This is a genomic window from Sphingobacterium sp. UBA6317 (assembly GCF_002440385.1).
In the GTDB taxonomy this organism is placed as follows: domain Bacteria; phylum Bacteroidota; class Bacteroidia; order Sphingobacteriales; family Sphingobacteriaceae; genus Sphingobacterium; species Sphingobacterium multivorum.
In genome coordinates this window covers 99,661-157,331 of record NZ_DJTD01000041.1, presented here as the reverse complement: position 1 = coordinate 157,331, position 57,671 = coordinate 99,661, and the positions used below count along the sequence as shown (strand labels likewise).

Here is a 57,671-nt window from a genome sequence, read left to right as displayed (position 1 = left end):
CCATCCCTCGCTTCTCTTTGAATTTATTTTCCATATTTTACGTCGAATTTGAAGATCTAAAATTTGTTAGATGACTAGCTTACTGATAATAGCATTGCCAAGTTTACTTTTCATAAATAACTCAATTTGTTTCAGCAATTCTGGACTTACTTCGGGGACTCTTTCTAAATCTCGTATAAACCACTTCTGAATGACAGGTGTTTGTTTGGAACGTTGGTCAAATTTAACCACTTCAGCCCGTGATGATTTTCCAGCCGGATCGTAGTATGACCATAGTACAATGAAAATCGTATTTGGATCCTCATCGGGATGGGGGGTATGAAAGCGAACGATGTCACCTACGTGTAAATCCTTATTGTCATATGCTGCGCTGTGTTCCATAAAAGCATTGTCTAAAACTGATATTCAAATATACTAAAAATATTAGTATAAAAAAGTTTTTGCTAAAAATTTTATACTTCATCTAACAGGCTGTTGTTTTTTTATAGTTGGAGGCATGTCTTAGTGATTTGTGCTTTTACTTCGATTTTATTGTTTTTATGAATCTGAATTTCAGTTCCTTTTCTTGTGGGTAGAAAAGATGGACAAATATAAAGGGGAACTATTCGAAGGGAATTTTGTGAAGGCTGCGCATAGAATAATAGCTAGGTGAAAAGTAGATGTGTCAGCGCGAGTTTTATGCTTAAGAATTTCACTTGTTGTAACATTTTTTTCAAAATTTCGGTAATTTGACCTTAAAGACATAATATGGCAACTCTACCTTATCAGCTCCCTTATTCCATTGCGGGTCTTTAAAGAGCTGTGCACAAGAGAAATAGAGGTATCCATCTCCGCTGATACCCATAGAATCGGGCCATAGTATTCGGGAGTCCCTTACCAGGGTATTCACATTTCCCTCAGGATTTAAATATTTAATACTATAATCTATTGACGATGTGAGATAAATATTTCCATCAATGTCTGCTAGTAAGCCATGCGTGATTCCGACTTCTCCTTTGTCTTCCACTTTTGCCTCCAATTCTTGATCCGTCAGCCCTGCGTCGGCTAAAAATTCTGTTGCAATACAGTACAAATGGGTCTGATTGATGGCTTTGAAATATAAATATTTAAAGTCGTGACTCAATGCTATGCCATTCACGTTGGAAGAAAAAGGCTTTCCATTTTCACTACGCATTTCAATACCATTATAGCTTAATAATACATCAGGATCAGCCAGCGTAAAACGGCTTCCAGTTAAAGCCTTTCTAGTCAGTCCAGTTTTAAGGTCTAAAATAATGATGGCCGCTTGGCCGGGATCGGAGAGATAGGCTAAATTTCGCTTGTGATCAATACGCATATCATTTAGACCTGATTTGGTTTTATCAAGGTCGTCGAAACGATAAATATGTTCAATTTGATTTGTATTTGTATTGATTTTTAATAATTTAAACTGGCCTTGATTTGATTTTTCATCTTTGCCAAAAATTGATCCAGCAGCAGATGGTTTAGAATCCAATACCCAGAGATTGTCCTCGGTATCGACAAATATATCCTGAACATTTACAAAGTGGGAATTCTCTTTTCCTTCTAAATTCCATTCTTCATTTGGATAAGGAACAGGTTTTCCATTGATGATTTCAGTAAGTGCATACTGATAATTTTTAGCTTGTTTTGGGAAGGAAACAAATAATCGATTGTTGGAGCTAGCGCTAACACCGATCGGACGGTACGGGCCTAAAGCTGCTGCGACCTCCAATTTCGGGGCTGTAGTATCATTAACTTGTGCCAGCATAGTGAGAAAAAAGATGTGACAGAATAAAAAACTTAATATGAGCCGTGTTCGCATATTCTTGTTATAATTTAACCTTACTATATTACTTTGGACTGGTCCCATTAAGCAATAAACAGCGATTTTTTAGTTACGTAAAGAGACCGCGCTCTCATAGAAGAACCTTCTATTCTCAATTATTGTTTGTCCTTTTCTTCAAATAATACTTTTTTACACTGCTCAGCATATCGTGTGTTTCATGTCGATACGAATCCGCTTGGATTTAATTTTCTGAGCGACTAGAAAAGTTGGGATTGGTCTCGGTGATTAAAAGGAGGTGATTTACAAGCAGATTTCTTGCAAGAGCTTTTCAACCTCCTGGGCATGGGTGACTGTCATAAAATGTCCCGCACCCCTAATGATAAAGTTGGGCTTTACATTTTTGATGGGGATAATATGATCTCTACTACCATGTATATGAATTAAATTGTCCGGAACCGAATTGTTTTTCCATTGGAGAGTTTGATGTATTGCCCAGTTCATAAAGATGGGGTCTGTATCGTATAAAATCTGTTTTAGCAAGCGGGAATCTTCTTTGTTACGTATGCCAAAAAAGTAATCTGATAGAAAACAATGGAACTTTAGTAACGGACTAGGAACCAGTTTGTTGATTTTGAGTCTGCCTGCTAAGCGATACAGTTTGGGTAATTCATGCCGTCCTTTGGCTGAAGCAAGCAGGATAATTTGTTTTGTTTCGATAATCTTGGCAATTTCTATTGCAAGCATTCCTCCAAAGGAAAGCCCAACGAGGATGGGGTTCTTTGCAGTAATTTTAGTCGATATTCTTTTTGCATAAATAGACAGTGGTTCATTGGGGCTTGGTGTAATCCAATCTAGATAGGTTAGATCAAGCGAGCCAAAGTCTATTTTGCTGAATACACGTTGATCTACACCCAATCCGCTGATGACATATATTTTGGTTGCGGTGATTTTCATTTAATCAAGTGTCTGTATCCATTTGCGGAGACAAGGTACTGAATTATCGTTACAAAACAGGGCAAAAATTGCTTCGAAAGTGAATTTTTGCCCCTGTTTATACTATTGAATAACGTAAATATTAAATAACGTAAATATTAAATAACGTAATTTTAATCCACCTAATCGCTCGAGCTTACTAAGATAAGCTCGCCAAACTCTTCGCTTCAAAAGTCGATAATTCGTTGTATTTTTCGGCTTGCACTTTTTTCACCCAATTCGGATCTTGCAAGATCGCCCTGCCTACAGCTACAAGGTCAAAATCGCCACGTTCGTAACGACGAACCAGTTCATCCAGTGAAGCGGGAGAGGACTTGAACTCCGAATTTGTAAATACATCGCCAAAATCTTTGTCAAGACCTACGGATCCAACCGTGATTGTGGGTTGTCCTGAAATTTTTTTGAGCCATCCAGCGAAATTTAAGTCGCTACCTTCAAATTCCGGCTCCCAATAACGACGTTGGCTTCCATGAAAAATGTCGACACCGGCATCTGTCAATGGTAGGATCCAGTCTTCCATCGCTGCGGGGGTGGGAGCAAGCTTGGCTGTGTAGTCTTGCTGCTTCCATTGTGATAGACGTAGAATGATTACAAAATCAGGTCCAACCGCTTTTCGCATTGCTTTGACTACCTCAACCGCAAATTTAGAGCGCTCCTTAATTGTTTCTCCACCAAATTCGTCTGTTCTGTGGTTCATTCCTTCCCAGAAAAATTGGTCGATCAGATAGCCATGGGCGCCATGGATTTCAAAAGCATCAAAACCGAGGTCTTTTGCAGATTTAGCAGCGTCAGCGTAAGCTTGTATCGTGGCCTCTATATCCGCTAATGTCATTGTATCTGGGCTTTCAAACGCAGCGGGCGGAGTCCATTGCATAGGAGTATAACCAACATGCCATAGTTGAGGGGCTATTTTTCCGCCTTTTTCGTGCACTGCATCCACGATATTTTTCCAGCCGGCCAGTGCTTGGTCACCGTAAAAGTTTGGGATATCCTTTAAATTCTTTGATGAAGGTCGTTCGATAACGGTACCTTCCGTCAAAATTAAACCGACATCTCCCGCGGCACGACGCTCGTAATATCCCGCTACAGCGCTGTCGGGAATTCCATCCGTCGAAAATGCTCTCGTCATTGGTGCCATTACAAAGCGGTTTTTGAGTGTTAGATTTTTGTACTCAAATGGATTAAAAAGTGTTTGTATGCTCATTTTTCTCGTTTTAAATCGTGAATCTTCACAAATATATTTTAAATAGTATATATTTGTAACTATTATTAGTATAAACTAGTTACCTTCGCGTAACTATTTTGAATATATTCAAATGAAAAGGACTGAATTTAAAAGTTGTTCCTGTGCCATGCAGCGTTCCATGGCAATTTTAGGTACCCGGTGGAAGCCTGTGATTATCTATACTTTGCGCGATCGAAAAGCCCGATTTGGTCAATTGGATGCGCTCATCGAACATATTTCTCGAAAGGTTTTGACCAGTTCATTAAAAGAATTGGAAGAGGATGGCGTTATTTTGAGAGAAGAGTACAAGGAGCTCCCACCACGCGTAGAGTACTCTTTGACAGAAAAGGGCAAGGCTTTAATACCTATTATGTGCCAATTGGCAAAATGGAATGAAGCCTACTATGAAGAGTCTGTATCACCAGAATTGATCGTGTAGAAATTATAATCTAAATACATCGATCTTGCTTCGCTTTTACGCTATCGCTGCCGAATGGAATAGTATTGTGTCAACCGGTTTGGCCTGTCCGTTTTCTATTGCTTGCCAGCGCGGGACTGTTGATCACAATAAATGAAATTTTCATATTTATTTAAAATTTAAGTAATATTGAATTGTGAAAAACAAGGTAAACCAAGAATTTAGCAAGCAAGATTTTTTAAAATCTTTTCGGGAGGGCAGAAGGGATGGTTTACAGTTTCTGTACAAAACTTTCTATAGTCCAATGTGCTATTTTTTAGAAAAGATGAATCTTGATAAAGGTACCATCGAAGAAATCGTGCAGGATGTATTCTTAAAGCTTTGGGAGCGCCGGATAGATTTTGATCATGTTGAATCAATCCGAGGTTTTCTCTACACAAGTTGTAGAAACGCCGCTTTAAACAGGATCCAACAAGAAAATAGAATTCAACAAAAAACCAATTTTTATACGTCACAGGTCGATCTGGTCGATTTACCGATCAGCCATCAAATGATCTATTTGGAGACGCTTCGAACGATCCATGATGCCATTGATACCCTGCCTGAGCAATGTAAGCAAGTGATGCGTAAGTTGATTGTTGAAGATTTAAGCCCACAGGAAGCAGCGATCTCCTTAGGACTAACCACTAGTACGATTTACAATCAAAAGAAAAGGGGAATTGAACTTTTGAGATTAAGACTCAAGCCTGACCGGTTTTTTTGCCTACTTTTGCTTTTACTCTATTATTAGAAAATTTATACTTCTGATACATAGGTTTTTGTGAAAATATCTACCACCTCTTTAGAGAAACGAAATCAAAATATTGTTTTAAGTATATAGAGCAATATGGAGCAAATACCCCAACATATCATTTATTTACTGAGCAAATCCAAGCTGGAAGGATTGCGCGATGACGAAAAATTAAAGTTGGACTTATGGCGGTCCGAAACTGATGCAAATAAGGGGCTATGTGATCTGATTGACAACAAAGATCAAATGCAAGCGGATTTAGACGGGATAGCCCGTTATGATTGGGAGGAATCATTTGCCCTCTTTGAACAAGATTACCTCAATACCTCATACACTTAACCTTTTTATAAACGTATGTTGTCCTATGGTATCGCCGCGGCGTTGATTGGATTACTCGTGTTGTTTTTTATACATAATCTTTCGGATACGGTCTATCAGGAGACTCCGGATAAAGATATTCAACCCGCTCAAATGACAGGGGTAGTACGTCTAGGAAATGGAAATTCAATTTCGATGGCTCCAGGAGATACTTTATTATCGTTTGTATCACCCGTTAAAAATAAAGCGGCACGAGTGAATAATTTATTCGCTGCGACACCCAAGGGTGGGAAAATGACCATGCTATTACCTGATGGAACCAAAGTATGGATGAATGCCAAAACGCAGTTGGATTATTATGAAGTAGATAGTATGCGGGAGGTTCGTTTGGTGGGGGAGGCTTATTTTGAAGTTGCCAAAAAATATTTACCATGGGAAGGTGAGGTTCCAAAACTGAAACCTTTCGTGGTACAAGCAGGGAAGATCAATATCTCCGTATTGGGGACACATTTTTATGTGAAATCAACCAAGAATATAGAAGACTTTAAAACGACATTATACGAAGGTAAAGTTAGGGTTCGACAGGGCGACAGGCAGATTATACTGTTGCCAGGGGAAGAATCGTATATCAAACTCGGTCAAATTGAACGACGAATAATTGATCTTGACGCGCGCAATGCATTGAAAGACGGATATTTCGTGTTCAATTCGGAGACTTTAGGGGGTATTATGGATGAGTTAGCGTCTTGGTATAATGTAGATGTCGTCTATCTCGATAACCAAATAAAATCGGAAAAATTTGAAGCGATGTTGTCTCGTAACAGCAGTCTGAAAGATATCATCAACGTACTGGAGAGTACCGGGAAAATTAAGTTTAAATTTAAAGGAAAGACCATTTATGTAGACAAAACAACCTAAATGAAAAGACGAAACCCTAAACGCTTGCAACATTTAGGGCTTCAGATCAAGTAATTCTAACTGTAACAGAATTTTAATTCTTAACCTAAAACAAAACTATAAAAATTATGCACAACTTGGTCGTGCCCTATACGATCAAACGCAACAAATGAAAAACAGCGATCGCCCAGATATTTGGGGTAGGCCGCAATGGAGGGGAAACATTATGCGCATATCGCTTACAAAACCATACTAATGTCTTGTTGTCTGCTTCATGTTGGAGCTAAAACGTATGGACAGGACGTATCGATACAGGAGAAATCAGTGTCGTTGAGAAAGGTTTTTTCAGAGATCAATAAGCAGACTGGCTATTCTTATGTATGGGCGGCCACAACTATTGATCCAGATACAAAGGTTAACTTAACCGTTAAAAAAGAATCGTTGGGAAATGCTCTTGGGAAGTTATTGGACGATTTGGATCTCGATTTTGAGATCAAGGGGAAGATTATTGTCGTACACGAAAAATCTCAACAGACTCAACGATCGATCACTAATCAGTTAATGACGGTAAAAGGTTTTATTGTCGATTATAACAACAGACCACTTCAAGGTGCAACGATTCGTGTAAAAGGTGTTCCAAAAGGAACCGTTACAGATCAGCATGGTCATTTTGAAATTAATGGCGTTAGTTTAAATAGCTTTTTGGACATTACCATGGTCGGATTTGCTCCACTTACGATTGCAGCTAAGTCCGATTTGGGTACGATTACCTTAAGAGCCTTGGATGAGCAATTGCAGGAAGTGAACATTACAGTCAATACAGGATACCAAAAAATAAGCAAAGAAAGAGTAGCAGGCTCAATTGCTCAGGTGACAGCCAAAGACATGGAAGGACGGCTTCAACCTAATTTATTGGACCGGATCGATGGATTGTTGCCCGGGCTAAATTTGGTGCGAAATACTTCAAGTCCACAGAATTCGAAAAATAACCTGGGTATCGAGGTTCGTGGACGCTCCACCATCAACGCACAGGCTGCTCCGCTAATCGTTGTTGACGGTATGCCTTTTGAAGGTGACTTAACAGCTATTAATCCCAATGATATTGCTTCCATAACCGTTTTGAAAGATGCTTCGGCAGCCTCCATTTATGGCGTTCGTTCCTCTAACGGTGTTATTGTTATTGCGACAAAAATAGGCTCCGCAGGCAAAACAAAGATTGATTATAGCAATACGCTTTCTTTTAGAGGACTTCCAAGCCGTAGCTACCTCAATCAGATGAGTAGCGCTGAACTGGTCAACTTTCAAAAGGAAATGTTTAATTACCGTTCGGGAGATTATGCAGTTATTGACCCGAGAAAAGCGATGAACGACGTTTATCGAATTTTGTACGATCGCAAAGGTGGAGTAATTTCGGAAGAAGAGATGGAAAAGCGGCTGGATGTATATCGAAATCGTGATCGCTTTAGTCAAATGGATAAATTTCTGAATACGACCCGATTCGATCAGCAGCATAATCTCGCTATTTCGGGAGGATCCGATCGTTATACATACCATTATTCCCTCAATTATACGCAGCCGGGAGATTACAATAAGGGACGGGCGACAAACAAGGAGCTGGGATTTAGTCTGAAAAATAATTTTAAGTTTACCGACTGGTTTAGTTTACGCGCAAATGTATTGGGGAAAAACCAAAATAGAGAGGGTGATATTGGCTTCAATTTCTACGATAACTATATGGGAGGCAAAGCATCCTATTATCTGCTTGAAAATGAGGATGGTTCTCCAGCGCAATGGTATAGTTCAAAATCTCAGTTTGAGATTGATCGCTTGAATGCGCTGGGACTGGAAGATGAGACCTATATTCCTTTAAATCATGTTGCCGCGATTCACGAAAAGTTCTATAATAAATACCTTAACTTAAATTTTGCTGCAAATTTTAAGATTATCAAAGGACTGGACTTCGATATGTCCTATCAAAGTGAACGGACCGAAGGGTATAATGGCACATTGAATAGGAAAAATGCCCAATCGGTTGTAGGTATGGTGAATGACGCTACCCAAATCGGAAAGGACGGGGCAATCAAACGCAATATTCCGCAAGGGGGACAATTTGCTGAACAACGTAATGATGTCAATAGCTATACCTTACGTGGCCAATTTAATTATCAAAATAATATTCAGGGAAAACATGAAATTGTCGCAATCGCCGGTGCTGAACGTAGACAGATCAATAACCGATATACGAATATTTACAAGTATGGTTACGATGAAAATAGCCTAGTCTACAAAGGAATTAATGAAGAGCTTTTTGGTATTCAGATCCAAAACACACAGGCGCTTTTTAATAGCTATACTATTTCGAAAAAAGAGACTGGATTTAAGGATCTAGTCGATAGATTTGTTTCCTTCTATGCCAATGGATCTTATACCTATGATCGTAAGTTGACTTTGAGTGGAAGCATCCGGATGGATCAATCTAATTTGTTTGGAACAAATATCAAAAATCAATACAAACCTCTTTGGTCCATAGGCGCTTTATATCATCTGCCAAGAATTGATTGGGAACCATTAGATCGTTGGTCGGTACGTGCGACTTATGGTGTAAATGGAAATGTCCCAAAGGATAATGGACCATATTTGATTTCGAGGGTGAATAACAATCTGAACTACTTTAACGGTGAAATGCAAGCCTACATTGATTCTCCGCCTAATCCATTGTTGCGATGGGAGCGAACAAAAGTATTCAATGTTGGTTTTGATTTCTCACTATTTAAAGATAGACTTACAGCTACTCTTGATATCTACAATAAGAAAACTTCTGATTTATTGGGGAATACGCCGTTGGATCCAACTTTGGGATGGGATATGGTGTTGCTTAATTATGCTGATATGCAGAATAGCGGGATCGAGTTGGGGCTGAATGGTAAGATGATTCAACGTGAAAACTTCAGCTGGAACAGCACAGTGAATTTTAGTTACAACAAAAATAAGATTACCAATCTATATGTTGAACAGAATACCCCATACTATTACTATTATGCTCCCCAAAATCGGGTTGGAATCCCAATGGGTAGTTTATATAGCATAGATTATGCGGGATTAAATGATAAGGGACGACCTTTGGCACGAAAGGCTGATGGTAGTCTGGTCGAGACCACGCAAAAATTGACTGTCGATGATTTAATCTATGAAGGTACGACAGTACCTCCCTACACTGTTTCTTTCAGAAATGGATTTAAGTATAAAGATTTGACGCTTTCCTTTATGTTTATTTTCAATGGTGGCCATGTGATGCGGGGAGTTCATCCAGAGTTCTTGAGTAAATACGCGGAGCTTAACTACAATAATAACTTCGACAAATTATGGTTGAACTATTGGAAGAACCCAGGTGATGAAAGTAACCCTGATATTGCTCCCGCATTTGTTTCTGCTGCTTCAGGCAATATTTCCGATATTTTCAATGCTGCACATAAATTTGTTCAGAAGGCTGACTATATTAAATTGCGCGATATTTCATTATCCTACAACCTTCCTGCACAATGGATTGCACCGACAAAACTTTCTTATGTGCGTCTAATAGGACAGGTATTGAATGCATGGCGTTGGGTCGCTAACAAGGATAATCTTGATCCCGAGGTTTGGGCTGGGTATAGTACGGTAACGAGTCCAAGTAGAGGGATACAAGCACCAATAATTTACAATTTAGGTGTATCTGTAGGATTTTAATAAGAAAATATCATGAGAAAAATATATATAGGATTGCTATTCGGTTTATTGACATTGAATAGCTGTAACAAATACTTGGATATTAAACCAAAAGGTTTTACAATTCCAGAGAATCTGAATGATTACAAATTGCTTCTAAACGATCAATCTTTAGTAAGGGCTTCCGCTGTTTATCCGAACTATTTAGTAGATAATTTACAGTCCGGAGATCCTCAGGATGTACAATCGGCAGCAAGCTATGACTATTATGACTATGTAAAAAAACAACTCTATAGCTTTGCTCACGGTGCGATATTTGAAGATGGCCAGTATGATCCATACTGGGAATCGGCTTATAGCCACATATTCACTTACAATGTTGTTATTAACAATGTATTGGCAGCAACAGAGGGATCGGAAGCCGAAAAGAAAAGGGTTTGGGCTGAGGCTAAGGTCGGTCGTGCATTTGAATACCTTAGTCTAGTGAATATCTATGCCGCTCATTATAATCCTGCAAGTGCAACAAAAGATCTAGGGGTACCTTTGGTGCTGAAAGAGGATATCAATCAAAAATACGAACGTGTATCTGTTCAGGCGATCTATGATCAGGTAGTTAGCGATCTTAATGACGCGTTGCCAAATTTGAGTACAGTGCAGTCAAATAGATTTCAAGCAGTACGTTCCGTCGGTTTCTCTTTTCTAAGTCGGGTTTATCTCTATCAGGGAAAATACAAAGAGGCCCTTGAGAATGCAAAACAAGCACTTGCTGTGAATAAAACGCTCATTGATTATAGTTTATATACCAATAAAGACAAGACGACTTGGGGACGAGTTTGTCTTAAAACAGATAATTCGGTTCAATTTCCCGATTCCAGAACGAATATGGAGGCTGTATGGTCTCGATTGGGAACAAGTTCCCTAGGTAGCCCCAATGCCGAATTTTATGCCTCTAAAGAGCTGATAGAAACATACGCCAAAGATTTGCCAGCAGGTGCAACCGACAAACGTTATGAATTATTTTTCTGTCGCGATCAGGCTTCTTTAGGTGCTACTATTGTAAAATTTCCAGGACGGGTTCTTTTTGCTCCCTACGTCGAATTTAGCACAGGATTTAATACGCCTGAATTGTTTTTGATTGCTGCGGAAGCAGCTGTTCGGACGGGTAATACGGCGGAGGCACTAAGCTTCTTGAATACATTAAGAAATAGCCGAATAGAGAATAATAAAGCGTTAACCTCAACGGATCCAAAAATTGTTTTACAGACGGTACTTGACGAAAGACGTCGTGAAATGCCCTTTATGGCATCCGATAGGCTGATTGATTTGAAACGACTCGCTATAGCAGACAATTTTAAGAAGTCAATCCAACATCCATTGGCAGGGAAAGTTTTCGAAATGGAATCCACGGATGCCCGGATGATACTTCCGGTTCCCCCAAAGGTACTTTCGTTGAATCCGGGAATTCCCCAATACGAACGCTAAAAAATTAGATGTAGACCACTCATTCCTAATCAATTTCTATCAACATGGAAATTGATTAGGTTCTTAATAAAAAAATATGAAAAAGATACTATTGACAGCACTGGCTTTTACACAGTCGATGCTATTGCTCGCACAAGAACATATACAGTTTCAGAAGATCACTTTTGGCCAGGCAAAGGAATTGGCCAAGCAAGAAAATAAACTGATTTTCCTGGATGGATTTACCTCCTGGTGCGCTCCCTGTAAATGGATGGAAGGAAATGTGTTTTCACAACCTGAAGTCGCTCGTTATTTTAATAGCAGGTTTATCAATACTAAATTTGACTGCGAGATAGGAGAGGGTGTAGACATTGCTAAATTATACCAAATCAGAAGTTTTCCCACGTATTTATTTTTAGATGGGCAGGGGACATTGATCTATAGAACCCAGTCTCGCATGGAAGCTGATTTGTTCCTGAAACAGGCAGAGCAAGCTAATGATCCCAATTTTCAAATCCCCAACTTGCGTAAATCGTACGATTTGGGTATGCGGGAGTCTAATTTTCTAATCCGCTATATTAAAGTGATGGAGCAAACCGATAGTCAAGCAGCAAATGCAGCGAAAAAGGCATTGGACAGCGTGGCTACCGATAAATTTTTGAGGAGCCCAAACGGATGGGAGACCATAAAAATGATGGCACAAAGCCTGGATGATCGTTACGGAAAATTTTTTGAGTCGAACAAATCTTATTTTAAAAGCATAGCAGTGCCGGCGGATTTTGCGAAAAAAGAGGCACAGCTGCTACGTTATGCCATGTATGGCTATATTAGAGATCATAAAGTAGATGAGTTTAATGCTGGCCTAGCCTATTTTGAAGGCCTAAAAGATCAAGAACAAAAAATAGAAGCTGCACTGTATAAAGTAGAATGGACCGCTGCACATGGTACCCATAAGGAGTTTGTTACCCTCACGAATGTCTTAAGAAAAGGCCTGCTCAAAAATGAGGACGAGAGATTGAGCTTTATTGCCCGCCGCAATGCCAATGCAAAAGGAAATATTGCAAATCCAGTTATCCTAAAACAATGCTATGTGCTGGCCAAACAGGCAGTCGAATTGAATCCCTCAAGTTATTCCAATCAAGGAACATTGGCCGATATTTGTATCGCATTGAAAAAAAAGAAAGAAGCTGTTCAAGCTGCAGAAGCTGCGCGTGGATTGGCGGAACTGGAAACTTCAAAAATTATTAAACTGGCCGATGCTCTTGTGGCACGTGCTAAAGCACTGTAATAGTCAATATGAAAAAAATAGCTACATCCATATTCTTGGTTTTAAGTTGTCTTGGGACAGTATCGGCTCAAGGTCAGCGTTTTCAATTAACAATAAAGGGAAAACAATTTCCCGCAAAATCTAAAGCATTTGTTCGCTACATCGTGGACAGAAAATTGACAATTGACTCTATTAATTTTGGATCCAATGATGTGATCTATAAGGGGGAAATTATGGAACCAACGCAAGTCATGTTATTTTATTCCAAAGATGGAGCTTCCTTCTGGAACCGCAAAGGTGGCCCGATGGAGCGTCTTACATTTTACGTAGACCCTATGGAACCCAATACGCAAATCACTGTTCAACGTCCTTTCGAGTCTTCCTTGGTGAAAGGCGGTAAACTGCAGGTAGCCTATAAGCAGTATCAAGATTATTTAAACTCCTATGAGAAAAAGCTTATGGTTCAGCAGTCTAAAAGAGCTGATTTGTATCAGTAAAAAAATCGTGACGAGAATGCGCTCAACCAAATTGCGCAAGAAATAGACAAGATCGAAACAGAACGTAAGAAGGCGCAGCGAAATTTTATCGTCAATAATCCAGACAATTACTTCAGTTTGTTGGCCTTGCAGGAAGTTGCCAGCTACGATGATAATGTAGTTACCACCGAACCTTTGTTTTTCAATTTGTCATCGAGATTAAGGCAAACAGCTATCGGAAAAAAATTGAATGCAGATATTCAACTCGCAAAAAAACTAGGAATTGGACAGCCAGCTTTAGATTTTGAACAGGAAACTCCTGAAGGTAAAGCGTTAAAACTTTCGGATTTTAAAGGTAAATACGTGCTTTTGGATTTTTGGGCGTCATGGTGCGGTCCCTGTCGTGCAGAGAACCCTAATCTGGTGAAAGCCTATCAAAAATTTAAAGGATCAAAATTTGAGATACTGGGTGTTTCACTCGATAAACCCGGGAAGAAAGATAACTGGATGAAAGCGATTGAACAAGATGGGTTAACCTGGCCTCAGGTGTCTGATCTGAATGGTTGGCAAAATCAAGCGGCTCAATTGTACGGTATTCAGGCTATCCCGCAAAATTACCTCATCTCTCCCGAAGGTAAGATTGTTGGAATCAACTTAAAAGGAGTAAAGTTAATAGAGAAACTCGAAGAGCTCCTTAAATAAATTTTAAGGAGGGGTGATTTACCCCTCCTTAAATAAATTTTAAGGAGGGGTAAATCACCCCTCCTTAATTATGAACCTTTAACAGCTGCTATCGTTAGGGGACCGTTTTCTATTATAGCGCCGCTCTTTGGGGTGCTAAGGTAAGGGCTTGCAGCTTTTTCGCTATTTCTCTGCTATTCCGTTACTATTTCTTTGGGACAGCTAGGGGATTGACTCGCTTCTTCTTTGGTATTTCTTCGCTGTTTCTTTGGTATTCCTTTGCTGTTTCTTTGGTATTCCTTTGCTGTTTCTTTGGTATTTCTTTGCTGTTTCTTTGGTATTTCTTTGCTGTTTCTTTGGTATTCCTTTGCTAAAGAAGTAACAAAATACTAGAGAAACAGTAAGCAAAAGGGTAAGAATAAGCAAAGAAAGGCCAAGCCAGTATGTAGCTTGGCCCTGCAAAATAACCTTAAAAAGCTTTTCCAGCAGGTTCACTGCATCGAAGTAATCAATACAAAGCCCAGAAAAATGACACTGGATTTTGACGTTAGGAAGAAATCTGTTCCTTAAAGCCCGCTATTTTTTCCCTCAGACTATTGAGGTGTTCTGGACTGATTACGCCATTATCCTGATCAAAATTTTCGTAAAATTTGGGAAGCGAGAATGTTTCTTTAATGATAGCGCCAAACTGCGGAAAGAATTTATGCGCTTCGGCCATTACATTTCCACCACCGTAACCTCCGGGTGAAGTTGTCATAAGCAACATGGGTTTATCTTGGAAAACTTTAACATTTATTCTAGATGCCCAGTCGAATACATTTTTAAATGCAACGCTATAGGAACGATTATTCTCTGCCAGGGAGCAAATGATTATGTCACTGGAGGCAATATGATCCAGAAAAAGCTGCGCTTCCTGTGGGAAGCCATTCTTTTCTAGGTCAACAGAAAAGACAGGCATGTTATAGTCATTCAGGTCGATCAAATTAATCTCGTGCCCCTCGAAGCTTTTAAGTACAAATTTGACCAATTGTTTGTTAATTGATGTGGAAGAATTACTCCCAGCGAATGCAAATATTTTCATGTTTTATCCTTTATGATTATCGGTTGCTTAAATTTAGTCAATTTCACGAAAATAAATTTTCATTTTTTTGAATAGATCGCTATATCGATGTGGCTATCTATTATACTGAATATTTAATCATATTGTTTGCGAAAAAAATTGTTTGTGCTGTCTATTTTTAAGGGATTCTTCAAAAACCAATTTGAAAAAAGTGTCCATTTCTCTTCATTGTTTTCTAGCCATTTTTCGAAAGCATCTTCGTCGCCTTTCATTAATATCCAATGATTGTATGACTCGCCGTAACCTAGATCGATGATCTTTTTCTGATAACTGAAGAGGACATTTGGAAATATTTTGTTGTGTTTACTGCTAAAGTAGTTGTTTATGAAGTTAGTTCTTATAGGGTCTAGTGTATTGATATCTATAGATTTTGAACCGAGTATTGACATCGCGAGTGTTGTTTCATAAACTCCTACACCAAAAGGCAGTTTTATTTGACTGGAATCTGCTGTTTTTGCATTGACAAATGCGTTTTTACTAAAGCTAACGGAAAGCGCTGTGTCACTTTTCAATTTTATCTGCGTTTTGTATTGATCATAAAGAAGCTCGCTTATTTCAGCTGTTCTTTTGGTGTTTCGTTCTAAGTTCATAAAGATCTCACCGTAAATCATTCCCGAAACCTTTTCATCGGAAATACAAAATATCTTTGATGCCCAATAATAATTTGAAGAAAATTCCGGATCCACCTCTATGCCCTTTTCATAATAACCTAATGCATCTTCTAAATTTCCTTTGACACGTTGGATGGCTCCCATTTCCAAATAAAGATGACCTGATTTGGGAAATATTTTTAATCCACTTTCGTAAGTACCTACAGCTTTATCACTTTCGCCAAGCATATCGTATGCATTTCCCAATAATTGATATACTCTGTCATTGGTAATCTTCTCACTCTTAATACTTTCTAAGTACTTAATCGTCTTTTTATAGTCTTTTTTTAAATAATAGGCGTAGCCGAGCTCATAGGGGTACGTGATACTATGCGGATCGAGATTTTGAGCTTCTTTCAATAATAGGATACTCTCATCCACCTTTCCATCGTCCATGAGTTGGATGGCTTCCTTTCCTTTTGAAGAAGCTTTTTCCCGATTTGTTTCTTGACCATAGGTGGTTTGTCCAGTGAGAAATAAAAAAACGACGGCAATATATCCAATTTTGTTTTTCATTTTTTTAGCGGATTAAATGATTGATTTTTATTAAAAAGCTAGATCCGTTTTAAAAATAGAGTATAATGGAATATCGTAATACCGGCCATCTTTCTTTAAATGTTGTTTTAACAGGGCTTCTTTTTTCATGCCTATTTTTTCCATGACTTTTCCAGAGGCTGGATTATGTGGGAAGTAGGTCGCAAAGATTTTATTGAAGTTTAGTTCTTTAAAACCAAACTCAATGATTGCTTTTGCAGCTTCCGTGACATAACCATTATTCCAGTAAGGAATAGCAATCCAGTATCCCAACTCGGCCTTATCCGAGCCTTCATCGTGCAGACCAATAGCTCCGATCAGCTTTTTATCTTTATTTCGAATAGCAAAAGTGAATCCTTTACGATTGGCAAACGCTTCTTCGGCTAATTTAAGCCAATATTCAGCATCTTCTTTTCGGTATGGGTAGGGAATATTTGAGGTAAAGTCCGAATAAACCTTGTCTTGCAGATAGTTTACAATCTGTGGAATATCAGTCGTGTCAATGGCGTTGAGAATAAGTCGTTCTGTGACTAATTGTGGGAAATCCTTCATTTGATTAAATCTTCAATATGGCTAAAATGAAATTATGGGTTACTTAGTTTTATAAATGTAAGGAAGTTTTATGGGATTCTTTTCTTTATATTTTTTCGGGTGTAATAGGTATAAATTCCGGTAACAGTGATTAAGATCAATGTTATCAATAAGGCTATATATAGATTGAAGAATTTATGGACCAGTGTAAAGCCGATAAGTCCAATCAGGATTTCTAAAAAAGCTCCCCTTATGCGAGATGGAGGATTTGAATCTTCAAGGTATCTGGTATACTCTTCTACAATTGGTCGATCGGTATCTGTCCAGTCAAAATGCAATAGTTCTGCGGGGGAAACCCATAATGCTTGAACATATTTTTGAAAGGCAACTTCGCCAGAACAAAAGGTGCAGAGAACAGGATAGAGACAAGGTGCTGGACTTGTATAGTCTTGTTGCGTCATCTTTAACGGCCTTCCGACAAGAATATCTATATTAAGCTCTTCCCTGATTTTGAGCGACAAATTTGCTTTCATTGGTTTGTGGGACTCGGTAATGCGACCAGGAAATTCCCACTTTAAGGCATGCGTCACCGATGCCGGACGCTGACAGATGAGTACCTTATCGTCCTCCCTTATAATCGCACAAGTCAAATAATGCATAACGGTTTAAAGAATAGATATTAAGAGCTAGATTCTTTACTTTCAATTTGATGGCTTTCTAACAGCTCGATGTGGCCTTCAATAATCAGCAAATAAAAGTTTTCAAAGCAATCCTGATAGATCTTTTGCTCCAATGATTTTATTTCCTCAAAGAGACGTTCTTTTGAGACCGCAGGGTAACAAAGCTCATTTTTTGATGCTACTCTCGTTTCTTGGCAGGGCGTATCGTGAAGCTGTTTGTATAGGTCGCCTAAATCTGAAATGTCTTCACTACGGTGGTAGAAGGGGTGAAACCATACCCAAAAGTCTTCTTGATTTTTATAGGGATGAGGTAATAATTGAACCGACGTATTTCTAAATAGATCTCCCGGATGCTTCTTATAACGGAAATGAGTGGCTGTGGTCTTTAAACTATTCATAAAGCTAATTTGTCTGTAGGTTTACAAAAAACAATTCAAGAATAAAGATATCATCTTAAATATCGGTATTTTTTTTTAGTATTAAAAATTTACTACTGTTAACGCTAATTGGATCGTGATAGGATACAGAATGACCACAATGACAAAGCTCAACCGATCTATTTTGCTAAAAGAATAAAAGGATTTAATATTATACTATTAGCCCCAGAGAATTCTGATGAGAACGGATATTGTGAATACAAATAATCCGATATAGAATATATTTGTCCCATGTTTTCTGTCATGATCAGAATAGGAAAATATCCGTTCGCCATTCGGTAGGCTCTTTTTGGAACTAAACAACATATACCCGATTGCAATTCCTAAAAGACCACCTAGAAGGGCTGAAATATAGCCAAAAATAATCCAATACTTCTGTTGTGGTTCCGGTTCCCGTAGCTGCATGAGCCGCTCCTGCTTCAAAAGATCAAGCTTTTCCTGATCAATATCTTTCCCTCTTTTTAATAAAATTTCTCTGGCAAGCGCATAGTCCAATTTGTTCCATTCATCGGGTTTTTGCAGGATTTCGAAGAGCTCTTCGTCTGAAAATTGATACAGGTAGTGGTCATCTCCAACCAGTGGGAGAGATTGCATTTCCTGCTCTTCTAAAATAGATTCTGCATTTGCGAAATTGGCGGGGTCTATTTGAATCTCATATTGGTGTCCTACCGTATTTCCAGAAAATGTAATATCCACAGGGGGTAGATTATCAGCCAACCGCGTTTTTACACCTCTATCCGAAAGTAGCTGATGACATTCCTGAGCTTCTTCTAAACTAGTAAACCTTTTTAATACGATATAGTTAACTATTTGATCAATTATTTTTTAAAACCTGTATTTATGACCATTCGACAGCCCAATGCCTATATGCAATCTTCGCTATTTGCCGTAACAGTTGCCGCAAAAATCGGACGTGAATGTTTGAAACAGTGGATTAATTATGTAGTCTTTTTTTGAATAAAGTTAATAAAGCTGGTTTGATACTTTTCAGCTTAAAGATAGTAAAATCAAATGCTATTTTATAAGAACAACAATAGAATCCCAGCTATAAGATGAAGAAACATTTGATTCATCACATTTTTGGTGGTATTCGTCACATTTTTCTGTGTTATGTTTTCATTTCAGTTAATATTGTCTTATCAAAACCAATAACATGAAATTGAAAGACGTAAGAAAAATAGAGTTCTGGATGGCAACTGTCGTATTTGTCGCTGTTGTTTATGCTTTGCTTGTTGATACAAACAATCGGGATGATAGTGGTATGCATAACTATTTCATTGGTCAGAAAATAAACTACTCCTATTTTTTTAATTTTTTTGTACCCAAGTTTAGCTATTATCTGCTTCTATATTTGATGTTTCTCACATTAAATTTTGCCCTTATTCCTGCGCTCATCAACAGAAAACGGGAGCTGTTGAATTATTCATTACTAGCTGCTCTGATCTTGATATCTGGACTGATTTTAGGTGTATGCCGGACTTATAGCCATACCTATGAGCTTATGGATTTTGATAGTATTCAAAGAGGCTATAATAGCATGTTTTTTAAGTCCTTAACACAAGCAGTTCTATGGACAATCGTAATTTCTCTATACACCTGCATGCAATTTTTGATCAGCTATCTGCTTAAAAACAGGGTTGAAAACCCGGCTATACAAAAGCAGCTAAAAATGGATTTGGCCTTTGGAATTGGCTTTTGGTTTATCGGATTGTTTTTTTTGATCATATCTCACTCGCATTACCAACTTTCGGTGTTATGGACTTTGGTCGTGTTGTCTGCGGTTGGTATCGTAATCTATTCCTTATACTATTTGTTGCCAAAATTACATGAAAAACAAAAGAAATTCCGCGACTTCTTTTGGATTATCGCTGCGGTGAGTTTGGTTTTAGTTATACCATTAAGCATATTGGCCCTATTCTTCTTTAACCAGAACGGTGAAGTGATCTTTATCGTTGCCATGTTTCATTTACCCACGCAATTATTGGTTAGCGTTCCGCTTTCCTGGTTTCTCTTTAAAAAACGTCTAATGCGTCACAACGAAATTGCCTCCTTACGTACGGAGCTCGGTCAGTCGGACGCAAATCTGACTTTTCTGAAATCCCAAATAAACCCACACTTTTTATTTAATGCCTTAAACACATTGTATGGCACGGCATTACAGGAAAAAGCCGAACGGACAGGGGAGGGAATTCAGCGATTGGGCGATATGATGCGGTTTATGCTCCATGAAAATACGCAAGATAAAATCTCGTTGACGCGTGAAATAGAATACCTGAATAATTACATCGCTTTACAGACCCTGCGGACTTCGATGTCAGACAAAATTACCATTATAACGGAAATAGAAGAGCAGTTTGAAAATTATCAAATTACCCCTATGTTGCTGATCCCTTTCGTTGAGAACGCATTTAAGCATGGTATAAGCCTTCAGAAATCGTCTTATATTAAAATATCTTTGCAAGTGCGAGACCAGGTTTTGTTTTTCGATGTGAGTAATAGCATTAATCCGAAAAGTGATCGTGATCCCGAAAAACTAAAAAGTGGTGTCGGTTTGGAGAATGTACGCCAACGTCTTTCATTGCTATATCGAGATCGACATGAACTGATGATACGTGAAAATGCCAATGAATTTTTTATCCATTTAACTTTACATATTTAAAGATGGCTAGTGTTATTTAAATCTAACTAGTTCCATTATCTTTTAATCAATTATTCACCTGATTTATTGGTTCCTTAATTAACAGCAATGAAAAAAATACTTGTTTTTTTGCTTATGACCTTGTATTGTCTAAGCAGTCATGCTCAATTTAAATTGAGCGGTAAGATTTGGAATTATGATCCAAACAAGGCCTTGGAAATTAATATTCCTCTTGTTTTTGGTTTTTATAAAGAAAATTCGCAACGGATAACCGTTGCCAGCGATGGCACATTTGAGGTCGCACTGCCAATAACAGCTCGAAAATCCGCGACTCTAAATTACAGCAGTGTATTTCAAACCTTGTTATTAAGCCCCGGTAAAGATCTTATCCTGAATTTAACCGACACTACGATCGTATTTACAGACGGTAGTGCTTTGACAGAAAACAAAATTATACAGCAAATAAAACACGATGAAGTGCCTTTTTTTATGAAGGCCCCGAACGTAAATAATCTTGCTCAATGCTCTTTGGCTCAGTTGAGACAGCAAGTGTTAATTCCCTGTTTAGCGGATTGCAATCAAATCAATAAAGTGATCCAAACTAGTCCATTGTCTTCCTCACTAAAAAACTATATACGTACTGAGTTTTACGCGCAACGAATGAACCATCTGAACGATTTTGCCCGTGTCGCTGAATTGCCAAAGTCTACCGCAGATAGTTTGGTTCTAGAGCTGTTTGGAAAAGCACTTATTAATTTACAGGACGACTTTGGAGGCCCTTCTTTTTATTCTTTCTTTGACAATTACCTGCGTTATTTGGAAACGAAAGCATTTGTTAAGATTCGGGCCGAGAAAATTCCGTCTAGTGAACCAATCCCTTATTTCGGGATAAGCTTAGACAGTGCAAATAGATTAATGACTATCTATAGTAAAGATTATTGGCGGTTTATCGGTGCTTTAAATAATTTCTCCAAGCCTATCGTAGAAAAATACAATTTTCAACAATTGGTCAATCTATATCATGACAAGGACTTAACGCATTTAAAAGCATTGGCAGGAGCACATTGGAAGATATTTCCAAAAGATAAGCATACGCCGCTTGTTGAAAGCTATATTGCCGATCTTGACGCTCTTTTGGTGGCGAATAAACACAACAAACACATTCGGTTGATTGAAGATGATCAACCTATCTCATCGATCGACGACCTGATTGCTGAATTGAAAGGAAAAGTGGTCTATTTGGATGTTTGGGGAACCTGGTGTGGTCCCTGCAAGTTTGAATTGAAGTATACACCTGAACTGAAGAAAAGATACATGGATAAAGATATTGCCTTCGTTTATTTGGATATGGATGAAGACCATCGCGATCAGGACTGGAAAGACTTTATACGCGTCAACAATTTAACCGGAATCCATTTACGTAAAAATAGGAAACAGATTGAGCCCTTTTGGAAGGAATTACTGCTAAATGCAAAAGACAAAGCCGAATATTATCCGCAATATTTTATATTTGATAAAACAGGAAAATTAGTTGTGGAAAAGGCTCTTCGACCAAGTAATGGAAAACAACTGTATGACCAAATAGATCAGATTTTAAATCAATAATTGTTATGATAGCCATCGCGATAGATGATGAACCTGTGGCACTGCAGGTTATTGAACACCATATAGCTAAAGTCCCTTTTATTGAATTAAAAAGTACATTTACGGATGCGTTTATGGCGATTGATTATCTCCAGAAGGAGCAGGTGGACCTTATCTTTTTAGATATAAAAATGCCAGATATTTCAGGAATAGAGTTTCTGCGCAGTTTGAATACTTCGCCAATGGTGATTTTTACGACGGCTTATTCTGAGCATGCGCTATTGAGTTTCGAGCTCGACGCCATCGATTACTTGCTTAAACCATTTTCTATGAGCTGGTTTTTGAAAGCCTGCAACAAGGCGAGCGAATTGTATAGCCTTCGGGCAAAAAAGCTACAGCATAACAAAGACTATCTGTTCGTCAAAGATGGTTATGAACATGTTAAAGTTGAATTCGACCGTATCCTGTATATTGAAGCATCAGGCAATTACACCCAAATACATTTGAACGATAATAAATGCGTTAGTTCTAGAATTACCATTAGCGAGCTGCTGGAACTGCTCCCGAAGGGCGAATTTGTTCGTTGTCACAGAGCATTTATCGTCGCACGAAGTAAAATGATGAAGTTCGACAAAACCCAAATTTGGGTAGCAGACAGGGTTATTCCCATTGGAACGACATACACTGAATTGAAATTATATTAATTGACGCGTTTTTTGACTAATCAAGGCTGATTAGAAAGTAGGGAAGGCGGTGTGTTGTCCAAAAATCAAAGGGAGCGTATTTATGTTTTTAAAATAAATTGTATACTTTTGTAGCAACAGATCATTTGTGTTGTCAATTTTTAAAATTTAAAGTCATGTAATGCATTGTCGATATTTAGGAAGAAAGTAAACAACAGGATTTACCCGATTTGTTTACCCAATGCCTATGTCTTCAATTTTTTAGTATGGATTTAAATTTTAAAAATGGAATCAACAAAATATGGTCGTACCTATCATTTCCCATTTTCGCCAGGGACAAGCAGCGACGATCGTTTTAATCAATATTATTGGAAGGATATGCAATCTTTCCATCAACTGTTATTTACAGAAAAATTAGATGGCGAGAATAATTGCCTTTCACGGCGTGGAGTATTTGCACGATCTCATGCAGCTCCAACCACGTCGCCATGGACGGCCCAGCTTCGGGAGCATTGGTCCAGATTAAAAAACGATCTGGGTGATTTGGAGTTTTTTGGTGAAAATCTTTATGCTGTGCATTCGATCGAGTATATGCAACTTGAGCACTATTATTATGTTTTTGCTGCTCGAATTAAAGATCAGTGGCTTTCATGGGAAGAAGTTACTTTTTATGCCAGTTTATTTGATTTGCCTACTGTACCTGTTTTAAAACTCGACATGGTAAAGGATTTGACTGAGTTAGAACTTCGGCGTTTAGTCGAAAATTTGGCCATGCAGTCTTCTATATTTGGATCGGTTGATCCTAAAACTGAAGAAGCATGTACGATGGAGGGGTTAGTCTGCAGGAATGCTGATGCATATGCCGTCAGCGAATTTCAGCACAATGTTTTTAAATACGTTAGAAAAGGACATGTGCAGACCGACGAACATTGGACAAAATCATGGCGAAGAGCAAAAATGATTTGGGAAAGGAGGGATTATTCATGGAATGGACAATAGCAACAAATAAGGATTGGTCGGCTTTAGCGAAACAATTTTCTTGGGTCAGGGATATGGAACAGGTACAACAGGATCCTTTACATCATGCCGAAGGGAATGTCGCGATTCATACCCAAATGGTATTACAGCAGCTGGAAGCATTGCCTGAATATCGGAATCTGGATGAACAAAAGCAGGAGCTCCTCTGGGCTTCCGCTTTATTGCATGATGTCGAGAAGAGATCGACGACAGTTGTCGCTGCCGATGGTCGTATCAGTTCACCAAATCATGCCAAAAAAGGAGCACAGACCACACGGGAGATTTTATTTCGTGATGTGGAGACCCCTTTTGCATTACGGGAGGAAATTATCGCATTGGTACGCTATCATGGGTTGCCATTATGGTTGATGGAAAAAGCCGATCCGATGAAGAGCGCCTTGGAAGCGTCACTATGTGTCAAAATGAGTCAACTTAAGTTGTTGGCCGAAGCTGATGCTAAAGGAAGGTATTGTGGCGATTTGGATAATTTGCTCTATGCATTGGATATGTTCGAACTGTATAGTAAAGAGATTGGCTGCTGGGATGCCACGCGTTCTTTTTTGTCTGAAAATGCACGATTTACATATTTTAATGGAAACGATAGTTATGTTGGTTATGTGCCTTTTGATATATTCAAATCCACGATGACTGTACTTTCAGGTTTGCCGGGAATGGGCAAAGATTATCAGATTTTAGCAATGAATACCGACCTCCCCGTTATTAGTCTGGACGACATCAGACGCAAGTATCGCATTGATCCGACCGATAAAAAGAGAAACGGATGGGTTGTACAGGAAGCAAAAGAGCAGGCAAAAAAATACTTACGCTGCGGACAGGATTTTATCTGGAATGCCACTAATATAACTTCCCAGATGCGAAAACAATTGATCGATCTTTTTGTCAGCTATCAAGCCTACGTGAAATTGTTGTACGTTGAAAAACCCTACAAGATTTGGCGCACGCAGAATAACGATCGGGAATATCCACTGCCAGATGTTGTATTGGATAAAATGCTTCATAATTTGGAAGTTCCGCAGTTGACAGAGGCGCATGAGGTTCACTACATTACGGAATAGATGGCGCTTTTTAGCAGGAGATTGCGGCTTTGTAGATTGGTTTTACGGATTAAGTAAATAAAGTACGAAAAGTTCGAATTTTACGTTAGTATAGTAAGGTTGTTTTCTGATAAACCGTATTGGATACCATAAATGCGAATCAGCCCGCCTATTTTAATGGCGGGCTGATTTTCTGTTAGAATCCTTTTTAGGAACACTAGTCACAATGTGCTGTCATTCCTTCAATTTTGGTGTTAACATGGACATGAGGTCCTTTTCTTTGATATCGATGACATCCATTACTTGAATTTATTTTCCCAGCCTTGCTCTTCGAGCTTATTTGAAATGGTGCCGCATGTATTTTTTATGATAAAATGAATGAGTAGCTTTGTCTGTACAAAAAATTGACAGACTGTTGGAAAAACTGAAAGAACATATAAAGAAATTTGTCGCTATCGATCCGGTCGAATTAGAAGAAATATTGCATTACTTTAAGACCAAAACGGTCGCGAAAAAAGAAAATATACTGGAGGAGGGCCAAGTGTGTAGATACCATTTTTTTGTATTGAAAGGTATTCTCCGTAAATTCTTTGTTAATGAAAAGGGAGTCGAACAAACGACTGAATTTGCCATAGAAAATTGGTGGATTACGGACAATATGGCTTTCGAACATAAGCTTGTTACGTCATTTTACATTCAGGCCGTAGAGACCTCAGATTTAGTTTATATCAGTCAAGAAAATCAAGAAAAATTGGTAGCTGCATTTCCGATCATGGAGCGTTATTTTCGATTTGTCTACCAAAGGGCTTATGCTGCTGCGCAAATGCGGGTTAAATATCTATTCTCTAAATCTAAAGAAGAATTCTACCATGATATGCTCCGTAAATATCCGCAGTTTGTACAACGTGTTCCGCAATACCTGATTGCTTCGTATCTGGGATTTACGCCAGAATATTTAAGTGAAATCCGTAAAAAAATACTTCCCTGAATCTCTTGCTATAATTTCATTGCAATTGAAGGCTAATAGCATTGGTCCGAATCTGCAATGCGAAAAGGGCTAATTTGAAATTGAAGCTTGTGTTCTTTTGCATAGTCTTGTGCTAATTTTTCGAATTTTTCCATTGCCTTTTCCTCAGAAGCAGCAAAACAGTGCAGGTTTAATTCCAAGGGTTTCTCTGAGGTGGCCGGATCGATACGCAATTGTTCAACTTCGGAGAGGACAACAGCAAAAGAAGTTTTACAGATCTCAACTTCTAAATGCGGCCCTATTAATTGAGATGATATGCTATAATAAGAATCATTATTTTGGATTTCTTCCTGAAAGGGGTCTAAATAGGTCGTAACAATAGATCGATAACCATATTTAGCATTACCAAAGAAGTGATCAATATATTCCTGTGCTTTTTCATATGTTGAGAAGACACCTTCCAGATTGGTGAATAAATCTGGATCTTCTTTTACTTCTTTTGAAACTACTGTATATACCTTAATGGGGTTGGTTGTCATATTTTGTATGCTACTGTTTGTACATTAAGTAAAAGTAAGTTTTTCTGCAAAAAAACTAATTTAGACTTTTATCTATGAGCGATTCTAAGATAAAATCCTCGTTTTAAAATAAAAAATTTCCTTTGTTAACTTGTAGCCTGTTTAGAGCAGGTGTTTGTGCTTTAAAGTTGTATATAATTTTCGTATTCTCCAAATTTTTTACTGATTGTTTTTATTTACTTTTCTAAAATAATACGAATTGCGTACACGACCCTGTCGTTGAGCCCTTTTTATGACCATCGTATCATCAAGTTCCTCCTACAAATAACGTGAGCCTATGTTGAAGCTAACTTTTTTAGTTGTTTTCACTGTGAAGTTACCTAGATTATACGGCCTAGGTGGGGCAATGTTAAAAGTAAGCTAATGAGAAGGGCGGGCATGTAGAATTGGAGATTAATCTGATTACTTCTAATGCCCAATGATGGAGACCTGTTTTGGCTAACTCATCAACGATATGGTTTTGTCCCAAACTTCGATCCTTTCATTTGACCTGACGTAAATAATGTATGTGACTTTTGTTTCCCTGACCATAAAAAAAATTCTAGGTCATGTCGGTTTTGTATTTAGTAAAGTTTGTATTATTTATTTCGTTAAATTTAATTTATTTTAAATTTGTTTTAATTTAAAATATAGTGAAATTATAGTTTAAAAAGATGTCATTTTTTATCAAAACTATGCTCTTTTGTCTCAATTTATTTTTAAATTTTATTTGTTTTAAAGCCTATGAAGGGCTTTTTGTTTGCTATATATTGTTTTTTAGCCAGAGGGCTGAACTATCCTCTTTATTTTGTTGGGATGCCGTGATTTGATTTTTATAGGCATTCAAACGTTTTCGTAAATAAATGAATTAAAAAGGTTTGATTGTATTTTATTAATTAATACTATTGTTTTGTGTTGATTAAATAATAACCAATTGATATGAACGACTAAAAGGTCTTGTTGTTAGCCTTTTTATAGTTTTATTTATTAATAACCAATAAATCTTAATCTATGAGAAAATTTAATCATTTAATTTTCGTTAGTTTTTCTTTTTTGTGTATGCTATTGCTGTCGACAGGAACCGTTCATTCACAAGGAACTGGAAAAGAATTAACGGGCGTCGTCAAAACTAATGATGGGCGTTTTTTGGAAAAAGTCACCGTTTTGGTGAAGGGAACTTCAACAGGTACTGTAACAGATAGCTACGGTCGCTTTAGTGTAAAATTGCAGCATAATTCTGCTAAGGTTACTTTAAGTTTTACCCATACAGGGTACTTGTCCAAAGAACTTGAGGTAGAAGTGGGTAAGGAAATAGAGATCACCCTTTCTGAATCTACAGAGAATCTAGATGAAGTTGTCGTTATTGGCTACGGAACCGCCAAGAGGAAAGATGTGACCGGCGCAATCGTTTCTGTTCAGACCGAAAAGCTTGAGAAGGAGGCGCCCAGGTCAGTTCAGGATCTCCTGCGGGGAAATGCAGCGGGATTGGTGATTGGACAGGGAAATTCGGCAAAGGGGGATGCAAGCTTACAGGTAAGGGGAAAGGGAACATTGAAAGCTGGTAGTAGCCCCTTAAATGTTGTGGATGGTGTTATTTTTGACGGAACATTTGCTGATATTAATCCCAATGATATTCAGTCAATAGATATTTTAAAAGATGCCAGTGCAACTGCTGTATACGGTGCAAAAGCTGCCAACGGCGTTATCTTAATTACGACAAAAAGAGGTAAAAAAGGAAAACCGTCCATTACTTTCAATGGAAATTTTGGTATGGTGGAAAGTGCAGGTATGCCTGCAGTGATGAATGCTGGTGAGTTTTTGAAATATCGCTATGACTTTGAAGTAGGTCGTCGGACAGAGGACTATCTTAAAGCTCACCCCGAAATGTTCGTGGACCCAAGATTGCTCAATGGAACCAATCAATTGGACTGGTATAATTACGATCAAAAGACCCCCGTTACAAATGTAACAGAGGATCAGTTGATCAGGTCTTGGCTTTCTCGATTAGAGCTTAAGACGCCGGAGATTGAAAATTACATGAACAATAAGATTACGGATTGGCAGGATTTGGTTTTTCAAAAGGGGATCCAGCAGGATTATGCTGTTGCTGTATCGAATAGTAATGAGAACACTAACTACTATTTTTCCTTAAACCATGTTGATCGGGAGGGAGTAGTGGTTGGAAGTCGGTTTAAAAATTTCAGAACACGACTAAATCTCGAAACTAGAATTACATCCTATCTAAAAGTCGGGGCGAATACAAATTTCGCCGTTCGAAATGAGGGCTTTCTAAAATCCGATTGGAAACAATCAGCAGTGATTTCTCCCTTCGGATCTAATAATCTTGATGATCCTTCTAGTATTTATCAAAGACTGCCGACAGGCGATGTCACTCCCGTAAACCCATTCTTTGACAATCAATTTAGAGATCGAAAAAATAATTATAATACATTGAATTCCAGTTTGTACGGTGTGATTACTTTGCCATTTGGGATAGAATTGCAATCCAATTTTACCCCTTCATTTATCTGGCACGAGTATTATAACCACGATTCTTCAAAAAATCCCGAGTGGAAGGCAAAAGGTGGAAGTAGCGAACGCTCATTTGAAAAAACATACAATTGGCAGTTAGATAATGTATTGCGTTGGAAGCGGCGTTTTGATGTACATAATTTTGAAGTAACATTGCTTCAAAATGCAGAGAAAGGGCAGTTTTGGCGAACCAAGGCCACAGCTTCTCAGTTTGTACCTTCTGATATTCTGGGCTGGCATCGATTACAGGCCGGTACAATTCCATTGAACGAAAGCGAAGACAAATATCAAACCGGAGATGCCTTAATGGCTCGCTTGTTTTATTCGTTTAAAGATCGCTATATGCTGACTGCTTCTATACGACGCGACGGATATTCAGCCTTTGGCGCTCAAAATCCAAGGGCAACCTTTCCAGCCCTGGCTTTTGCCTGGGATTTTACAGCGGAAGGTTTTATGAAAAATACCAAATCTTGGTTGGATTATGGTAAGCTGCGACTTTCTTGGGGAAGAAATGGTAATCGTGATATTGAGCTTTACGAAGCGCTTTCCGACATGACCTCTGGATTACATCCCTATATTGATGCGAGTGGAAACCTCTATCTTTCGTCTCAGTTATACGTAAATAGAATGGCCAATTTGGGCTTGAAATGGGAGAGTAAAAGTTCGTATAATGCCGGTTTGGACTTTTCAGTCTTCCATGGCCGTCTCAGTGGTGCACTGGATTTTTATACGGCAACAACCCAGGATTTATTGGTAGATCGCGCATTGCCAGAAATTATCGGATTTAGCAGTGTTGCTGCCAATCTTGGTGAGCTCTCCAATAAAGGTTTTGATATTACCTTAAATAGTAACATCATGAATAGGGGCGATTTTAGTTGGAATGCGACGGCGATCTTTATGTTGAATCGGAGAAAAATTGTGAAGTTGTATGGCGATATGGTGGATGTAAAAGATAGTGAAGGAAATGTCGTCGGCCAAAAGGAAGCGGACGATGTTAAAAATAGATGGTTTATTGGACAGGATCCCGACCGGATATGGGCCTACCAACGAAATGGAATCTGGCAACTAGGGGAAGAGGAAATGGCTGCAAAATATGGTAACCAACCTGGCGATTTTAAATATGTAGATCAAAATGGAGATGGGGTCTTAACGGATGCCGACCGTGTATTTCAGGGGTATACAACACCGCGTTTTAGGTGGTCGTTTCGAAATGAATTGCGTTATAAAGAGCTGAGTTTTTCATTTTTAATTTATTCCAATTGGGGGCATTATGGAGACTTTAATCAGGCTGCAAACAACAGTAATTTTGCAGATCGGAGTACCGACTATGCACTACAGCGTTGGACGCCAGAAAATCCGATCAACGATTACGCGCGTATAGGATCAAAAAATAATGGTACAAACTACGTCAACATGTCCTTTATGCGTTTGGACAACATGGTGCTTTCTTACAGTCTGCCAAAATTTATCTTGCAATCGTTAAGAATTCAGCAGCTTCGTATTTCAGCTTCGATTAGAAATGTAGCATACTTGACAAAAGATTTTAAATTTGGAGACCCCGAAAGAAGCTGGAAAAGCGATGCATTGGCAGATGTTGGCGACCCAGCCCCCCGCACATATAATTTAAGTTTAAACTTTACCCTTTAATCACTAGATCATGAAATTCAAAAAAAATATACTATATAGTTTATGTATTGGTTCAATGGCTGTTTTTACATTTTCGTGCAGTAAGGATTGGCTTAAACCGAAACCCCTGTCTTTCTATGAACCAGATGTTGCGCTAGCCGATGCGCAAGGGATGTACTCCGCTTTAACGGCCTGTGAAAGAAATATGCGGCATGAGTTTTTTGGCGATGCTGCGCCCATTCTGACCGAGATTATCCAATCTGAAGTAGCCGTAGAGGGGACAACAGATAAAGCTGGTCCACAAATGGATATGGATATTGCACTGCTCCCCGATGCAGATCTCAATCACAACGATAGAACTAAAGTGGGGTGGTATTGGTACGAAGGATTTAAGGGAATAAAATATGCCAATCTTATTATTTCAAGAATAGATGCCGGAACTTTTAAAGACGAAAATGAAAAAAACGCGATTTTAGGAGCAGCTTATTTTCAACGTGCCTACCGTTATTTCAAATTAGTGCATCAGTTTGGTGATGTGCCCTTCATTGATAAAGAAATAAATGAACCGAAATATGATTTCTATAGCTACGATCGTTGGAGTATTCTCGAGAAATTGCGAAAAGACCTGGAATTTGCCTATCAATGGGTGCCCGAAAGAGTAGACCGTGGACGTACCTCCAAATCTGCCTGCGGTGTATTGTTGATGAAGGTCTGTATGGCTTTGGCAGATTTTGATCGGGCAATCGCCATCGGCAAAGAAATTGTTGCTATTCATCCACTTATGAAAAGTAGATTTACGGTGAATAAAAGTAGACCAAATACCAATCTGATGTTTGACCTTCATAGTGTTGAAGCAAAATTAGATGGTGCCAATACCGAAGGTTTAATGTATGTAGTTTCTTATCCTGGAGTTGATGGCTCTGATCGTATCAGAACAATGCGTAATGGCGTTCCTTTTTGGAACAACGGCGGTATAAAAACACCAGACGGGAAAACGGGGGCAGGATTATCATTGGCAGCGGATGAAACTGATCTTTCATTGGACTTAAATAAGAACTATGGTCGTGGTATAGGACGATTGCGTCCAACCTGGTATTTTACAAATCAGATTTGGAGGCCTGGCAAAGAGGATAATGACTTGCGGGGGATCTTTAACCGGGATAGTTGGCGAAAGATGGAAGATTTGAAGTACAATGAGCCCAACTTAAAAAAGACGGGCAATCCCTGGTATGGAAAAAATCTGGTTAAACCGGTGGGAATGAGTGTGGAGGATTCCATTCGGCTATGGTTCTCTTGGCCGCATTACAAATTATTTGTGCCGGATCCATTGCAGACACAATGGGAAGGCGGGGAGACCCCGTGGTATATTTACCGTTCTGCAGAAGTCTATTTATTGTTGGCCGAAAGTTACTATTGGAAAAATGATCTTGGTCAGGCTGCCATTGCCATTAACGAAGTCCGTCAACGCGCCGGTGCATCACAGCTAACAGCAGATGAAATCAATATCGGTGAGCTATTAGATGAGCGCGCACGTGAGTTGTATTACGAAGAAAACAGACATATTGAGCTCGTAAGGATTGCCTATACCTATGCAAAGACCCGAAAACCATGCGAAATTTTTGGTGGTCGTGTCTATGATTTAAAACAGATTAGCGGCCCAGGCGGAACGAATGCGAACATTAAACAAACTGGAGTTAATTTCTGGTACGATAGAGTGGTTGCTAAAAGTAATTTCTATAATAAAGGGGTAAAACATAAGTGGGCCGAATATAAAATTAGTGTGCACCATATATTATGGCCTGTGCCCGCTAATGCGATTAATACCAATATTAAAGGTGTTATCAATCAAAATATAGGTTACCCAGGTGCAGAGAAAAATAAAACGCCGCTATTGGTTGAAGGTAAGTAACAAGTGTTTTCAAACGTTTTCGTAAATAAATCAGATCATTTGATTCATTTCACTTATATTAATTGATATTATTGTTTCGCTGAGTCAAATGATTAATGACTGCTTAGTAAATGATATGTATCAGGCTTGAATGTGGAGAAGCTGTGGATTGATAATTTTCAATAAATTGGCCAGACACACGTTGTAAGTTACAAACCAATGATGAATAAATAAACCGGGTCAATAGACTCAAGATTAAATTTTACAATGAAAAGAAATACACTATTTAAATCTGTTTTGATGGCTGCTATGGTCGGCAATGCTGTTATGTCGTATGCCCAGACAGATAAGAGTAATGAGAAAGGTTGGACGAACCTTTTTGATGGAAAAACGCTAAATGGCTGGAAGTCTGTCGGCGGAAAAGCACCTTATTCTATAGAGGGCGATGCTATCGTAGGTCGAATGACAAAAGGTACACCCAATTCTTTTTTGATCACTGAAAAAGAATATGGTGATTTCATATTGGAGCTGGATGTTAAACTTGAAGGCAATGAAACAAACTCAGGTATTCAGACACGGAGCCATCTTGATCCAAAGGCTAATGATGGACGCGGACGTGTATATGGAAGGCAAGTAGAAATAGACCCCTCTGCCCGTGCTTGGACAGGTGGAATCTATGATGAGGCGCGTCGTGGATGGATTTATCCACTCGATTTAAATGAAAATGCTAAAAAAGCCTATAAAGTAGAGGAATTCAATCATATTCGAATTGAAGCCATTGGTGATGAGCTGCGCACTTGGATCAACGATATTCCTGTTGCTTATGTCGTTGATACGATCGATAGATCTGGCTTTATCGGGTTGCAGGTGCATGGTATTCCACCTAAACTGGATGGAAAGAAAGTGTACTTTAAGAATATTAAAATAAAAACAACCGACCTCAAATCAAAAGGTTTTCCAAAAGATCTTTATATCGTGAACTTGAAGCCAAACGACTTGGCTGACGCTGAAAAGAAGAAAGGTGTTAAGCTTTTGTTCGACGGTAAAACCAATAAGGGCTGGCGGAGTATACATGGCGATAAATTTCCGGAACGCGGTTGGGAAGTTAAGGATGGCCAAATGACTGTGCTAAAATCTGACGGTGGTGAATCGACCAATGGTGGCGATATCGTCACAAAAGATAAATACGCGGTGTTTGATCTTTCATTTGAATTTAAGCTTAGTCCGGGAGCCAATAGTGGTGTTAAGTATTTTGTGACTTTAAAAGAAAAATCAAAAGGATCGGCTATTGGTTTGGAATATCAAGTGCTGGATGATGCTTTACATCCTGACGCGAAGTTGGGACGTGACGGAAATCGTACCTTGGCATCGCTTTACGATCTCATTACATCCAATCGTGATGATCGCGCGCGTAGACCGATCGGCGAGTGGAATAGAGGTCGAGTTGTGGTCACAGCAGATAACAAAGTTGAACACTATTTAAATGGCATTAAGATGTTGTCTTATGAGCGGGGATCCAAAGCGTTTAAAGATTTAGTTCAGATCAGTAAATACAAAGATTGGGAAAACTTTGGCGAAGCGAAGGAAGGTTTTATTCTTCTCCAGGACCATGGTGATCGTGTTTCATTTCGCAGCATAAAAATTAATACACCGAATTAAGCCTATCTCTTATGAATCATTATTTATCGCGCAGAAGCTTTGTTAAACAGTCCGTTATCGCTGCAGGAGCGGTTATGCTGTCCAATAGTGTATTGGGGAATGTCAATTTGGCCAAACCAAATGAACGTGTCAACTTAGCCTGTGTAGGCTTGGGAAACAGGGCTGCCGACATCATTAAAGAACTCTATAAAACAGGACTCTGTAATATTGTTGCGCTATGTGATGTCGATCTTGGTGCGAAACATACGCAGGAAATTTTGGGTTTGTTTCCCGATGCACCGAAGTTTAAGGATTTCAGGGTAATGTTTGACAAAATGGGAAATCAGATTGATGCTGTAAGTGTCGGAACTCCTGATTTTTCGCATTTTGCCATAACGATGCTTGCACTGGATTTAGGTAAACATGTCTACGTGGAAAAACCAATGGCGAGAACATTCCTTGAAGTCGAACTAATGGCAAATAAAGCTCGGAAAAACCCTAAGCTTGCTACGCAAATGGGAAATCAAGGGCACTCCGAAGCAAATTACTTTCAGTTTAAAGCCTGGAAGGATGCCGGCATTATTAAGGATGTGACACGCATCGATGCGCACATGAATATGCCGCGTAGATGGCATGGCTGGGATGTAAATATAAAGGGTTTTCCTGCCGCAGAAATGATCCCCGAAACATTAGATTGGGATCTTTGGCAAATGCAGACTATTGGCCATAATTATAATAAGGATTTTGTGAATGGTCAATGGCGCTGTTGGTATGATTTTGGAATGGGGGCTCTGGGCGATTGGGGGGCACATATATTGGATACAGCACATGAATTTTTAGATTTGGGGCTGCCTACAGAAGTGTCTGCTGTGAAGCTCGACGGGTATAATTCCTATTTTTTCCCTATGTCTTCAACCTTGAAATTTCATTTCCCAAAAAGGAAAAAGATGCCAGCAGTCGATATCAATTGGTATGATGGACTGGATAATTTGCCACCTATACCCGAAGGCTATGGTGTATCTGGATTGGATCCCAATATTCCTGCACCTAGTACAGGGAAATTGGAACCCGCCAAACTAAATCCTGGGAAAATTATCTACAGCAAGGATTTGATATTTAAAGGTGGCTCCCATGCCAGTACCTTGCAGATTATTCCAGCAACGAAAGCCAAGGAAATGGAGTCTCGGTTACCGGAAGTGCCAAAATCACCGTCAAACCACTTTGCTAATTTCTTGAAAGGTTGTAAAGGCGAAGAAAAAACCCGCTCGGCTTTTGAAATTGCAGGTCCTCTGAGCCAAGTATTTTGCTTGGGTGTAATTGCACAACGCTTAAACAGTAAGTTGATATTGAATACGCAGACAAAAGAAGTGACCAATGATAAGTTTGCCAACGCACTCTTAGCCGGACCTCCACCAGCAAGAGGTTGGGAGCAATATTATAAGATGTAAAGGCCATTAAATGGGTATCTAAAAGAAAGGGCAATGTGAACATTGCCCTTTTTATGTTTGAAATGAAAAGCCTTTATAACCTATCCTGCTTTTAATGGGAAGATGGACGTACTTTTTCTCGATTCGGTGATATGATAAAGGATGATGGAAGATTATATTTTTGCAGTCATTTATAAAAAAAGGTTTTCAAACGGGGAGAATGAAAACCTTAAATAACCAATTATAAACCTAAATTATGATGACACAAATGTAAGTGTATTTACTACACTATGCAAATTTATTTTAAAAAATAATTGAATCGACTTTAAACAAGCTATAGGAAGTAGCTATTTTTATAGGAGTAAACTGTATTTTTGACGAAACGGACTGCTATCTGCATTCTTTTTAAACGCTGTAGCTTTATGGATTTTAAAAAGCATCCGCGTAGACTTTTAGCTATTTTAAAAGCATGGAAAATTTAGAAGTATGGATGCGTGGACCTATTGAAGGGGTTCCCGCTCTTCTCCAACCTGTTGCGCATGCACTTTTGCAAGTTGAAGAAGATGTTTTGAAGTATACCGCACAAATATCCTCAGCGCAGCTTTGGACAAAACCGGGTGGCAACGCCAGTATAGGTTTTCACCTGCAACATATTCGTGGAGTAATCGATCGCATGTTTACTTATGCCGAAAATAAATCCTTAACGGATAAACAATTTGACGACCTCCGTCAGGAAGGTCTAGAAAATAGTGCTTTAAGCGTGATATCGCTTGTAGAAAACTTACATCGGCAGATTCAGCAATCTTTGCAAAAACTGGCGTTAATTGATCCGGACACCTTGACGGAACTACGTTTCTTGGGTAGAAAACGGATCCCTACTACGTTGATTGGTTTGTTGTTCCACGCTGCAGAGCATGCACAGCGTCATGTCGGCCAATTACTGGTAACAGCACGATGTATGAACTAAAAACAACCTTTCGTTCTGTCAGCTAAAGTCTAAGATTTTTGAACCTGTTGTAACTTCTCTCCCCATTTCCCTAGTTCTCGAATAATTGGTTTGAGTTCATATCCCAGTGCAGTCAGCTCATAAAGTACACGTGCCGGGACTTCTGCATATACAGTACGTTTAATAATGTTATCATCTTCTAGCTTGCGCAATTGTAAGGTGAGCATACGTTCAGTGATACCCGGTAAACATTTTTTGATTTCAGAATAACGTAGCGCGCCATTGATGAGATAGCAGCATATGGCTAGAGCCCATTGACCACCAATCACATTAGCGGCAAAAACTTCGGGGCAATTATGCTCAAGTTGCTTTTTATTTGAAAAGTTAGTGGAGCTCGTCTTGATTTTAGTCATACGCACATTTTTTATAGTACCTAACATTGGGTTACAGATAAGCCAAAATAGGAATTATGTCGCTATTTTTAAATCATAGTCCTGTCGTTTATTAAAACTGCCGCTACGAATCGGCTAAATGTGGTGACTTGTGCATATATAGATACATAATAAAATGAAAACATTAATAGTCGTTATTCACCCCAATTTTGCTGCTTCCGTCGTAAATAAAAGTTGGGTTAAGGCCTTGGAAAATCAACCTGAGTTGTATGACATCCATCAATTGCACCAAGTCTATGCTGATGGTAAAATTGATGTCTTGGCCGAGCAGCAGATGATAGAGAAATATGATAAAATTGTCTTTCAATTTCCCTTTTATTGGTTTAATTGTCCGCCGTTTTTCAAGCAATGGCTGGATGAAGTGCTTACTTATGGATGGGCTTATGGTAAGAACAGTGGCTACAAATTGGAAGGAAAGAAAATTGCATTAGCAATTTCTGCTGGGATAGACGAGCAGGAGTATAGGGAGACAGGAAAGTATAAATATAGCATGGATCAATTAACAAGTCCTTTTGAAATTACTTTTGATTATGTTAAAGCGGATTATCAAAAACTTTTCGTCTTTTATGGAATTGAAAAAGAGTCATCTACCGCATGGGTAGAAGAGGGCGTGACGCGCTATCTCCGTTTTTTGGAGCAACTCTAGTTAATAAATATCAGGGCTTGTTTATTGTTGCTTAGCTTTTGTGATATACGAATCAATCCAAAGAAATAGGCTTATCAAGAAAGCATCTTTCTCAAGATGCTTTCTCTTTGTTGTTTTACCGTGTTGTATAACCACCATTGGCAAAAATGGTCTGCCCCGTTATCCACCAACCATCGGTGACCAAGAATTCCACCAAAGGCGCAATGTCTTTTATATCGGTTAGCCCACCTAATGCTGAAGCAGATTTATGGTAAGCAACAGCGTCTTCGCTTTCCTGTCCATAGAAAAATGGCGTATCCATTGGCCCCGGGGCTACAGCAGTAACCGAAATTCCCCGTTCTCCAAATTCTTTTGAAGCAGCTCGCGTAAAATGCTCTACTGGAGCTTTCAGTCCTTCATAAGTAGAGTATAATCCCGTATAGGCCGCCAATAATGAGGTAACAATCGTACAGATTTTGCCATTTGCATTCAGTTTTTTACCCGCCTCCCGAATAAAGAAATAAGCAACTTTTGAATTGATGTCACTCATGCTGTCATATTCTTCGACCGTGGTATCCACAATTGGCTTTTTCAATACTTTACCGACCGTATTAATGGCGATATCTACGCCACCAAACTGCTCAATTGCAACATCAAAAAGTTTCGTGATATGCTCAATTTTTGTCAGGTCCGCCTGCACTAATATTGCTTCTGCCCCCGCGGATTTGACAGCTTCCAGAGTTTGTTCAGCGTCTGCTTTGGTATTTTCACTATTGTAATGGATCACCAGCTTTGCCCCTTGAGCCGCAAAATCCCGACTTAATAATCCGCCAAGGTTTTTTGCACCACCAGCGATAAGGACAACTTTTCCTTTTACATCATTTCTTGCCATAATAATTTAAATTTTGATTATAGCAAATCTCACAAATGTTAAGGAACCTCTTATGGTGAACTTTTCGCTTTTTTCAATTGACGAAATTGTGATGGCGACATGCCTTCATATTTTTTAAAAAATTTGGTGAAGTTGGACGGGTCGTATGTCAGCATCTGTGCAATTTTCGCAATGGTCAGATCGCTATTAATGAGTAGGTCTTTGATACAAGCTAATATTTTTTGTACATAAAAATAGCAGGGGTGATTTCCGGAAGTTTCCTGTATAATCTTGATAAGATGCTTTTGTGAAACACAGAGTATGTTGGCGATATCCTGAAGCTCCATCATATCTATGCTGTCTCCACGAACCAATTCCGCTAAATGACGATCTAAAAAGTTAAAATATTGAATCGTAATCTCTTCACTTCTTTTTCTATTGGAGAGCAATGCTGTGTTCATTTTAATTCCTTTCCGAATTGTTAGGTTAAATATAAACAAATAATACTGGACGTAATATTTTTTACCTGAATAATCGAGAATTCCGCATAATGGACTCGTCAACGTTATAGACAAAGATTTTTATCCTCGACACTGCTCTTGATCACCCGAACGATTAATTTGTAAATTCGTATACTTGTAGAATTCTAAGAGAAATTCGTAATTTTTATAATCCCGCATAAAAATAAACTGAGTATATGCAGATACTTTTAGTAGAAGACGATCGCCGTATTAGCAGCTTTGTTGTTAAAGGTCTAGAAGAGATGGGCCACAAGGTCATTTTGGTTGAATCTGCGGAAGCGGCACGTGAATGGATCAATGCGGATTCATTGGACATTGTCGTACTTGATATTATGTTGCCCGGAATAGATGGTATACAATTTACGAAGATGATCCGATATCGAAAAAATCATATTCCAATATTGATTTTAAGTGCCTTAGGAGAAGTTGAAGATAAAGTCGAGGCCTTGGAAAGTGGTGCTGATGATTTTCTTGTCAAACCCTTTTCCTTTAAGGAATTGGTTAGCCGTATCAAAGCCTTGGTACGCCGCGACAATTATAAAAACGTACCAAAGGATAGCTGCGTAGAAATTCATGATTTAAAAGTGGATCTTGAACGGTATGAAGTCCATAAGAATGGTAAAAATATCGATCTATCACCTAAAGAATTTAAACTGTTGAAGTATCTGATCGAAAATCGCAATAAAACCCTTTCAAGAACAGCGATCTTACAGGCCGTCTGGGGAATTGATTTTGATAATAATACCAATGTTGTCGATGTATACGTTTCTTATTTAAGAGGTAAGATTGATGCGGGGAGTGATACCTCCATTATCAAAACGGTGAAAGGGGTAGGTTATATGCTCACAACGGACTGACCATGAATTTAAAGATTCGACTCACACTCTTTTCTACCTTGGTATTCACCATCATTTTTGGGCTTGCAACGCTAGTCATCTACTGGATATTTTATAATTCTTCTGAACGACATCTGATAAGCTCGCTGGAAAAAAATGCGAAGATAGCCGGTATTTATTACCTTGAAGCGGACGAACAGAGCCCGCTAAAGCACATGGAATCCAAAAATCAATATGAAAGTCTGGTCAAGCGCGCGATGGTAGCCGTTTATAACGCAGCGGGGAAGGTGAGTTATGGTGGTATGCGGTTTGATAATCAAATTAATACAGATTTGCTGAACCAGCTGAAAACAGACAAAACGGTTTATTTTAAAACAGCCGATAGCTTTTATTTTGGTTTGTATTATCCCGATAATCAGGGCGATTTCTTTGTGTTTGTCAAAGAGTCCAGCGCAGATTTTGATCATCAGTTGAACCGTTTACTCATTACGCTTGTCTTTGTTTTTCTCATTGCATTGATTAGTATTGCCTTGTTGTCGGTCTGGCTGAGTAAGTATGCTTATCTGCCCATTCGTAAAGTGATCCAAGAAATTCAGCATAAAGATTTAAGTACCATTCAGGAGCCCTTGACCGCCATAAAAACCAAGGATGAACTCCAGGATCTGATTGAAAGTTATAATGCACTCCTACGTCGGATCAGTGAAAATATGATTATCAGAAAGAACTTTGTAAGTTATGTTTCCCACGAGTTCCGAACGCCTTTAGCGGGTATCCTGGGCTCAATGGAGGTCTTCGGCGCAAAAGTTAGAACGGAGGAAGAATACCGTGAACTGGCCGAAACCATTACCGAGCATGTGAATTTTCTGAATCAGCTTATTGGTAATTTTCTATTACTGACCGAAGATCAGGCCCTGAAACGTTCCCTGGAAACCTTTCGTATCGATGAGATCGTGTGGGACCTTGTACCTAAATTTTCGAGATCATTTGCCGTACCCTTGAAAGTCGATATAGAGGTCGACGAACCACAATACTTTAATTTTCGGGGCAACAAGATGCTCGTCTCCCTTTCGATCTCTAATTTAATCGAAAACGCACTGAAATATGCAAATGGGCAAGAAGTGCTTATCCGAATGACCAGTGCAGATGGCAGACTGTCTTTACAAATTATAGATCACGGCATCGGTATCCCAAAGGCCGAACTGGAGTCTGTGAAACAGACTTTTTATCGTGGGTCAAATGTCGGTCAGGTGAAGGGCAGCGGCATAGGCCTCTCATTTGCGCAAATCGTTTTTAAGGATCAGGGCGTAGACTTTGATATTCGCTCGAACCATCTGGGAACTACCGTATCACTGCTATTCCCTAAATTCTAATCCTTTTCTAATCTCTTCTAATTAAACTTTAATTTAACCTAAAGTTGCCTGTAATCTCTGTCCGTTAGTTTTGTGGAAATTCAAAATTAAGTGAGAAAGCTACGTATTACATTATTTTTACTTCTTGGCCTGAGTAGCAAACTATTTTCACAGGAAGCGGTTGAAAGCCGTTTACGAAAATCGGAGATTGAACAGGTGTTCCTTGCGCATAACCTGAGCTTAATGGCACAACGTTTTCATATACAACAGGCTGATGCAGCAGTACTTCAGGCAAAGCTCTGGCCCAATCCAACGATCTCAATCTCAGAGGTCAATCTTTGGAAAAATTCCAGCAGCGAATCCTTTCCTGCGCTGATCGGTCATTATGGTAAATATCAGCAGCTGGCTGTTGAGCTGGAACAGACGATCGAAATGGCCGGGAAACGGAAAAAAAGGGTGCAATTGCAGCTTTTGGAAAAAGAGAATGCCCGGCTTCAATTTGAAGAATTATTGCGGAATTTGAAATATGATCTCCGGAGCCAATGCCTCGAACTACAGATCTTACAGGAAAAAGAACAATTATACAGTAGTCAGGTCGATATTTTTCAGACCCTAGCGAAGTCCTTTCAAAATCAATGGAAAGAAGGCAATGTGAGTGAAATGGACTATCTCAGGATTGAAAGTGAGTCGATTGCATTTGGGAATAAACTCAACGAAATCCAGCAGGAAAAAATTGCAAAAATGAATACAGTTGCGAGCTATCTAGGAGATAAGGGGACTGCACTTTACATTTCGGATACGATAGGTATGCCACTTTTTCTCCTGGGGACGAAACAGGAATGGAAAATGATGGCCCTGGAAAACCGTAGCGACTATAAAATCATCCACAATACCTGGAAGAAAAGTAATGCGCAGTTGGAAATCGAAAAAGCAGAACGTACACCAGATCTCAAAGTATCAATGAATTATGACCGGGGCGGAAATATCATGCGCGATTTTATAGGCCTGGGTGTTGCTATGGATCTTCCTTTATTTAATCGAAACCAGGGCAATATCAAAGTTGCTCAACTGGAACTTGAGAAAAACAAAGTTGAAATCGCACAATTTCGTATCGATATTGAACGAGAGATCGAGTTCCTTTCGGCGCGTTTGAGCAATCTCGAATCGAGCTTGAAAACGATGGATACAGGCTTTGATCGTAAACTGGATGTCGCGCTTGAACGCTATATCCGCAATTTTCAAGAACGACGGTTGACCATCGTTGAATTTATAGACTTTATCAATAATTACATGGAAAACAAAGAATCAATATTGGAGCGCAGGGCAAAATACCTTCAGTATAAGGAAGAATTGACGTATTTAATCGGAAAGGACATTGTCTAATGAAAGGGAACTTTTTAATGCCACTGACACTCCTGTCCATATGTTTATTGTGGAGCTGTCAATCAACGAAAAATGAAGAGCAGGTTACGCCGCCAACTAAAGGTTTTTGCCTTAGCGCAGATTTCAAAAACCAAATTAAAATTGATTCGATTCAGAAGCGGGCGGTATTTGAACAGATCGCTTTAAATGGGGTCATTCAATACGATCAGGATGAGCTTGCTGCACTAAAGAGCCCGATACCCGGTATCGTGCAGTCTGTCTCCGTCAAGATGGGTGATTATGTGGAGAAGGGACAGATTCTTGTATCGCTTAAAGGGACCTCGGTTAATGATTTAGGAAAGGAGCTGCGTGAGCTGGAGAATAGCAAGCGCTTGGTGGAGAGTAAATTGGCAAGTCTTCGCAGTCTACTGAAAGATGGTTTGGCTTCCCAACGGGAACTAGAAGAGATGGAAAGCGAATTGAAAGCCACACAAATCGGAATACGTCATGTAAAGGCCAATATGAACCTGCTCAATGGATCATCAGAAAATGGTCTATTTTACATTCGTGCACCCAAAGCGGGTTATATAGTCGATAAAAAGGTGAGCCCCGGTATGACAGTTGGTGATGATGCCGAGTTACTCTCGGTAAGTAAACTAAATGAAGTATGGGTTTCGGTCAATATTTATGCAAATAATTTACCTTTTGTGAAAAATGGTGCGCCTGTCAAAATCACCACGTTAGCCTATAAAGGGGAATCTTTTGATGGCTATATTGATCAGGTAGCCAATTTCTTCGATCCTGAAGAACGTGTCGTCAAGGCGCGTGTAAAGTTGTTGAACAAAGACCTGAGGTTAAAGCCGGGCATGAGTGTGGATGTATTGGTGGAAAAAGCTGTTTCAGGACAAGAACAGCAGATGCTGGCTATTCCCAAAGATGCCATCATTCTGCATAATAACCAGAATTTCGTGGTGCTGTACAATAATGACTGTGATCTGTCCGTAAAGCCTGTGGATATTGTTGCTGAGAATGAAACCTATGCTTTTGTCAAAACAGGAATAGCCGAGGGAGATCAGGTGCTGACAGAAAATGAGCTGATTGTATTTGATGAATTGATAAATAGATAGGATGAAGAAAGTTGTACAAAATATTGTTTCGTTTTCATTGAAACACTCCTTGGTCGTCCTATTTTTTACGTTGGCATTATTATTCGGCGGGATATACGCCTACCTGCATACACCGATTGAAGCTTTCCCCGACGTCACCAATACACGGGTCAGGATTATCACACAATGGCCGGGACGTAGTGCTGAAGAAATCGAGAAGTTCGTCACATTACCGGTAACCAAAGAGATGAATACCATCCCAAAGAAAACGGATGTTCGTTCGATCTCCTTGTTTGGCTTATCCGTTGTAACGATCCAATTTGAGGATGGTGTAGAGGACTTTTATGCCCAGCAGTATGCGGGTAATAAGATGCGTTCCATCGATTTGCCGGACGGCGCGGAAAGCTCCATCGAACCACCTTCGGGTGCTACCGGAGAAATTTTTCGCTATGTGGTGAAGAGCAATCTTCCGATTAAAGAAGTTTCTGCCATTCAAGATTGGGTGATCGAAAGGGAACTTGTGGGGGTGCCAGGTGTGGCGGACGTCGTGAGTTTTGGGGGGGAGGAAAAGATCTATGAAATAAAGATCAACCCAACAGAGCTGGCGAATTATAACTTGTCGCCACTGGACGTATATGAAGCCGTATCGCGTTCGAATATCAACGTCGGTGGGGATGTGATCCAGAAAGGAAATCAAGCCTATGTCGTTCGTGGGGTAGGTTTATTGGATAAGATCGACGATATTGGTAATATTTTGATCAAGGTGGTCGGCAATACACCGATTCTAGTCAAACATGTAGCCGAAATAGAACTGGGCGCAAAGCCACGACTTGGCCAAGTGGGACTCAATCAGGAAGATGATCTTGTACAGGGAATAGTCATTATGCTGCGGGGAGAAAATCCTTCGGCTGTCGTCACAAGGCTAAAGGCAAAAATCGAAGAGCTAAACCAACGTATTTTACCCGAAAATGTCAAGATCGAACCCGTTATAGATCGTACTAAACTGGTGAATAATACCGTGCATACGGTTTCCAAAAACCTGATAGAAGGGGTTATTCTGGTTTCGATTATTGTCTTTATCTTTTTGAACAACTGGAAGACAACCTTTATTGTTGCCTCGGTCATTCCACTGGCTTTCCTCTTTGCGATTATATTATTGAAAATACAAGGTTTGCCGGCCAATCTGATTTCAATGGGGGCGTTGGACTTTGGACTCTTGCTCGAAGGAACATTGGTAATCGTCGAGACTGTTTTTGTCTCTTTGGAAAAAGAGGCCCATCGGCTTGGGACGGAACGCTTTAATAAAATCTCCAAGCTAGGGATCATAAAAAAAAGTGCAGGTTCTGTTGCAGGGTATATCTTTTTTGCACTATTGATTTTAATTGTCGCACTGACTCCTATTTTCTCTTTTCAAAAGGTGGAAGGAAAAATGTTCTCACCATTAGCCTTTACGCTCGGTTACGCCTTGTTGGGGTCCTTGATCCTGAGTTTGACCTATGTGCCTGCGATGTGTAAATACTTATTAAAAAAGAACATCAAAGAAGATGAAAATAAGATCACTAAAGTCAGCCGTAATGCCATTTTTAAAGGTTTTAAAAAGGCTTTTGACCATCCAAAATGGACATTGTCTATTTTTATGGTTGTCTTGTTCGTCTGTATGTTCCGGTTTAGCCATTATGGTTCCGAGTTTCTTCCAAAATTGAATGAGGGTGCAATCTATGTTCGCGCAACCTTACCCAATAGTGTCAACCTGGAAGAATCGGTGAAGCTGACCAAAACAATGAAAACAAAACTGATGAAGCAGTTTGACGAGATCGACTTTATAATGACACAGACAGGCCGTCCCAATGATGGCACGGATCCAACAGGCTTTTTTAATATTGAATTTAATATTGAATTGAAGCCCGAGGGGGAGTGGAAACGTAAACTTTCCAAAGAGAAATTGATCAGTCAGATGCGGGATAGCCTGCAGACTTTTCCTGGAATCAACTTTGGCTTTAGCCAGCCGATTCAGGATAATGTGGAGGAGTATGTGGCCGGGGTAAAAAGTCCACTAGTTATCAAAATCTTTGGTGAAAACTTACAAGATTTAGAGAATAAGGCCAATAAGTTTGCAGAGTCACTAAAAAAGGTCAATGGCATTACGGATGTCAATGTTTTTAAAAATATAGGTTTGCCAGAACTCCGCATTCAACTGCATGATTCAAAAATGGCTAAATATGGCGTTTCAACCAAAGATGTGCAGTCCGTGATCGAAATGACTATCGGGGGGCAATCTGTGACACATTTCTACGAAAATGAGCGGATCTTTGATGTTCGCCTGCGCTTCCAAAAATCATACCGCGACAACCCCGAGAAGATCGGAAATATCATTATTCCGACGATGAATGATCAGAAAGTACCCCTACGGGAGATCGCAACAATAGATTATCATACCGGGCCGGCATTTATTTACAGAGAAGGGAATTCCCGCTATATTGGTGTTGGCTTCAATATTGAAGGTCGAGATTTGGGAAGCACAATTGCCGATGCGAAAAAACAGATAGAAAGAGATGTGAAACTGTCCAAATCCTATAAGGTCGTCTGGGCTGGTGAATTCGAAAGCAAGGAACGGGCAACAAAACAACTGATGAATGTTGTGCCAATTTCGTTGATTTTGATCTTACTCTTGCTGTATGCCAATTTTGGTAATGTCAAAGATACGCTGATTTCTTCACTGACCCTCGCCTTTGCTTTTATTGGTGGATTCATTTCCTTGTGGATTACTGGAACGACATTTGGAATTTCGGCCGGTATCGGATTTATTATTCTCTTTGGCGTAGCCACGATTGATGGTATTGTCTTAATCGGGATTATGAAAGAAAATCTGTTGAATAAAATGCGCTTGAAACCTGCTATTTATGAAGCTGTCAAAAGCCGGATCAGACCCATCTTAATGATTGCATTAATGGGGGCGATGGGCTTATTGCCAGCTGCACTTTCAAACGGTATGGGGTCTGAAATTCAAAAACCCCTGGCGATTATGATTGTTGGTGGATTGATTATTTGTATGATTCTCTCGTTTTCAGTACTACCTATTGTTTTTTACTTCGCTTATAAGAAGGAGAACCGCGATTAGTTACCCATTTTTAATTATTATATACGATACAAAGGTTGCCTATCCGACAGTGCAACCTTTGTTATTTTTAACATGCAGCTGTACGTTTCGTAATAGCGATCCAAAGTTGAAGCGAATAGCGATATATCGTTTACATGCTATTTTGTGTAAATCTTGTTATAAATGTTGAATTTACATTTAAGTTCCTTAAATTAAGCCTCAACATAAAAAGCACTTCGTTGAAGTTTTGCCGAGATAATTTATAAAGCTGTATTTAAAATTAGAAAAAACATTCTTTTGAATCCTCGTGAGTTGTATTTACGAGAAAAGGTCAATATTAGGTCAGTGTTGATTAATTCATAAGAAGACTGAACGTACTATTCCAGATAGATTTGTGATAAAGAAATATTAAAATAATACGCTATGGCACAATTTAAATGGGAAGGAATATATCCTGCAATGTTATCACCATTTGATGAAAATGGAAATTTGGATTTTGATATGTTTGGTAAAAACATTGAAGCACAATTGGATGGAGGTGTTCACGGTTTGATTATCGCTGGATCATTGGGGGAAGCAAGTGTTTTGACTACAGAAGAAAAGTATGATTTATTGACCTATGCGTTGAAACTTGTTGGTGGTCGTGTACCCGTATTGCTAAATATTGCAGAAAATACAACTGCTGCTGCGATCAAAGTGGCGCAGACCAGTGAGGAATTGGGAGCCGATGGTTTGATGTTATTGCCACCAATGCGCTATAGAGCCGATGATAGAGAAGCTGTCGCTTATTTTCGTGCTGTTGCACAAAGTACCAAACTGCCAATTTTAATCTATAATAACCCAGTTGACTATAGTACTTATGTATCGTTGGATATGTTTGAAGAACTATTGTTGGAACCAAATATCCAGGCAGTGAAAGAATCTACACGAGATTTAACCAATATCACGCGTTTGAAAAATCGTTTTGGTGATCGATTAAAGATTATGGCCGGTGTAGATACCTTGGGGCTCGAGTCTTTAATGTTAGGGGCTGATGGGTTAGTCGCTGGATTGGTGGACGCATTCCCAAGAGAAACAGTGGTTATGTATGATCTTGTGAAAGCTGGTGAATATAAAAAAGCGGTAGAAATATACCGTTGGTTTATGCCTTTGTTGGAATTGGATATTCATCCTAAATTGGTCCAATACATTAAATTGGCCGCTACAGCTGAAGGAATTTCAACACCTTATACACGCGCGCCGAGATTACCGTTGATCGGTGAGGAAGAACAACGTGTGAAAAAAATTATTGCAGATTCAATCGCAACGAGACCACAATTATAGGAATGCTTCTGAACTCTCTGGATGAGAGTTCAGGAAATTTTCTTTTTAGAACCAAGTAAAAATACGCGAAAAGGACCTTCTTATTATATTGAGTAACCGCAAGGAATGAAAATATAGGGAAGGTTTTTATTGATTTTTGAAGATACTAGTTACCATAAAAACAAAAGGAATGGATAGAAACGAAAATGAGATTGATTACGTCGTAAAACAGGCGGAGGCTGGATTTCAGTTTCTTCAACAAACGGATGTCATCGAACGAGCGGAATTGATGTATGCCATTGCCGCTGAAATTGAGGAATTGGGCGAAATATTGATTGAAACGGCTCATCTGGAAACGGCACTACCTTTGGGAAGACTGCAGGGTGAAAAGGCGAGAACAGTCAATCAATGGCGTCGATATGCCGATGCCGTTCGTACTGGTTTATACAGTGAAGCTCGGATAGATCGGGATCCAAATGGCCAATTTGATTTAAGGAAATATAATAAAGGACTTGGTCCAGTGGTCGTCTTTGGCGCGAGTAATTTTCCTTTCGCCTTTTCAACTGCTGGCGGAGATACTGCAAGTGCCATTGGTGCCGGCTGTTCAGTCATCGTAAAGGCTCATCCTGCGCATCTTAAAACCTCCCAATTAATGGCTGACGCCATTGATCGTGCGGTTTCAAAACAGGGCGTTCCGACTGGTGTTTTTAATCATGTGCTGTCAGATTCATTTGCTGTTGGGCAACAGTTGGTTAGCCATAAACAGGTAAAGGCTGTGGCATTCACAGGTTCATTTCGTGGCGGAAAAGCCTTGTTTGATTTAGGGCAGTCGAGACCTGAACCTATTCCGGTATTTGCTGAAATGGGAAGCGTAAATCCGGTTTTTATTTTGCAAGACTACCTCGCTAATCATCTGGAAGCATTTGCAAAGCAGTATATTGGATCATTACTCCTCGGTGTAGGGCAGTTTTGTACTAATCCGGGTGTATTGGTAGGCTTGGCGGGCGAACCGTTCGATCGGCTCAAACTGGCCCTAAAGAGCGAACTAAAATCTGCTGCTACAGGGAAAATGTTACATGCGGGTATTCTGGATAGCTACAATCGCCTAAAAGGCGAAATGGTTCAATCGGAAGGGATCAGCGTATTGGGGGAAGGCGAAGGTAATACACCACATGATTTTGCCCGGGCTGTACTTGTCGAAACTGAAGCCAGTCAGGTATTAAACAATCCCAACTTGCTGGAAGAGGTTTTTGGACCTTTTGGGCTGATTGTATCCTGTAACGACCAAAATGAGATGAATCTTGTCATGCAACAGCTTGATGGGCAGATTACCCTGACTTTCGCTGCCACGGCGCAGGACATACATGAATGCCCGGCTCTTTTTGCAATGGCTCAGGACAAATGCGGAAGACTGCTGTTCCAAGGTATGCCAACAGGCGTAGAGGTTCAGTATGCCATGCAGCATGGCGGACCTTATCCAGCAACCACAGATGCTCGTTTTACTTCAGTAGGGCCAGATGCGGTAAAACGGTTCGTCCGACCTTTTAGCTTCCAGAATTGGCCGAATGAGTTTTTACCTAAAGAGCTACAAGACGGAAACCCATTACAAATTGATCGTCTGGTCAATCAACAATGGACGAAAGCATAATATAGATAAATGACCATATAAACAACAAGGACTCAGAAATGAAGAAGACTTTTTTTTGTATTGATTCGCATACCTGTGGTTGTCCCGTACGATTGGTTGCAGGGGGAACCCCATTGCTAGCGGGTAATTCCATGATGGAGCGCAGATTGCATTTTATACGTGAGTACGACTGGATTCGCAAAGGATTGATGTTTGAACCAAGGGGACATGACATGATGAGTGGAAGTATGCTTTATCCACCATTTGATCCGCAAAACGATATCGGCGTTCTTTATATTGAGACCAGTGGTTGTCTGCCTATGTGCGGACACGGAACGATCGGTACCGTAACGATTGCCATCGAGGAGGGGCTCGTTCAACCTAAAATTCCCGGAAAATTAAGGTTGGAAACTCCGGCAGGACTTGTACATATCGATTATGTTCAAGAGGGTCCTAAGGTGAAAAGCGTAAAGCTTACTAACGTCAAGTCTTTTTTATATGCTGAAGGGCTAACGGTAGACTGTCCAGATTTAGGAATTATCAGCGTAGATGTTGCCTACGGTGGCAATTTCTATGGTATTATTGATCCCCAGGCTAATTTTGACGATATCAGTTCTTATTCTGCGAGCCAATTGATCCATTATGGGAAAATAATTCGTCAACTGCTCAACGAAAAATATGCTTTTGTTCATCCCGAAGATGCGAATATTCATGGGTTGACACATATCCAATGGACAGGTAATCCAACGCTTCCCAACTCGTCCGGACGCAACGCCGTACTGGTTGGCGATAATGCCTTGGATCGTTCTCCTTGTGGTACAGGTACTTCGGCGCGTATGGCACAGTGGTACGCGAAAGGGAAGCTTAAAAAAGGAACGGAATTTATACATGAAAGTTATATTGGTTCACAATTTACCGGCAAAATTGAAGCGGAAACAACCGTGGATGGTAAGCCTGCTATTGTGCCGTCCATCGAAGGCTGGGCACGGATAACAGGATATAATACCATTTTTTTGGATGATGAAGATCCTTATTTTGGCGGTTTTCAGGTGATTTAATACATTAATAAGAAAAGAGCAACGTGAAAGAAAATAATAGAGGTACAGTTGTTGTAATAGGTGCTGGAATTGCTGGTCTTGCTTCGGCCTATTACCTGGTGAGAGATGGTTGGGATGTGAAAATCCTGGAAAAAAATACTTTGGACAATAATTGTTCTTATGGCAATGCAGGCATGATCGTCCCCAGTCATTTTACGCCCTTGGCAGCCCCCGGGATAGTCGCGCAAGGAATAAAGTGGATGTTCAATAGTAAAAGCCCCTTTTATGTACGGCCTTCGCTCAATCCGCGGTTGATCAATTGGGGTCTGAAATTCCTAAAACATGCCAACCGCACGCATGTGGAGCAACATGCTTCCGCCATACGTGACCTGAATCTCTATAGCAGCCGCTTGTATGACGAACTGGCCCAAGAAGATAATTTTGATTTTGAACTGAAGCAGAATGGTATCCTGATGATGTATAAATCGAAAGAAATGCAACATGAGGAGATTGAGCTGGCGCATCGTGCACAGGACCTCGGACTCGATGTCGATATCCTCGAAGGAAATACCGTTCAAGAACTGGAACCTAATCTGAAGCTAGATGTATTGGGTGCTATACTTTATCGCTGCGATGGAAAACTATATCCACCCAAGTTAATGCAGCAATTGATTCAATACCTGAAAGCCGCAGGTGTTGCTTTTTTCGAAGAAACTGAAGTCCATAAATTTATGACGGCCGGAAATAAGATTAAAGAGGCAATCAGCAATAAAGGAAGTTTTCAGGCAGACGCTTTTGTCTTGACTGGCGGTGCTTATTTGCCGCAGCTGACTTCAAAGTTGCATTTAAATACACCGCTTATGCCTGGAAAAGGATATTCTTTTATGTATCAGCCCCAGGGCGAGCAGACCTTGAATCATGCGGCATTATTACTGGAAGCTCGTGTTGCTGTAACCCCCATGAATGGCCAGATCAGATTCAGTGGTACGATGGAATTGGGACCTGCAAATGACCGGATTTATGAAAACCGCGTCCGTGGAATTGTAGAATCTATTCCTAAATATTATCCAGAATTGAAGGTCGATTACCCAAGCGAAAAAATATGGTACGGTTACAGACCCTGCTCACCTGATGGATTGCCTTATCTGGGACGCTTGAAAAAATTTGATAATGCTATTGTTGCCGGTGGCGGTGGGATGATGGGCTTGAGCCTGGGCCCAGCTTATGGGAAAGTTGTTGCAGATTTATTGGCAGGACAGAAAATAGAGTCTGAAATCGCTGGTTTTAGGCCGGATCGTTTCGACTGATAAAATTATGATATAAACCAACACCTAAATTATGAATCGTTCTTTTTCTTTTAAAGCCCCCAAAACATTGTTTTATGGACTACTCTTTCTATTCCCGGTATCCACACATGCACAAAAGATGAAATTATACGACCATACAACTCCTTTAGAACCTTATATCGTGCAATACGGGCACGATGTTGAGGCAATCAACTATTTCTATGGTCCGATGCCCAAAGGCTGGGGCAATCAACAGGCTGCAGCATCGCCCGAACAGCTGGCTCGTCTTCAACGTTTGGATAACGAATATTTGAACAAATTGGACAAATTTCCCTATGAAGAACTTGAAACATCTGGGCAGGTGGATTTTATCTTACTGAAGCGCAAACTAAAAAGTGATCTCCTTGCACTGAAAGAACATGAGTCGAATTACAACAGGTTATCCCTGTATTTACCTTTTGCACAACGAATATTTAAACTCGAAAAGGAACGTCGTCGAGGAAAACGTTTGGCGGGAGAAGATGTCGCGAAAGAGCTGACGCGGGTTGTCGATGAAATCGATCGATCGATAACCGCTTTGCAAGAAAAGACCAATATTCCTGATGCAGATGTGAACTTTTTGGTTGGCCTATTAAATTCTTTGGATTTAAGGATAACAAGCACCTTCGATTTCTATAATGGATACGACCCTGAATTTACCTGGTGGGTACCCGTCATATTTCAACAGGTGAAAAGTAAATTGTCGGATTATAAGGAGAAATTAGCCGCAAAAAGCGACCGGAAAGTTTTTGATGATGGTAGCCAGATTGCGGGTGTGCCGATTGGCGAAAAAGAAATAAACCGAAGACTCAAAGCTGAAATGATCAGTTATACAGCTGCCGATCTGCTAAAATTGGCTGATCAAGAGTTTAAATGGTGTGAAGCAGAGTTATTGAAAGCGAGTCGTGAAATGGGGTTTGGAGACGACTGGCGGGCAGCACAGGAGCAGGTTAAAAACTCCTACGTTCCCATTGGGAAACAGCCGGAACTCATCCTGAAATTGTATAACGATGCACAGCAGTTTATTCAAAAAAATAAACTCATGGATATTCCTGAACTGGCAGATGAAACTTGGGGAATGATCATGATGACCCCAGAACGTCAGCGTGTCAACCCTTTTTTTACGGGTGGTCGGGAAATTAGTATATCATATCCAACCAACACGATGGATCAACAGGCAAAATTGATGAGTATGCGTGGTAATAATCCTTATTTCTCCCGCGGTACTGTGCAGCATGAATTGGTCCCCGGTCATCATTTGCAATATTTTATGAATAGGCGCTACAAGCCTTATCGCGAGGAAGCGTTTAATACACCCTTTTGGACAGAAGGATGGACACTTTATTGGGAATTATTATTGTATAGTAAAGGATTTGCCAAAACTCCCGAAGAGCGTATAGGAATGTTATTTTGGCGTATGCACCGTTGTGCGCGAATAACCTTTAGTATTAAATTTCATTTGGGTGAATGGACGCCGCAGCAATGCATAGATTACTTGGTAAACAGGGTGGGATTTGAGTCTGCTAATGCCCATGGTGAAGTAAAGAGGTCTTTTGAAGGTTCATATGATCCCTTATACCAGTTGGCTTATCTGGTCGGCGGATTACAACTGATGCGGATCAAAGAGGAGGTGGTTGATCAGGGTAAAATGTCATTTGCTGATTTTCATGATCGTGTGATTAAAGAAAATTACCTGCCCATGGAAATGCTAAGAGCGATTATCAAAGGCGAGCAATTAAAACCAGACCATGAGACAAATTGGAAATTCTATCATTTTAACAACTAGGTGTTTATGAGTGAGTCAAAACAAACTTTTCAAAAGTCGCTGGGATTGCTCGATGCAACGATGCTTGTTGTTGGAAGTATGATTGGTTCTGGAATTTTCATCGTTTCTGCAGATATCGCACGCAATACCGGTTCTGCGGGTTGGATGATGGTTGTCTGGCTAATCTGTGGATTTATGACTTTAACAGCAGCATTGAGTTATGGTGAACTCAGCGCGATGTTTCCCAAGGCCGGTGGCCAATATATTTATCTTCGGGAGGCTTATGGTCCCGTATTGAGTTTTGTATTTGGCTGGACATTTTTTGCTGTGATACAAACCGCGACAATCGCCGCCGTCGGCGTTGCGTTTGCTAAATTCACTGCCTACCTTTTCCCCTTTATGGACGAAGATGTCTATCTGCTTGAATGGTCAGATTACCGCGTCTCGGCAGCACAGGTGCTGGCCATTGCGGTCATTATGGTATTAACCTACATTAATTCAAGGGGTGTAAATAGCGGAAAGCGTGTGCAGACATCCATTACATTGATCAAAATTGGGAGCCTGTTGCTTTTGTTGCTCTTTGGCTTCCTGGCTTTGAAACATGAAGTTTGGGCTTTGAACTGGGACAATATTTCGCTTTGGTCCATGCGCCGCTTAAATGTGGATGGAACCTACACATCTTATGATGGGTTTTCAGCAATGGGTGCTTTTTCTGCGGCTATGGTCGGAGCCCTCTTCAGTAGCGATTCTTGGCACTCATCCTCAGCTGTAGCGGGCGAAATTAAGAATCCGCAACGCAATATCGGATTGAGTCTGGCATTGGGGACTTTGCTGGTCACCGTCATTTATCTCTTAACCAATTTAATGTATACCGGTATATTGCCTCTGGAGGCTATGGTCAATGCGCCAAAAGATCGGGTAGCGATGAGTGTCGCTCAAGAGGTTTTTGGCCCCTTTGGAATCACTATTATAGCGATTATGATCATGATTAGTACCTTCGGTTGCAATAATGGAATTATCCTAGCAGGAGCGAGGGTATATTACTCCATGGCCAAAGATGGTTTGTTTTTTAAAAGGGCGGGAAAGCTAAATGCACATGCGGTACCAGCTTGGGCACTCTGGATACAATGTGTCGCTGCGTCAATATGGTGTTTAAGCGGAAAATATGGTGACTTATTGGATATGATTACCTGTGTGGTGGTTATATTTTATGTCCTCGCAATTGCCGGTATTATTCGCCTCCGTATCACGCGTCCGGATTTGAACAGACCCTATAAAGCATTTGGATATCCTTTTCTCCCCATTCTTTATATTCTCATGGGGCTTGCCTTTATCGGCTTGATGGTTATTTTTAAGCCAAATTATACCTGGCCAGGAATTATCATTGCACTCTTGGGTATCCCTATCTATTATTTAATTAATCCTAAGCGAAGAAAGTATGAAGCTTCTTAGTACAGTGGTTTTGTTGTTGTCTGCGCAGTTTCTGTTTGGTCAAGGAACTTTGGTAGATTATACACGTGCACAAAACTTAAAAAAACAATTGACCAACAAAATCGAAAATCTGCCGGGTCAGTTTTATTGGAATGATCGGGGGGATCTGTTTTGGTATGATCGAAATACGGCGCAGGGAAAAGAGTACATTTTGGTCAATCCCCAGGCAAAAACAAAAGAACAGCTGTTTGATCTGACGAAGGTATTTTCCTTGGTGGATGAAAAGCTGGGACGAAAAGTCGAAAATCGTGTTATTTCCAATGATCAGATAAAATTGATGGACCAGGATCAGGTTTCGCTCGATATCGCGGGATACTTTTGGATTTGGAACCGCCGTTCCGCGCAATTGAGCCAGGGCGCTGCAAGTGGAAATAGAGATCGTAATCCGCGATATTGGGGACAACGTGAACAAGGAAATACGTATAGGGAAGTTGAATCTCCAGATAAAATACATGTTGCTTTTATCCGAAACAACAATGTCTTCCTAGCAAAGAAGGGTAATTTAAATCAGGCGCGACAAATTACGTTTGATGGCAATACAGCAAACTATTATAGTAATGATATTCAATGGGCACCGGATAGCCGGAAATTGGCTACAGTAAAAACACAAAAAATAGAGATCAGACAACTGACGCTGATCGAATCTTCCCCTAAAGATCAATTGCAGCCAAAGATTCAGACACGCGATTATGTCAAACCTGGTGATGAATTAGCGCAAAAACTACCCGTTTTATATGATCTCGAAAAAGATAAACTGTGGGTATTTGATGCAGAGCTTATACCGAATCAATTTTATGTTTCGGATTTATCCTGGCGAGATGACAGTAGGGCATTTACTTTTGAGTATAACAAACGCGGGCATCAAGTCTATGGCGTCATGCAAATGGATGCCAATAGCGGTATGTCCAGTTATTTGATCCGAGAACAAAATAAGACCTTTATCGATTATAGCGGTAAGAAATATCGGGAGGATCTAGCCGATGGAAAGGAAATTGTGTGGGCTTCTGAACGCGATGGATGGAACCACCTGTATCTTTATGATGGATCTACCGGAAAAGTGAAAAATCAAATAACGAAAGGAAATTGGGTTGTCCGGAAAGTTGTACATGTCGACGCTGATAAACGAACCGTCATTTTTGAGGGTAGTGGCATGAATGCTGTGGAAGATCCCTATTTGATCCATTATTATTCAATCGGTTTAGATGGAAAGGGCTTAAAACTGCTGACAGAAGAAAATGCAAATCATCAAGCTTTTTTCAATAAAGACTATTCCCAATTTGTGGATACATATTCCCGAGTCGATCAGCCGCCAATTTCAGTATTGCGCGACAACACTGGTCGTCTTATGATGGAACTGGAGAAAACAAACAGTAGTCAATTAGAAACGGTAGGCTGGCGTGCTCCGGAAGTCTTTAAAGCCAAGGGACGTGATGGTGCAACGGATATCTGGGGTATTATTATTCGACCGACCAATTTTGATCCAGCGAAAAGTTATCCTGTCATCGAATATATTTACGCGGGCCCGCATAGCTCTTTCGTGCCCAAATCATTCTACAGCAACCCGAGCGGGATGTATGAATTAGCAGAATTGGGCTTTATCGTGGTGCAGATCGATGGAATGGGGACGTCAAATCGTTCAAAGGCTTTTCATGATATCTGTTGGAAAAATCTGAAAGATGCGGGTTTTCCCGATCGGATAGCCTGGATGCAGGCTGCTTCAAAACAATACAAATACATGGATATCGGTAGGGTAGGGATCTATGGTACGTCGGCTGGCGGTCAAAGCTCGACGGGCGCGCTGTTATTCCATCCGGAGTTTTACAAAGTTGGCGTTTCCTCCTGTGGCTGTCACGATAATCGAATGGATAAAATATGGTGGAACGAGCAATGGATGGGTTGGCCTGTAGGACCTGAATATGCAGCGAGCTCCAATATTGAAAATGCCGCTAAACTGGAAGGAAATCTTTTATTGATTGTAGGTGAATTGGATGATAATGTGGATCCTTCATCCACTTTCCAATTGGTTGATGCCTTAATCAAAGCACGTAAGAACCATGATTTTATTATGGTTCCCGGGATGGGACATTCCTCTGGGGGAGATTATGGTGAACGAAAAAGAAGGGACTATTTTGTCAAACATCTACTTGGCGTAGACCCGCCTGCCTGGAATCAGTATTGATCTTTTCAATAGGATAATGATCCTATAAGGTAGGCCTAACGCCTGTTTTTCTGACAGTGTCCGATCTTATTGGTTAGAAAGAACCTTCAGTTTGCTTTCATTGCTGTTCGTGTATGCGAAGTCATAAAAGTTTTATTCCAATTGGGAATACAGATGAAGTGATAGGAATGCTTCAATAAATACAGCGCCCCGGAAA

At 39.8% G+C, this 57,671-nt stretch carries 48 protein-coding genes (1 of these 48 running past the window's edge); 33 read left to right on the top strand and 15 right to left on the bottom strand.

The features are described from left to right. The 5 genes from B3E92_RS13430 to B3E92_RS13410 form a co-directional block, all read right to left on the bottom strand. Positions 1 to 34: the beginning of a hypothetical protein gene (locus B3E92_RS13430; RefSeq protein WP_070569365.1), read on the bottom strand. The gene continues 287 nt to the left of window position 1, outside the view; the window shows 34 of its 321 coding nt (coding positions 1-34); the start codon lies at positions 32 to 34; its stop codon lies beyond the left edge, outside the window. Positions 35 to 66: 32 nt separating this feature from the next. After that, positions 67 to 381, bottom strand: coding sequence for a hypothetical protein (locus tag B3E92_RS13425; RefSeq protein WP_070569368.1), 315 nt, complete (start codon positions 379 to 381; stop codon positions 67 to 69). Positions 382 to 712: 331 nt separating this feature from the next. Then, a complete protein-coding gene (locus B3E92_RS13420) occupies positions 713 to 1,771 on the bottom strand; it encodes an SMP-30/gluconolactonase/LRE family protein (protein ID WP_236560156.1) in 1,059 nt (352 codons plus the stop codon). Positions 1,772 to 2,089: 318 nt separating this feature from the next. Continuing rightward, the gene (locus B3E92_RS13415) at positions 2,090 to 2,743 is read right to left on the bottom strand and encodes an alpha/beta fold hydrolase (RefSeq protein ID WP_286768295.1); all 654 of its coding nucleotides are present in this window, start codon (positions 2,741 to 2,743) and stop codon (positions 2,090 to 2,092) included. Between the two features lie 178 nt (positions 2,744 to 2,921). Next, entirely contained in the window at positions 2,922 to 3,986 is a 1,065-nt protein-coding gene (locus tag B3E92_RS13410; RefSeq protein ID WP_286897204.1) for an NADH:flavin oxidoreductase, read from the bottom strand. 112 nt (positions 3,987 to 4,098) lie between these two features. Between B3E92_RS13410 and B3E92_RS13405 the strand changes: the two genes are divergently transcribed. The 9 genes from B3E92_RS13405 (at position 4,099) to B3E92_RS13365 (ending at position 14,041) form a co-directional block, all read left to right on the top strand. Then, positions 4,099 to 4,446, top strand: a complete 348-nt coding sequence (locus B3E92_RS13405) for a winged helix-turn-helix transcriptional regulator (protein ID WP_070569380.1) — start codon at positions 4,099 to 4,101, stop codon at positions 4,444 to 4,446. A gap of 175 nt (positions 4,447 to 4,621) precedes the next feature. Further along, on the top strand, positions 4,622 to 5,215 hold the full coding sequence (locus tag B3E92_RS13400; protein WP_070569382.1) for an RNA polymerase sigma factor: 594 nt from the start codon (positions 4,622 to 4,624) through the stop codon (positions 5,213 to 5,215). 96 nt (positions 5,216 to 5,311) lie between these two features. Continuing rightward, a complete protein-coding gene (locus B3E92_RS13395) occupies positions 5,312 to 5,554 on the top strand; it encodes a hypothetical protein (RefSeq protein WP_115047897.1) in 243 nt (80 codons plus the stop codon). Positions 5,555 to 5,569: 15 nt separating this feature from the next. Continuing rightward, a complete protein-coding gene (locus B3E92_RS13390) occupies positions 5,570 to 6,451 on the top strand; it encodes a FecR family protein (protein WP_070569385.1) in 882 nt (293 codons plus the stop codon). Between the two features lie 234 nt (positions 6,452 to 6,685). Beyond that, a complete protein-coding gene (locus B3E92_RS13385; protein ID WP_286897200.1) occupies positions 6,686 to 10,156 on the top strand; it encodes a SusC/RagA family TonB-linked outer membrane protein in 3,471 nt (1,156 codons plus the stop codon). A gap of 12 nt (positions 10,157 to 10,168) precedes the next feature. Continuing rightward, positions 10,169 to 11,617 carry a RagB/SusD family nutrient uptake outer membrane protein gene (locus tag B3E92_RS13380; RefSeq protein ID WP_070569390.1) on the top strand — a complete coding sequence of 483 codons (1,449 nt, stop codon included), beginning with the start codon at positions 10,169 to 10,171 and terminating at the stop codon, positions 11,615 to 11,617. A 76-nt stretch (positions 11,618 to 11,693) separates the two neighbouring features. Next, positions 11,694 to 12,884, top strand: a complete 1,191-nt coding sequence (locus B3E92_RS13375) for a thioredoxin family protein (protein WP_070569393.1) — start codon at positions 11,694 to 11,696, stop codon at positions 12,882 to 12,884. An 8-nt stretch (positions 12,885 to 12,892) separates the two neighbouring features. Then, entirely contained in the window at positions 12,893 to 13,360 is a 468-nt protein-coding gene (locus B3E92_RS13370) for a DUF4369 domain-containing protein (protein ID WP_115047901.1), read from the top strand. Between the two features lie 120 nt (positions 13,361 to 13,480). After that, entirely contained in the window at positions 13,481 to 14,041 is a 561-nt protein-coding gene (locus B3E92_RS13365) for a peroxiredoxin family protein (protein WP_159332884.1), read from the top strand. Positions 14,042 to 14,567: 526 nt separating this feature from the next. Here the strand turns inward: B3E92_RS13365 and B3E92_RS13360 are convergent. The 6 genes from B3E92_RS13360 to B3E92_RS13335 form a co-directional block, all read right to left on the bottom strand. Next, positions 14,568 to 15,101: an NADPH-dependent FMN reductase gene (locus tag B3E92_RS13360; RefSeq protein WP_115047908.1), complete on the bottom strand. Its 534-nt coding sequence runs from the start codon at positions 15,099 to 15,101 to the stop codon at positions 14,568 to 14,570. Positions 15,102 to 15,214: 113 nt separating this feature from the next. Beyond that, on the bottom strand, positions 15,215 to 16,306 hold the full coding sequence (locus tag B3E92_RS13355; protein WP_286897198.1) for a tetratricopeptide repeat protein: 1,092 nt from the start codon (positions 16,304 to 16,306) through the stop codon (positions 15,215 to 15,217). A gap of 30 nt (positions 16,307 to 16,336) precedes the next feature. Then, on the bottom strand, positions 16,337 to 16,876 hold the full coding sequence (locus B3E92_RS13350) for a GNAT family N-acetyltransferase (protein ID WP_115047911.1): 540 nt from the start codon (positions 16,874 to 16,876) through the stop codon (positions 16,337 to 16,339). A gap of 68 nt (positions 16,877 to 16,944) precedes the next feature. Further along, positions 16,945 to 17,514 carry an NUDIX domain-containing protein gene (locus B3E92_RS13345; protein ID WP_115047914.1) on the bottom strand — a complete coding sequence of 190 codons (570 nt, stop codon included), beginning with the start codon at positions 17,512 to 17,514 and terminating at the stop codon, positions 16,945 to 16,947. 20 nt (positions 17,515 to 17,534) lie between these two features. Next, a complete protein-coding gene (locus B3E92_RS13340) occupies positions 17,535 to 17,933 on the bottom strand; it encodes a hypothetical protein (protein WP_115047917.1) in 399 nt (132 codons plus the stop codon). Positions 17,934 to 18,131: 198 nt separating this feature from the next. Then, on the bottom strand, positions 18,132 to 18,668 hold the full coding sequence (locus B3E92_RS13335; RefSeq protein ID WP_201303501.1) for a hypothetical protein: 537 nt from the start codon (positions 18,666 to 18,668) through the stop codon (positions 18,132 to 18,134). 457 nt (positions 18,669 to 19,125) lie between these two features. On the opposite strand from B3E92_RS13335, the gene B3E92_RS13330 reads away from it, so the two are divergent. The 6 genes from B3E92_RS13330 (at position 19,126) to B3E92_RS13305 (ending at position 25,937) form a co-directional block, all read left to right on the top strand. Continuing rightward, positions 19,126 to 20,631: a sensor histidine kinase gene (locus B3E92_RS13330; protein WP_286897194.1), complete on the top strand. Its 1,506-nt coding sequence runs from the start codon at positions 19,126 to 19,128 to the stop codon at positions 20,629 to 20,631. A gap of 87 nt (positions 20,632 to 20,718) precedes the next feature. Continuing rightward, positions 20,719 to 22,215, top strand: a complete 1,497-nt coding sequence (locus B3E92_RS13325; RefSeq protein WP_286897193.1) for a TlpA family protein disulfide reductase — start codon at positions 20,719 to 20,721, stop codon at positions 22,213 to 22,215. Between the two features lie 5 nt (positions 22,216 to 22,220). Then, positions 22,221 to 22,898, top strand: a complete 678-nt coding sequence (locus tag B3E92_RS13320; protein ID WP_115047925.1) for a LytR/AlgR family response regulator transcription factor — start codon at positions 22,221 to 22,223, stop codon at positions 22,896 to 22,898. Between the two features lie 264 nt (positions 22,899 to 23,162). Beyond that, positions 23,163 to 23,876, top strand: coding sequence for an RNA ligase family protein (locus B3E92_RS13315; RefSeq protein WP_115047927.1), 714 nt, complete (start codon positions 23,163 to 23,165; stop codon positions 23,874 to 23,876). After that, entirely contained in the window at positions 23,819 to 24,970 is a 1,152-nt protein-coding gene (locus B3E92_RS13310; RefSeq protein WP_286897189.1) for an AAA family ATPase, read from the top strand. Before B3E92_RS13315 ends, B3E92_RS13310 begins: the two co-directional genes overlap by 58 nt. A 394-nt stretch (positions 24,971 to 25,364) precedes the next feature. Next, positions 25,365 to 25,937, top strand: a complete 573-nt coding sequence (locus tag B3E92_RS13305; RefSeq protein ID WP_236560159.1) for a Crp/Fnr family transcriptional regulator — start codon at positions 25,365 to 25,367, stop codon at positions 25,935 to 25,937. Positions 25,938 to 25,969: 32 nt separating this feature from the next. On the opposite strand, the gene B3E92_RS13300 is transcribed toward B3E92_RS13305, so the two are convergent. Next, complete coding sequence (locus tag B3E92_RS13300) at positions 25,970 to 26,455, bottom strand: hypothetical protein (protein WP_070569433.1); 486 nt, start codon at positions 26,453 to 26,455, stop codon at positions 25,970 to 25,972. 1,029 nt (positions 26,456 to 27,484) lie between these two features. Between B3E92_RS13300 and B3E92_RS13295 the strand changes: the two genes are divergently transcribed. The 5 genes from B3E92_RS13295 to B3E92_RS13275 all read left to right on the top strand — a co-directional run bounded on the left by B3E92_RS13295 (position 27,485) and on the right by B3E92_RS13275 (position 36,551). Next, the gene (locus tag B3E92_RS13295; protein ID WP_286897186.1) at positions 27,485 to 30,652 is read left to right on the top strand and encodes a SusC/RagA family TonB-linked outer membrane protein; all 3,168 of its coding nucleotides are present in this window, start codon (positions 27,485 to 27,487) and stop codon (positions 30,650 to 30,652) included. A 10-nt stretch (positions 30,653 to 30,662) separates the two neighbouring features. Then, positions 30,663 to 32,540, top strand: a complete 1,878-nt coding sequence (locus B3E92_RS13290; RefSeq protein ID WP_115047933.1) for a RagB/SusD family nutrient uptake outer membrane protein — start codon at positions 30,663 to 30,665, stop codon at positions 32,538 to 32,540. A 246-nt stretch (positions 32,541 to 32,786) separates the two neighbouring features. Further along, positions 32,787 to 34,178 carry a 3-keto-disaccharide hydrolase gene (locus B3E92_RS13285; protein ID WP_084823277.1) on the top strand — a complete coding sequence of 464 codons (1,392 nt, stop codon included), beginning with the start codon at positions 32,787 to 32,789 and terminating at the stop codon, positions 34,176 to 34,178. A gap of 11 nt (positions 34,179 to 34,189) precedes the next feature. Continuing rightward, on the top strand, positions 34,190 to 35,605 hold the full coding sequence (locus B3E92_RS13280) for a Gfo/Idh/MocA family protein (RefSeq protein WP_070569442.1): 1,416 nt from the start codon (positions 34,190 to 34,192) through the stop codon (positions 35,603 to 35,605). Between the two features lie 448 nt (positions 35,606 to 36,053). Next, complete coding sequence (locus B3E92_RS13275) at positions 36,054 to 36,551, top strand: DinB family protein (RefSeq protein ID WP_115047937.1); 498 nt, start codon at positions 36,054 to 36,056, stop codon at positions 36,549 to 36,551. A 29-nt stretch (positions 36,552 to 36,580) separates the two neighbouring features. Here B3E92_RS13275 and B3E92_RS13270 read toward each other — a convergent pair whose 3' ends face one another. Beyond that, positions 36,581 to 36,943 (bottom strand): winged helix-turn-helix transcriptional regulator, encoded by a 363-nt coding sequence (locus B3E92_RS13270; protein WP_046676349.1) that lies wholly within the window; start codon positions 36,941 to 36,943, stop codon positions 36,581 to 36,583. Between the two features lie 154 nt (positions 36,944 to 37,097). Here B3E92_RS13270 and B3E92_RS13265 point away from each other — a divergent pair, with 154 nt between their 5' ends. Beyond that, on the top strand, positions 37,098 to 37,628 hold the full coding sequence (locus tag B3E92_RS13265) for an NAD(P)H-dependent oxidoreductase (RefSeq protein ID WP_201639429.1): 531 nt from the start codon (positions 37,098 to 37,100) through the stop codon (positions 37,626 to 37,628). Positions 37,629 to 37,743: 115 nt separating this feature from the next. Here B3E92_RS13265 and B3E92_RS13260 read toward each other — a convergent pair whose 3' ends face one another. Both B3E92_RS13260 and B3E92_RS13255 read right to left on the bottom strand, forming a co-directional pair. After that, on the bottom strand, positions 37,744 to 38,499 hold the full coding sequence (locus B3E92_RS13260; protein ID WP_070569450.1) for an SDR family oxidoreductase: 756 nt from the start codon (positions 38,497 to 38,499) through the stop codon (positions 37,744 to 37,746). A gap of 50 nt (positions 38,500 to 38,549) precedes the next feature. Next, complete coding sequence (locus B3E92_RS13255) at positions 38,550 to 38,939, bottom strand: helix-turn-helix domain-containing protein (RefSeq protein ID WP_046675721.1); 390 nt, start codon at positions 38,937 to 38,939, stop codon at positions 38,550 to 38,552. A 236-nt stretch (positions 38,940 to 39,175) separates the two neighbouring features. Between B3E92_RS13255 and B3E92_RS13250 the strand changes: the two genes are divergently transcribed. The 12 genes from B3E92_RS13250 (at position 39,176) to B3E92_RS13195 (ending at position 57,475) form a co-directional block, all read left to right on the top strand. After that, a complete protein-coding gene (locus B3E92_RS13250; protein WP_046675722.1) occupies positions 39,176 to 39,856 on the top strand; it encodes a response regulator transcription factor in 681 nt (226 codons plus the stop codon). Positions 39,857 to 39,858: 2 nt separating this feature from the next. Further along, positions 39,859 to 41,205 (top strand): sensor histidine kinase, encoded by a 1,347-nt coding sequence (locus B3E92_RS13245; protein WP_115047940.1) that lies wholly within the window; start codon positions 39,859 to 39,861, stop codon positions 41,203 to 41,205. 90 nt (positions 41,206 to 41,295) lie between these two features. Continuing rightward, positions 41,296 to 42,567: a TolC family protein gene (locus B3E92_RS13240; protein WP_115047942.1), complete on the top strand. Its 1,272-nt coding sequence runs from the start codon at positions 41,296 to 41,298 to the stop codon at positions 42,565 to 42,567. Continuing rightward, positions 42,567 to 43,673 carry an efflux RND transporter periplasmic adaptor subunit gene (locus B3E92_RS13235; RefSeq protein WP_286897185.1) on the top strand — a complete coding sequence of 369 codons (1,107 nt, stop codon included), beginning with the start codon at positions 42,567 to 42,569 and terminating at the stop codon, positions 43,671 to 43,673. The genes B3E92_RS13240 and B3E92_RS13235 overlap by 1 nt, the downstream gene beginning before the upstream one ends. 1 nt (position 43,674) lies before the next feature. Further along, entirely contained in the window at positions 43,675 to 46,770 is a 3,096-nt protein-coding gene (locus B3E92_RS13230; protein WP_115047946.1) for an efflux RND transporter permease subunit, read from the top strand. 402 nt (positions 46,771 to 47,172) lie between these two features. After that, entirely contained in the window at positions 47,173 to 48,072 is a 900-nt protein-coding gene (locus B3E92_RS13225; RefSeq protein ID WP_070569465.1) for a dihydrodipicolinate synthase family protein, read from the top strand. 169 nt (positions 48,073 to 48,241) lie between these two features. Beyond that, entirely contained in the window at positions 48,242 to 49,699 is a 1,458-nt protein-coding gene (locus B3E92_RS13220) for an aldehyde dehydrogenase (NADP(+)) (protein ID WP_112374152.1), read from the top strand. Positions 49,700 to 49,737: 38 nt separating this feature from the next. After that, a complete protein-coding gene (locus tag B3E92_RS13215; protein WP_046675727.1) occupies positions 49,738 to 50,736 on the top strand; it encodes a 4-hydroxyproline epimerase in 999 nt (332 codons plus the stop codon). Between the two features lie 23 nt (positions 50,737 to 50,759). Further along, a complete protein-coding gene (locus B3E92_RS13210; protein WP_115047948.1) occupies positions 50,760 to 52,022 on the top strand; it encodes an NAD(P)/FAD-dependent oxidoreductase in 1,263 nt (420 codons plus the stop codon). A gap of 31 nt (positions 52,023 to 52,053) precedes the next feature. Further along, positions 52,054 to 53,826, top strand: a complete 1,773-nt coding sequence (locus B3E92_RS13205; RefSeq protein WP_201303502.1) for a DUF885 family protein — start codon at positions 52,054 to 52,056, stop codon at positions 53,824 to 53,826. A 6-nt stretch (positions 53,827 to 53,832) separates the two neighbouring features. Further along, positions 53,833 to 55,257, top strand: coding sequence for an APC family permease (locus tag B3E92_RS13200; RefSeq protein WP_115047950.1), 1,425 nt, complete (start codon positions 53,833 to 53,835; stop codon positions 55,255 to 55,257). Further along, entirely contained in the window at positions 55,244 to 57,475 is a 2,232-nt protein-coding gene (locus B3E92_RS13195) for a S9 family peptidase (RefSeq protein WP_115047952.1), read from the top strand. The genes B3E92_RS13200 and B3E92_RS13195 overlap by 14 nt, the downstream gene beginning before the upstream one ends. The last annotated feature ends 196 nt before the right edge of the window (positions 57,476 to 57,671 follow it).

Excerpts from the sequence above, each read along its gene's own strand:
- B3E92_RS13325 (WP_286897193.1), top strand. The coding sequence starts at position 20,719 with ATGAAAAAAATACTTGTTTTTTTGCTTATGACCTTGTATTGTCTAAGC.
- B3E92_RS13370 (WP_115047901.1), top strand. The coding sequence starts at position 12,893 with ATGAAAAAAATAGCTACATCCATATTCTTGGTTTTAAGTTGTCTTGGG.
- B3E92_RS13265 (WP_201639429.1), top strand. The coding sequence starts at position 37,098 with ATGAAAACATTAATAGTCGTTATTCACCCCAATTTTGCTGCTTCCGTC.
- B3E92_RS13320 (WP_115047925.1), top strand. The coding sequence starts at position 22,221 with ATGATAGCCATCGCGATAGATGATGAACCTGTGGCACTGCAGGTTATT.
- B3E92_RS13270 (WP_046676349.1), bottom strand. The coding sequence starts at position 36,943 with ATGACTAAAATCAAGACGAGCTCCACTAACTTTTCAAATAAAAAGCAA.
- B3E92_RS13420 (WP_236560156.1), bottom strand. The coding sequence starts at position 1,771 with ATGCTGGCACAAGTTAATGATACTACAGCCCCGAAATTGGAGGTCGCA.
- B3E92_RS13215 (WP_046675727.1), top strand. The coding sequence starts at position 49,738 with ATGAAGAAGACTTTTTTTTGTATTGATTCGCATACCTGTGGTTGTCCC.
- B3E92_RS13380 (WP_070569390.1), top strand. The coding sequence starts at position 10,169 with ATGAGAAAAATATATATAGGATTGCTATTCGGTTTATTGACATTGAAT.
- B3E92_RS13255 (WP_046675721.1), bottom strand. The coding sequence starts at position 38,939 with ATGAACACAGCATTGCTCTCCAATAGAAAAAGAAGTGAAGAGATTACG.
- B3E92_RS13225 (WP_070569465.1), top strand. The coding sequence starts at position 47,173 with ATGGCACAATTTAAATGGGAAGGAATATATCCTGCAATGTTATCACCA.
- B3E92_RS13280 (WP_070569442.1), top strand. The coding sequence starts at position 34,190 with ATGAATCATTATTTATCGCGCAGAAGCTTTGTTAAACAGTCCGTTATC.
- B3E92_RS13360 (WP_115047908.1), bottom strand. The coding sequence starts at position 15,101 with ATGAAAATATTTGCATTCGCTGGGAGTAATTCTTCCACATCAATTAAC.
- B3E92_RS13195 (WP_115047952.1), top strand. The coding sequence starts at position 55,244 with ATGAAGCTTCTTAGTACAGTGGTTTTGTTGTTGTCTGCGCAGTTTCTG.
- B3E92_RS13405 (WP_070569380.1), top strand. The coding sequence starts at position 4,099 with ATGAAAAGGACTGAATTTAAAAGTTGTTCCTGTGCCATGCAGCGTTCC.
- B3E92_RS13415 (WP_286768295.1), bottom strand. The coding sequence starts at position 2,743 with ATGAAAATCACCGCAACCAAAATATATGTCATCAGCGGATTGGGTGTA.
- B3E92_RS13330 (WP_286897194.1), top strand. The coding sequence starts at position 19,126 with ATGAAATTGAAAGACGTAAGAAAAATAGAGTTCTGGATGGCAACTGTC.
- B3E92_RS13205 (WP_201303502.1), top strand. The coding sequence starts at position 52,054 with ATGAATCGTTCTTTTTCTTTTAAAGCCCCCAAAACATTGTTTTATGGA.
- B3E92_RS13310 (WP_286897189.1), top strand. The coding sequence starts at position 23,819 with ATGGCGAAGAGCAAAAATGATTTGGGAAAGGAGGGATTATTCATGGAA.
- B3E92_RS13285 (WP_084823277.1), top strand. The coding sequence starts at position 32,787 with ATGAAAAGAAATACACTATTTAAATCTGTTTTGATGGCTGCTATGGTC.
- B3E92_RS13350 (WP_115047911.1), bottom strand. The coding sequence starts at position 16,876 with ATGAAGGATTTCCCACAATTAGTCACAGAACGACTTATTCTCAACGCC.
- B3E92_RS13345 (WP_115047914.1), bottom strand. The coding sequence starts at position 17,514 with ATGCATTATTTGACTTGTGCGATTATAAGGGAGGACGATAAGGTACTC.
- B3E92_RS13295 (WP_286897186.1), top strand. The coding sequence starts at position 27,485 with ATGAGAAAATTTAATCATTTAATTTTCGTTAGTTTTTCTTTTTTGTGT.
- B3E92_RS13290 (WP_115047933.1), top strand. The coding sequence starts at position 30,663 with ATGAAATTCAAAAAAAATATACTATATAGTTTATGTATTGGTTCAATG.
- B3E92_RS13410 (WP_286897204.1), bottom strand. The coding sequence starts at position 3,986 with ATGAGCATACAAACACTTTTTAATCCATTTGAGTACAAAAATCTAACA.
- B3E92_RS13250 (WP_046675722.1), top strand. The coding sequence starts at position 39,176 with ATGCAGATACTTTTAGTAGAAGACGATCGCCGTATTAGCAGCTTTGTT.
- B3E92_RS13275 (WP_115047937.1), top strand. The coding sequence starts at position 36,054 with ATGGAAAATTTAGAAGTATGGATGCGTGGACCTATTGAAGGGGTTCCC.
- B3E92_RS13355 (WP_286897198.1), bottom strand. The coding sequence starts at position 16,306 with ATGAAAAACAAAATTGGATATATTGCCGTCGTTTTTTTATTTCTCACT.
- B3E92_RS13385 (WP_286897200.1), top strand. The coding sequence starts at position 6,686 with ATGTCTTGTTGTCTGCTTCATGTTGGAGCTAAAACGTATGGACAGGAC.
- B3E92_RS13395 (WP_115047897.1), top strand. The coding sequence starts at position 5,312 with ATGGAGCAAATACCCCAACATATCATTTATTTACTGAGCAAATCCAAG.
- B3E92_RS13340 (WP_115047917.1), bottom strand. The coding sequence starts at position 17,933 with ATGAATAGTTTAAAGACCACAGCCACTCATTTCCGTTATAAGAAGCAT.
- B3E92_RS13425 (WP_070569368.1), bottom strand. The coding sequence starts at position 381 with ATGGAACACAGCGCAGCATATGACAATAAGGATTTACACGTAGGTGAC.
- B3E92_RS13315 (WP_115047927.1), top strand. The coding sequence starts at position 23,163 with ATGGAATCAACAAAATATGGTCGTACCTATCATTTCCCATTTTCGCCA.
- B3E92_RS13300 (WP_070569433.1), bottom strand. The coding sequence starts at position 26,455 with ATGACAACCAACCCCATTAAGGTATATACAGTAGTTTCAAAAGAAGTA.
- B3E92_RS13200 (WP_115047950.1), top strand. The coding sequence starts at position 53,833 with ATGAGTGAGTCAAAACAAACTTTTCAAAAGTCGCTGGGATTGCTCGAT.
- B3E92_RS13260 (WP_070569450.1), bottom strand. The coding sequence starts at position 38,499 with ATGGCAAGAAATGATGTAAAAGGAAAAGTTGTCCTTATCGCTGGTGGT.
- B3E92_RS13230 (WP_115047946.1), top strand. The coding sequence starts at position 43,675 with ATGAAGAAAGTTGTACAAAATATTGTTTCGTTTTCATTGAAACACTCC.
- B3E92_RS13375 (WP_070569393.1), top strand. The coding sequence starts at position 11,694 with ATGAAAAAGATACTATTGACAGCACTGGCTTTTACACAGTCGATGCTA.
- B3E92_RS13235 (WP_286897185.1), top strand. The coding sequence starts at position 42,567 with ATGAAAGGGAACTTTTTAATGCCACTGACACTCCTGTCCATATGTTTA.
- B3E92_RS13390 (WP_070569385.1), top strand. The coding sequence starts at position 5,570 with ATGTTGTCCTATGGTATCGCCGCGGCGTTGATTGGATTACTCGTGTTG.
- B3E92_RS13245 (WP_115047940.1), top strand. The coding sequence starts at position 39,859 with ATGAATTTAAAGATTCGACTCACACTCTTTTCTACCTTGGTATTCACC.
- B3E92_RS13220 (WP_112374152.1), top strand. The coding sequence starts at position 48,242 with ATGGATAGAAACGAAAATGAGATTGATTACGTCGTAAAACAGGCGGAG.